At 60.7% G+C, this 56,206-nt stretch carries 56 protein-coding genes (2 of these 56 only partly in view); 23 read left to right on the top strand and 33 right to left on the bottom strand.

The genetic code is table 11. The annotated features are described in order from the left end of the window. Both cysZ and GTQ41_RS04475 read left to right on the top strand, forming a co-directional pair. On the top strand, positions 1-703 hold the 3' portion of the coding sequence (gene cysZ / locus GTQ41_RS04480) for a sulfate transporter CysZ (protein WP_047291747.1). 50 nt of this gene lie to the left of the window's left edge; only the last 703 of its 753 coding nucleotides appear in the window; its start codon lies beyond the left edge, outside the window; the stop codon is at positions 701-703. A gap of 54 nt (positions 704-757) precedes the next feature. After that, a complete protein-coding gene (locus GTQ41_RS04475) occupies positions 758-1,957 on the top strand; it encodes a glycosyltransferase family 1 protein (protein ID WP_047291745.1) in 1,200 nt (399 codons plus the stop codon). 134 nt (positions 1,958-2,091) lie between these two features. On the opposite strand, the gene GTQ41_RS04470 is transcribed toward GTQ41_RS04475, so the two are convergent. The 3 genes from GTQ41_RS04470 to GTQ41_RS04460 all read right to left on the bottom strand — a co-directional run bounded on the left by GTQ41_RS04470 (position 2,092) and on the right by GTQ41_RS04460 (position 4,507). Then, the gene (locus GTQ41_RS04470; RefSeq protein ID WP_047291742.1) at positions 2,092-3,195 is read right to left on the bottom strand and encodes an NADH:flavin oxidoreductase; all 1,104 of its coding nucleotides are present in this window, start codon (positions 3,193-3,195) and stop codon (positions 2,092-2,094) included. Positions 3,196-3,415: 220 nt separating this feature from the next. Beyond that, positions 3,416-3,898, bottom strand: coding sequence for a glutathione peroxidase (locus GTQ41_RS04465; protein ID WP_047291740.1), 483 nt, complete (start codon positions 3,896-3,898; stop codon positions 3,416-3,418). A 123-nt stretch (positions 3,899-4,021) separates the two neighbouring features. After that, entirely contained in the window at positions 4,022-4,507 is a 486-nt protein-coding gene (locus tag GTQ41_RS04460; RefSeq protein ID WP_003221719.1) for a peptidylprolyl isomerase, read from the bottom strand. Between GTQ41_RS04460 and GTQ41_RS04455 the strand changes: the two genes are divergently transcribed. Genes GTQ41_RS04455 through GTQ41_RS04445 form a run of 3 tightly spaced genes read left to right on the top strand, consistent with a single transcriptional unit; the run spans position 4,506 to position 7,868 of the window. Further along, positions 4,506-4,802 (top strand): DUF3565 domain-containing protein, encoded by a 297-nt coding sequence (locus GTQ41_RS04455; protein ID WP_182403876.1) that lies wholly within the window; start codon positions 4,506-4,508, stop codon positions 4,800-4,802. The two genes, GTQ41_RS04460 and GTQ41_RS04455, sit on opposite strands and share 2 nt — an antisense overlap. Positions 4,803-4,862: 60 nt before the next feature. Next, positions 4,863-6,962: a phosphate acetyltransferase gene (pta, locus tag GTQ41_RS04450; RefSeq protein ID WP_047291738.1), complete on the top strand. Its 2,100-nt coding sequence runs from the start codon at positions 4,863-4,865 to the stop codon at positions 6,960-6,962. Next, the gene (locus GTQ41_RS04445) at positions 6,963-7,868 is read left to right on the top strand and encodes an acyltransferase (protein ID WP_047291737.1); all 906 of its coding nucleotides are present in this window, start codon (positions 6,963-6,965) and stop codon (positions 7,866-7,868) included. A gap of 735 nt (positions 7,869-8,603) precedes the next feature. Here the strand turns inward: GTQ41_RS04445 and cysN are convergent. The 3 genes from cysN to GTQ41_RS04430 form a co-directional block, all read right to left on the bottom strand. Then, the gene (gene cysN / locus GTQ41_RS04440; protein WP_047291331.1) at positions 8,604-10,502 is read right to left on the bottom strand and encodes a sulfate adenylyltransferase subunit CysN; all 1,899 of its coding nucleotides are present in this window, start codon (positions 10,500-10,502) and stop codon (positions 8,604-8,606) included. A 9-nt stretch (positions 10,503-10,511) separates the two neighbouring features. Continuing rightward, positions 10,512-11,429, bottom strand: a complete 918-nt coding sequence (gene cysD / locus GTQ41_RS04435) for a sulfate adenylyltransferase subunit CysD (protein ID WP_007912374.1) — start codon at positions 11,427-11,429, stop codon at positions 10,512-10,514. Between the two features lie 180 nt (positions 11,430-11,609). Then, positions 11,610-12,368 (bottom strand): Nif3-like dinuclear metal center hexameric protein, encoded by a 759-nt coding sequence (locus GTQ41_RS04430; protein ID WP_047291328.1) that lies wholly within the window; start codon positions 12,366-12,368, stop codon positions 11,610-11,612. A gap of 103 nt (positions 12,369-12,471) precedes the next feature. Here GTQ41_RS04430 and algW point away from each other — a divergent pair, with 103 nt between their 5' ends. Continuing rightward, positions 12,472-13,626 (top strand): Do family serine endopeptidase AlgW, encoded by a 1,155-nt coding sequence (algW, locus tag GTQ41_RS04425; protein ID WP_041072868.1) that lies wholly within the window; start codon positions 12,472-12,474, stop codon positions 13,624-13,626. Between the two features lie 122 nt (positions 13,627-13,748). Here the strand turns inward: algW and hisC are convergent, their stop codons facing one another. From hisC to GTQ41_RS04375, 10 genes are all read right to left on the bottom strand, one after another. Then, a complete protein-coding gene (gene hisC / locus GTQ41_RS04420; RefSeq protein WP_047291326.1) occupies positions 13,749-14,801 on the bottom strand; it encodes a histidinol-phosphate transaminase in 1,053 nt (350 codons plus the stop codon). Between the two features lie 2 nt (positions 14,802-14,803). After that, the gene (gene hisD, locus GTQ41_RS04415; RefSeq protein WP_047291324.1) at positions 14,804-16,129 is read right to left on the bottom strand and encodes a histidinol dehydrogenase; all 1,326 of its coding nucleotides are present in this window, start codon (positions 16,127-16,129) and stop codon (positions 14,804-14,806) included. Positions 16,130-16,254: 125 nt separating this feature from the next. Continuing rightward, on the bottom strand, positions 16,255-16,890 hold the full coding sequence (gene hisG, locus GTQ41_RS04410; RefSeq protein ID WP_041072861.1) for an ATP phosphoribosyltransferase: 636 nt from the start codon (positions 16,888-16,890) through the stop codon (positions 16,255-16,257). Positions 16,891-17,016: 126 nt separating this feature from the next. Beyond that, positions 17,017-18,282 (bottom strand): UDP-N-acetylglucosamine 1-carboxyvinyltransferase, encoded by a 1,266-nt coding sequence (gene murA, locus GTQ41_RS04405; protein ID WP_047291321.1) that lies wholly within the window; start codon positions 18,280-18,282, stop codon positions 17,017-17,019. A gap of 22 nt (positions 18,283-18,304) precedes the next feature. Further along, the gene (locus GTQ41_RS04400) at positions 18,305-18,544 is read right to left on the bottom strand and encodes a BolA family protein (protein WP_007953556.1); all 240 of its coding nucleotides are present in this window, start codon (positions 18,542-18,544) and stop codon (positions 18,305-18,307) included. A gap of 116 nt (positions 18,545-18,660) precedes the next feature. Next, positions 18,661-18,966 carry a lipid asymmetry maintenance protein MlaB gene (locus GTQ41_RS04395; RefSeq protein WP_047291318.1) on the bottom strand — a complete coding sequence of 102 codons (306 nt, stop codon included), beginning with the start codon at positions 18,964-18,966 and terminating at the stop codon, positions 18,661-18,663. Then, entirely contained in the window at positions 18,963-19,616 is a 654-nt protein-coding gene (locus GTQ41_RS04390; RefSeq protein WP_041072855.1) for a phospholipid-binding protein MlaC, read from the bottom strand. The genes GTQ41_RS04395 and GTQ41_RS04390 overlap by 4 nt, the downstream gene beginning before the upstream one ends. Before the next feature lie 11 nt (positions 19,617-19,627). Beyond that, the gene (gene mlaD / locus GTQ41_RS04385) at positions 19,628-20,095 is read right to left on the bottom strand and encodes an outer membrane lipid asymmetry maintenance protein MlaD (protein WP_007967220.1); all 468 of its coding nucleotides are present in this window, start codon (positions 20,093-20,095) and stop codon (positions 19,628-19,630) included. Next, positions 20,095-20,892 (bottom strand): lipid asymmetry maintenance ABC transporter permease subunit MlaE, encoded by a 798-nt coding sequence (gene mlaE / locus GTQ41_RS04380; protein ID WP_025109452.1) that lies wholly within the window; start codon positions 20,890-20,892, stop codon positions 20,095-20,097. The genes mlaD and mlaE overlap by 1 nt, the downstream gene beginning before the upstream one ends. After that, a complete protein-coding gene (locus GTQ41_RS04375) occupies positions 20,892-21,701 on the bottom strand; it encodes an ATP-binding cassette domain-containing protein (RefSeq protein ID WP_047291316.1) in 810 nt (269 codons plus the stop codon). Before GTQ41_RS04375 ends, mlaE begins: the two co-directional genes overlap by 1 nt. 275 nt (positions 21,702-21,976) lie before the next feature. Here GTQ41_RS04375 and GTQ41_RS04370 point away from each other — a divergent pair, with 275 nt between their 5' ends. The 10 genes from GTQ41_RS04370 to GTQ41_RS04325 all read left to right on the top strand — a co-directional run bounded on the left by GTQ41_RS04370 (position 21,977) and on the right by GTQ41_RS04325 (position 29,005). Next, a complete protein-coding gene (locus tag GTQ41_RS04370) occupies positions 21,977-22,951 on the top strand; it encodes a KpsF/GutQ family sugar-phosphate isomerase (RefSeq protein ID WP_027610849.1) in 975 nt (324 codons plus the stop codon). Continuing rightward, on the top strand, positions 22,951-23,475 hold the full coding sequence (locus tag GTQ41_RS04365; protein ID WP_007967216.1) for an HAD family hydrolase: 525 nt from the start codon (positions 22,951-22,953) through the stop codon (positions 23,473-23,475). The genes GTQ41_RS04370 and GTQ41_RS04365 overlap by 1 nt, the downstream gene beginning before the upstream one ends. A gap of 8 nt (positions 23,476-23,483) precedes the next feature. After that, positions 23,484-24,056 (top strand): LPS export ABC transporter periplasmic protein LptC, encoded by a 573-nt coding sequence (gene lptC, locus GTQ41_RS04360; RefSeq protein ID WP_041072852.1) that lies wholly within the window; start codon positions 23,484-23,486, stop codon positions 24,054-24,056. Continuing rightward, entirely contained in the window at positions 24,043-24,588 is a 546-nt protein-coding gene (lptA, locus tag GTQ41_RS04355; RefSeq protein WP_025109456.1) for a lipopolysaccharide transport periplasmic protein LptA, read from the top strand. Before lptC ends, lptA begins: the two co-directional genes overlap by 14 nt. Further along, positions 24,588-25,313 carry an LPS export ABC transporter ATP-binding protein gene (lptB, locus tag GTQ41_RS04350; RefSeq protein WP_041072850.1) on the top strand — a complete coding sequence of 242 codons (726 nt, stop codon included), beginning with the start codon at positions 24,588-24,590 and terminating at the stop codon, positions 25,311-25,313. The genes lptA and lptB overlap by 1 nt, the downstream gene beginning before the upstream one ends. Positions 25,314-25,501: 188 nt before the next feature. Then, the gene (locus GTQ41_RS04345; protein WP_047291313.1) at positions 25,502-26,995 is read left to right on the top strand and encodes an RNA polymerase factor sigma-54; all 1,494 of its coding nucleotides are present in this window, start codon (positions 25,502-25,504) and stop codon (positions 26,993-26,995) included. Between the two features lie 73 nt (positions 26,996-27,068). After that, complete coding sequence (gene raiA / locus GTQ41_RS04340; RefSeq protein ID WP_025109458.1) at positions 27,069-27,377, top strand: ribosome-associated translation inhibitor RaiA; 309 nt, start codon at positions 27,069-27,071, stop codon at positions 27,375-27,377. A gap of 12 nt (positions 27,378-27,389) precedes the next feature. Next, entirely contained in the window at positions 27,390-27,854 is a 465-nt protein-coding gene (ptsN, locus tag GTQ41_RS04335) for a PTS IIA-like nitrogen regulatory protein PtsN (RefSeq protein WP_047291311.1), read from the top strand. Positions 27,855-27,856: 2 nt separating this feature from the next. Beyond that, a complete protein-coding gene (gene rapZ / locus GTQ41_RS04330; protein ID WP_047291309.1) occupies positions 27,857-28,714 on the top strand; it encodes an RNase adapter RapZ in 858 nt (285 codons plus the stop codon). A gap of 15 nt (positions 28,715-28,729) precedes the next feature. Further along, positions 28,730-29,005, top strand: coding sequence for an HPr family phosphocarrier protein (locus GTQ41_RS04325; RefSeq protein ID WP_047291306.1), 276 nt, complete (start codon positions 28,730-28,732; stop codon positions 29,003-29,005). Between the two features lie 92 nt (positions 29,006-29,097). Here GTQ41_RS04325 and GTQ41_RS04320 read toward each other — a convergent pair whose 3' ends face one another. The 6 genes from GTQ41_RS04320 to pmbA form a co-directional block, all read right to left on the bottom strand. Then, on the bottom strand, positions 29,098-29,991 hold the full coding sequence (locus tag GTQ41_RS04320) for a ZIP family metal transporter (protein WP_047291303.1): 894 nt from the start codon (positions 29,989-29,991) through the stop codon (positions 29,098-29,100). Positions 29,992-30,010: 19 nt separating this feature from the next. Further along, on the bottom strand, positions 30,011-30,634 hold the full coding sequence (locus GTQ41_RS04315) for a superoxide dismutase (protein ID WP_047291301.1): 624 nt from the start codon (positions 30,632-30,634) through the stop codon (positions 30,011-30,013). A gap of 1 nt (position 30,635) precedes the next feature. Beyond that, positions 30,636-31,076, bottom strand: coding sequence for a hypothetical protein (locus GTQ41_RS04310; RefSeq protein ID WP_047291299.1), 441 nt, complete (start codon positions 31,074-31,076; stop codon positions 30,636-30,638). Positions 31,077-31,103: 27 nt separating this feature from the next. Further along, positions 31,104-32,480: an aspartate ammonia-lyase gene (locus GTQ41_RS04305; protein WP_047291297.1), complete on the bottom strand. Its 1,377-nt coding sequence runs from the start codon at positions 32,478-32,480 to the stop codon at positions 31,104-31,106. Continuing rightward, the gene (locus tag GTQ41_RS04300) at positions 32,461-32,868 is read right to left on the bottom strand and encodes a hypothetical protein (protein ID WP_047291295.1); all 408 of its coding nucleotides are present in this window, start codon (positions 32,866-32,868) and stop codon (positions 32,461-32,463) included. The genes GTQ41_RS04305 and GTQ41_RS04300 overlap by 20 nt, the downstream gene beginning before the upstream one ends. Positions 32,869-33,115: 247 nt before the next feature. Further along, positions 33,116-34,468 carry a metalloprotease PmbA gene (gene pmbA, locus GTQ41_RS04295; RefSeq protein WP_179294942.1) on the bottom strand — a complete coding sequence of 451 codons (1,353 nt, stop codon included), beginning with the start codon at positions 34,466-34,468 and terminating at the stop codon, positions 33,116-33,118. A 102-nt stretch (positions 34,469-34,570) separates the two neighbouring features. On the opposite strand from pmbA, the gene yjgA reads away from it, so the two are divergent. Next, a complete protein-coding gene (gene yjgA / locus GTQ41_RS04290; protein WP_007961589.1) occupies positions 34,571-35,095 on the top strand; it encodes a ribosome biogenesis factor YjgA in 525 nt (174 codons plus the stop codon). Between the two features lie 93 nt (positions 35,096-35,188). Here the strand turns inward: yjgA and tldD are convergent, their stop codons facing one another. From tldD to mreB, 8 genes are all read right to left on the bottom strand, one after another. Beyond that, positions 35,189-36,631: a metalloprotease TldD gene (tldD, locus tag GTQ41_RS04285; RefSeq protein WP_007961588.1), complete on the bottom strand. Its 1,443-nt coding sequence runs from the start codon at positions 36,629-36,631 to the stop codon at positions 35,189-35,191. 4 nt (positions 36,632-36,635) lie between these two features. Continuing rightward, the gene (locus GTQ41_RS04280) at positions 36,636-37,496 is read right to left on the bottom strand and encodes a carbon-nitrogen hydrolase family protein (protein ID WP_047291290.1); all 861 of its coding nucleotides are present in this window, start codon (positions 37,494-37,496) and stop codon (positions 36,636-36,638) included. Between the two features lie 137 nt (positions 37,497-37,633). After that, positions 37,634-41,437: a YhdP family protein gene (locus GTQ41_RS04275; protein WP_047291288.1), complete on the bottom strand. Its 3,804-nt coding sequence runs from the start codon at positions 41,435-41,437 to the stop codon at positions 37,634-37,636. 75 nt (positions 41,438-41,512) lie between these two features. Continuing rightward, the gene (rng, locus tag GTQ41_RS04270) at positions 41,513-42,970 is read right to left on the bottom strand and encodes a ribonuclease G (protein WP_007961585.1); all 1,458 of its coding nucleotides are present in this window, start codon (positions 42,968-42,970) and stop codon (positions 41,513-41,515) included. 58 nt (positions 42,971-43,028) lie between these two features. Then, positions 43,029-43,625, bottom strand: a complete 597-nt coding sequence (locus GTQ41_RS04265; RefSeq protein WP_047291285.1) for a nucleoside triphosphate pyrophosphatase — start codon at positions 43,623-43,625, stop codon at positions 43,029-43,031. A 44-nt stretch (positions 43,626-43,669) separates the two neighbouring features. Then, entirely contained in the window at positions 43,670-44,161 is a 492-nt protein-coding gene (gene mreD / locus GTQ41_RS04260) for a rod shape-determining protein MreD (RefSeq protein ID WP_003221660.1), read from the bottom strand. Next, complete coding sequence (gene mreC, locus GTQ41_RS04255) at positions 44,161-45,252, bottom strand: rod shape-determining protein MreC (RefSeq protein WP_230679356.1); 1,092 nt, start codon at positions 45,250-45,252, stop codon at positions 44,161-44,163. Before mreC ends, mreD begins: the two co-directional genes overlap by 1 nt. 177 nt (positions 45,253-45,429) lie before the next feature. Continuing rightward, complete coding sequence (gene mreB / locus GTQ41_RS04250) at positions 45,430-46,467, bottom strand: rod shape-determining protein MreB (RefSeq protein ID WP_002555108.1); 1,038 nt, start codon at positions 46,465-46,467, stop codon at positions 45,430-45,432. Between the two features lie 211 nt (positions 46,468-46,678). Between mreB and gatC the strand changes: the two genes are divergently transcribed. From gatC to GTQ41_RS04220, 6 genes are all read left to right on the top strand, one after another. Beyond that, entirely contained in the window at positions 46,679-46,966 is a 288-nt protein-coding gene (gene gatC, locus GTQ41_RS04245) for an Asp-tRNA(Asn)/Glu-tRNA(Gln) amidotransferase subunit GatC (RefSeq protein ID WP_003221657.1), read from the top strand. A 16-nt stretch (positions 46,967-46,982) separates the two neighbouring features. Further along, positions 46,983-48,434, top strand: a complete 1,452-nt coding sequence (gene gatA, locus GTQ41_RS04240; protein ID WP_047291281.1) for an Asp-tRNA(Asn)/Glu-tRNA(Gln) amidotransferase subunit GatA — start codon at positions 46,983-46,985, stop codon at positions 48,432-48,434. A gap of 146 nt (positions 48,435-48,580) precedes the next feature. Next, entirely contained in the window at positions 48,581-50,026 is a 1,446-nt protein-coding gene (gatB, locus tag GTQ41_RS04235) for an Asp-tRNA(Asn)/Glu-tRNA(Gln) amidotransferase subunit GatB (RefSeq protein ID WP_041072816.1), read from the top strand. Positions 50,027-50,256: 230 nt separating this feature from the next. Then, the gene (locus tag GTQ41_RS04230; RefSeq protein WP_047291279.1) at positions 50,257-50,631 is read left to right on the top strand and encodes a septal ring lytic transglycosylase RlpA family protein; all 375 of its coding nucleotides are present in this window, start codon (positions 50,257-50,259) and stop codon (positions 50,629-50,631) included. Positions 50,632-50,677: 46 nt separating this feature from the next. Further along, positions 50,678-51,739 carry a calcium/sodium antiporter gene (locus GTQ41_RS04225; protein WP_047291277.1) on the top strand — a complete coding sequence of 354 codons (1,062 nt, stop codon included), beginning with the start codon at positions 50,678-50,680 and terminating at the stop codon, positions 51,737-51,739. Beyond that, the gene (locus GTQ41_RS04220) at positions 51,736-52,113 is read left to right on the top strand and encodes a carboxymuconolactone decarboxylase family protein (protein ID WP_047291274.1); all 378 of its coding nucleotides are present in this window, start codon (positions 51,736-51,738) and stop codon (positions 52,111-52,113) included. Before GTQ41_RS04225 ends, GTQ41_RS04220 begins: the two co-directional genes overlap by 4 nt. Before the next feature lie 85 nt (positions 52,114-52,198). Here the strand turns inward: GTQ41_RS04220 and GTQ41_RS04215 are convergent, their stop codons facing one another. The 3 genes from GTQ41_RS04215 to GTQ41_RS04205 all read right to left on the bottom strand — a co-directional run. Next, the gene (locus GTQ41_RS04215; protein WP_047291272.1) at positions 52,199-53,140 is read right to left on the bottom strand and encodes an AEC family transporter; all 942 of its coding nucleotides are present in this window, start codon (positions 53,138-53,140) and stop codon (positions 52,199-52,201) included. Positions 53,141-53,292: 152 nt separating this feature from the next. Continuing rightward, the gene (gene garD / locus GTQ41_RS04210) at positions 53,293-54,846 is read right to left on the bottom strand and encodes a galactarate dehydratase (protein ID WP_047291269.1); all 1,554 of its coding nucleotides are present in this window, start codon (positions 54,844-54,846) and stop codon (positions 53,293-53,295) included. A gap of 11 nt (positions 54,847-54,857) precedes the next feature. After that, on the bottom strand, positions 54,858-56,206 hold the 3' portion of the coding sequence (locus GTQ41_RS04205; protein ID WP_047291266.1) for an MFS transporter. The gene runs 16 nt beyond the window's last position; 1,349 of the gene's 1,365 nt are visible here — the last part of the coding sequence; the start codon falls outside the window, past its right edge; the stop codon is at positions 54,858-54,860.

Raw genomic sequence — 56,206 nt, 5'->3', positions numbered from 1 at the left:
ACTGGTTCTCAGCCCGGGCCTGCGCCTGTTCGTGCTGCTGCCACTGGCGATCAACCTGGTGCTGTTCGTCGGATTGATCTATCTGGCCGGCCATCAGTTCAGCCTGTGGGTCGACAACTTGATGCCGTCGCTGCCCGACTGGCTGAGTTTTCTCAGTTACATCCTGTGGCCGCTGTTCGTGGTGCTGGTGGCATTGATGGTGTTTTTCACCTTCACCATGCTCGCCAACGTGATCGCGGCGCCGTTCAACGGCTTCCTCGCGGAGAAGGTCGAAGTGGTGGTACGCGGCACCGATGATTTCCCGGCCTTCAGCTGGGGCGAACTGATCGCGATGATTCCGCGCACCCTGGCCCGGGAAATGCGCAAGCTCGGCTACTTCCTGCCCCGGGCGATCGGCCTGTTCATCCTCTCGTTCATCCCGGTGGTCAATATCGTCGCCGCGCCGCTGTGGCTGCTGTTCGGCGTGTGGATGATGGCGATCCAGTACATCGACTACCCGGCGGACAACCACAAACTGGGCTGGAACGAGATGCTCGCCTGGCTGCGCCAGAAGCGCTGGCAGAGCATGAGTTTTGGCGGGATCGTCTATCTGGTGCTGCTGATTCCGGTGGTGAATATTCTGATGATGCCGGCCGCTGTTGCGGGCGCGACCTTGTTCTGGGTACGTGAGCGCGGCGCGGAGAACCTTGTCGCACAGCGCTGAGCCGCTCACAGACCGCCAGTCACAAATCCATCATCCGAACGTCACAAGCACGACATGGCCTCAGCCGACACTGAGGTCATGACGACAGCTCTGCATATCACTCTGATCAGCGAAACCTTCCCACCGGAAATCAACGGGGTGGCCAATACCCTTGGCCGCTTGTGCGATGGCTTGCGCGCGCGTGGGCATCAGGTGGAACTGGTGCGACCGCGCCAGGCGGGCGATCCGCAGCGCGTCGATGACGATGCCTTGCTGTTGTGCCGAGGCTGGCCGTTGCCAGGTTATCCGGGGTTGCAGTGGGGCCAGTCGTCGATGCACAAGCTGCTGCGGCGCTGGCAGCGTCATCGCCCGGACGTGCTGTACATCGCCACAGAAGGTCCACTCGGCCTGTCGGCGCTGCGGGCGGCGCGGCGCCTGGGGATCTCGGTGGTCAGTGGTTTTCATACCAATTTCCAGCAGTACACCCATCAGTACGGGCTGGGTCTGCTGACGCGCTTGCTGACCCATTATCTGCGCTGGTTCCACAATCGCTCGGCAATGACCCTGGTGCCGAGCGTCAGTCAGCGTCTGGAACTGGAGCGCCGGCACTTCGACCGCCTCGCCCTGCTCTCCCGAGGCGTGGACAGCCAGTTGTTTCACCCAGCCAGGCGCCTCAACGATCTGCGTGAGCAATGGGGCCTGAGCGAGCAGGACATCGCGGTGATTCACGTAGGACGTCTGGCCACGGAGAAGAACCTGGGCCTGCTCAAGCGCTGCTTCGATAAACTCCGCAGCACTTATCCACAGCGAAACCTGAAGCTGATTGTGGTCGGCGATGGACCGCAACGGCTTGCGCTGGAAAGGGAACTGCCTGAGGCGATTTTCTGTGGTGCACAGCGCGGCGAAGCGCTGGCGGCGCACTATGCCTCGGGGGATATTTTTCTGTTCCCGAGCATGACCGAAACCTTCGGCAATGTGGTGCTTGAAGCACTGGCTTCAGGTCTGGGGGTGGTGGCGTACGATCAGGCAGCGGCGGCGCAGCATATTCGCCACGGCTACAACGGTGTGCTGGCGATGCCGGGTGATGAAGAGGCGTTTTGCGATGCGGCGGCTTGGCTGCTGGAAGAAGATGAGCGATTGCGCTGCGTGCGCCTGAATGCGCGCCAGCATGCCAGTCGCCAGGGGTGGGCGGCGATCATCGAGCAATTTGAAAAGCATTTGCGTGGGGCGTGTCTGCGGGAGCAGGTGTTGCCGAATGCGCAGACATTGCCTTAGATCTTTGCTGATTTTGAGCCGCCATCGCTGGCAAGCCAGCTCCCACAAGGGCCTGCGGTGAACACAATTTTTGTGAACACCCGCAATACCTGTGGGAGCTGGCTTGCCAGCGATAGCATCAGTTTGAGCGCCGCTTAAACCAGCGTCATCAACGCCTCACGGCTGAACGGCAGAATGTCCTGCTCACGCCCTTCACGGACTTTCAGCGCCCAGTCCGGATCCACCAGCAGCGCACGGCCCACCGCCACCAGATCGAACTCGTCGTTGTTCAGACGCTCCAGCAGTTTTTCCAGACTGGCCGGTTGTGCGACCTTGTCGGTGTTGACCATGAACTGCAGGAACTCGCCGTCCAGGCCGACGCTGCCAACGGTAATGGTCGGCTTGCCGGTCAGCTTGCGTGTCCAGCCGGCCAGGTTCAGCTCGGAACCGTCGAACTCGGGCTCCCAGAAACGCCGCGTCGAGCAGTGGAAAATATCCACACCGGCGTCGGCCAGCGGCTTGAGGAATTCGCCCAGCGCCTCGGGCGTTTGTACCAGACGCGCGGTGTAATCCTGCTGCTTCCACTGCGAGAAACGGAAGATGATCGGGAAGCCTTCGCCGACGGCGGCGCGCACCGCTTGAATCAATTCGATGGCGAAACGCGAGCGGTTGGCCAGGCTGCCGCCGTATTCGTCGCTGCGCTGATTGCTGCCTTCCCAGAAGAACTGGTCGATCAGGTAACCGTGGGCACCATGGATTTCCACGCCGTCCATGCCGATGCTTTTGGCGTCTTTGGCAGCTTGGGCGAATGCGGCGATCACGTCTTGAATGTCCTGCTTGGTCATGCCGTGCACCACGACCTGACCGTCCTTGAGCTTTTCCGTCGGGCCGTAACCCGGCACGCTGGCGTCCGGCTCGGTGCCGATACGGCGCACGCTGCCGACATGCCACAGTTGCGGAACAATCTTGCCGCCCTCGGCATGCACCGCGTCGACCACTTTTTTCCAGCCGGCCAGTGGCGCTTCACCGAAGAACTGCGGCACGTTCGGATAACCGTTGGAGGCCTTGTGACCGACCGTGGTGCCTTCGGTGATGATCAGACCGACACCGGCCGCGGCGCGGCGACGGTAGTACTCGATCACTTTGGAGTTGGGCACGCCACCCGGGGAAAACGAGCGGGTCATTGGCGCCATGACCACGCGGGTCGGCAGTTCGAGGGCACCGAGGTGGAACGGTTTGAACAGGGCTTGCACCGGCATTGGAAGGCTCCACAGGGAATGACTTTATGACGGCGATAATATGGAGAGTCGCAAGCCTTGAACAGCATTATTGATTTGAGTGATCAAGGATCAAAAGACACAAAGCAAAGATCGCAGTCTGCGGCAGCGCCTGCAACGGTCAGTGCAGAAACGAAAAAATCGCAGCTTCGACAGTCCTTGTAGGAGCTGCCGCAGGCTGCGATCTTTCGCTCTGACTATTTCAGCCCAACGCTTTTTCAATCGCGTGAACGATGGTCGGATCATCCGGCGCCGTACGCGGCGAAAACCGCGCCAGCACCCGGCCGTCCTTGCCAAGCAGAAATTTCTCGAAGTTCCAGGTGATATCACCCGGAAACTCCGCACCCTCGCCCGCCAGCAAACGGTACAGTTGATGGCGCTCGTGACCATTGACTTCGAGCTTGCTCGACAACGGAAATGTCACTCCGTAGTTGAGGCTGCAGAACTCTTGAATTTCCTGTTCGCTACCGGGTTCCTGGCCGGCAAACTGGTTGCACGGCAGGCCCAGCACAGTGAAGCCTTTGTCTTTGAATTGCTGATAGAGGTTTTCCAGTGCCGCGTACTGTGGAGTCAAGCCGCATTTGGAGGCGACGTTGACCACCAGCACGACTTGGCCCTTGAACGGCGCCAGCGGTAGCTCCTGACCATCCAGGGCTGTCAACTTAAGGTCGTGAAAAGCACTCATGACGTACTCCAGGATTCCCGTGTTCTACTCGAAACAGCCACTTGGCGAGGCCACCAAGGACAGCCGCGGACTAAAAAGGCGCCCGCAGGCGCCTCTCCAGTACTCGAAGCTTAGCGCAGAAAATCAGTGGTGATGGCCACCTTCGCCATGGACGTGACCATGCGCGACTTCTTCCTGGCTGGCGTCACGGACAGCAACGACCTTCACTTTGAAGTTCAGGCGCTGACCGGCCAGTGGGTGGTTACCGTCAACGGTGACATCGTCGCCGTCCAGGTCACGGATGGTCACGATCTGCATCTGGCCGTCCGGCGCCGAAGCGTGGAACTGCATGCCGACTTCCAGCTCGTCAACGCCTTCGAACATGCTGCGGCTCAGGGTGCTGACCAGTTCGGCAGCGTATTCGCCGTAAGCGTCTTCCGGCTCAACGGACACTTCCAGCTCGTCACCAACAGCCTTGCCTTCCAGCGCTTTTTCCAGGCCCGGGATGATGTTGCCTGCGCCTTGCAGGTAGACCAGCGGAGCGCCGCCGGCGGAGCTGTCGATGACCTCACCAGCGTCGTTGGTCAGGGTATAGTCGATAGAGACAGCCTTGTTGGCGGCGATCAGCATGGGGCGAAACCTTTTGTATAAGAATATAGAAAGACCCAGTTTAGCGAAGCAATCGCGCGAAAGCGAACACAACCCGGACAAACGGGAATCAACGATCACCGGCTTCCATCAGGACGAGGAGGGTCACTGGGTGGCCGAGCTATCCTGTGGCCACACCCAGCACGTGCGTCATCAGCCGCCCTGGCAATCGCGCGCGTGGATCCTTGACCCGGCACAACGTGTTGAAAAAATAGGCCAACCCTTTACCTGCGGTTGGTGCGCACAAGGCTCGGTTAGCGATAACCTTGGCGACTGAATTTCGGTAGGCGGTCACATATAGATCGCCACCCTTGCCATGCACCCTCAGAGAATCCGCATGCAAACTTTTTTTATCGCACCCACCGATTTTGGCGTGGGTCTGACCTCCATCAGCCTGGGGCTGGTGCGTACCCTGGAGCGGGCCGGACTGAAAGTCGGCTTCTTCAAACCGATTGCCCAGCCGCATCCCGGCGACACCGGCCCCGAGCGTTCAACCGAACTGGTGGCGCGCACCCACGGCCTGAAACCGCCGCAACCATTGGGCCTGGCCCACGTCGAGCGAATGCTCGGCGACGGTCAGCTCGATGAGCTGCTCGAAGAAATCATCGCCCTGTATCAGCAAGCGGCTGTCGGCAAGGACGTGCTGGTGGTCGAAGGCATGGTGCCGACCCGCAGCGCCAGCTACGCCGCGCGGGTCAATTTGCACCTGGCCAAAAGCCTGGATGCCGAGGTGATTCTGGTGTCGGCTCCGGAAAACGAAGTGCTCGCCGAACTCTCCGGCCGCGTGGAATTGCAGGCGCAACTGTTCGGCGGTCCGAAAGATCCGAAAGTCCTCGGCGTGATCCTCAACAAGGTCAAAACCGAGGAGAGCATGGAGGCCTTCGCCACGCGGCTGAAGGAGCATTCGCCGTTGCTGCGCAGCGGTGACTTCCGCCTGCTCGGCTGCATTCCGTTCCAGCCCGAACTCAACGCCCCACGTACCCGCGACGTTGCCGACCTGATGGGCGCACAGGTACTCAATGCCGGCGATTATGAAACCCGGCGCATGACCAAAATCATTATCTGCGCGCGCACCATGCGCAACACCGTAGAACTGCTCAAGCCCGGCGTGCTGGTGGTAACCCCGGGCGATCGCGACGACATCATTCTTGCGGTCAGTCTTGCGGCGCTCAACGGCGTGCCATTGGCCGGGCTGTTGCTGACCAGTGACACCCTGCCCGATCCACGCATCATGGACTTGTGCCGTGGCGCGTTGCAGGCCGGTCTGCCGGTATTGTCGGTGAGCACCGGCTCCTACGACACCGCCAACCTGCTCAATGGCCTGAACAAGGAAATCCCCATTGATGACCGCGAGCGCGCGGAGATCATCACCGACTTCGTCGCCAGCCATCTCGACGCCAAGTGGTTGCACCAGCGCTGCGGCACCCCGCGGGAAATGCGCCTGTCGCCAGCGGTATTCCGCTATCAACTGATTCAACGGGCGCAGTCGGCAAACAAGCGCATCGTCCTGCCCGAAGGCAGCGAGCCGCTCACCGTGCAGGCGGCGGCGATCTGTCAGGAGCGCGGCATCGCCCGTTGCGTGTTGCTGGCCAAACCGGCGGACGTTGAAGCCGTGGCCCGCGCGCAAGGCATCGAGCTGCCGCCGGGGCTGGAGATTCTCGATCCGGACCTGATCCGCGAGCGCTATATCGAGCCAATGGTCGCCCTGCGCAAAAGCAAAAGCCTCAACGCGCCGATGGCCGAACAGCAACTGGAAGACACCGTGGTCATTGGCACCATGATGCTTGCGCTGGATGAAGTCGATGGTCTGGTGTCGGGCGTGATCAACACCACCGCCAACACCATCCGCCCGGCGCTGCAACTGATCAAGACCGCGCCAGGCTGCACGCTGGTGTCTTCGGTGTTCTTCATGCTGTTCCCCGAAGAAGTGCTGGTCTACGGCGACTGCGTGATGAATCCGCACCCAAGCGCAACTGAGCTGGCCGAGATCGCCCTGCAAAGCGCCGACTCGGCAGCGGCCTTCGGCATCACCCCGCGCGTGGCGATGATCAGTTACTCCAGCGGCGAGTCGGCCAGCGGCGAAGAAGTCGAGAAAGTCCGCGAAGCCACCCTGCTCGCCCACGAGCAACAGCACTCGCTGCTGATCGACGGGCCGCTGCAATACGACGCCGCTGCCAACGCCGATGTGGCCCGGCAACTGGCGCCCAACAGCCAGGTGGCCGGCCGCGCCACGGTGTTCGTGTTCCCCGACCTGAACACCGGCAACACCACCCACAAAGCCGTGCAGCGCAGCGCCGACTGCGTCAGCCTCGGCCCGATGCTGCAAGGCCTGCGCAAACCGGTGAACGACCTGCCGCGCGGCGCGCAGGTCGACGACATCGTCTACACCATCGCCCTGACCGCGATTCAAGCCGCCAACCGACCTATGGATGTGTAAATGCTGGACTTCCTGCCCGCCCCGATTCGCGGCGTGATCGCCGCACTGCTGTTGGCGCTCAATACGATTCTGCTGTGCTCGTTTCTGTTCTGTGTGGCGCTGATCAAAGTGCTGCCCTTCGACCTCGCCCGCCGCGCCTCGCTGTGGCTGATGAGCCACACCCACGAAGCCTGGATCAGTAACAACAAGGGCTGGATGAACCTGGTACGCCGCACCCGCTGGCACATCAGCGGCTTGCAAGGCCTGGATTACAAACATTCGTATTTGATCACCAGCAACCACCAGAGCTGGGTCGACATTCTGGTGCTGCAATACGTGCTCAACCGGCGCATCCAGCCGCTGAAATTCTTCCTCAAGCAGGAGCTGATCTGGGTCCCGGTGATTGGCCTGGCGTGGTGGGCGCTGGGCTTCCCGTTCATGAAACGCTACTCCAAGGCCTATCTGGAAAAACACCCGGAGAAGAAAGGCAAAGACCTGGAAACCACGCGCAAGACCTGCGCGAAGTTTCGCGACAACCCGGTGGGGATTTTCAACTTCGTCGAAGGCACACGCTTCACCGAAGGCAAGCACGCGCAGCAGCAATCACCGTTCAAATACCTGCTCAAGCCCAAGGCTGGCGGCATCGCCTTTGTGCTGGATGCGATGGGTGAGCAGCTTGAGTCGATCGTCAACGTGACCATTCACTACCCGGGCGGGCGTCCGGGGTTCTGGGACCTGCTGTGCGGCAACGTGCGCGACGTGGTAGTGCACTTTGAAGAACTGAAAATCCCGCCGGCCTTCATCGGCAAGAACTACGACCAGGACGGCGAATACCGTCTGCAGTTTCAGGGCTGGATCAATCAGCTGTGGCAGGACAAGGATGCGCTGCTGGAGCAGATGCACTGCGAATTCCCGAACCGGCACTAACCTTGTGGAAGCCAGCCTGTTGGCGATGGCCGAGATCAGCAAGCGTCATTGGTGAATGACACACCGCCATCGCTGGCAGGCCAGCTCCCACAGTTGGATTGGGTGCGTTCAGTTAGGGATTGGTCGGCTGGCAGGCCGCCTTCGCTGGCAAGCCAGCTCCCACAATTGGGTTGGGTGTGTTCAGTTAGGTATCGGTCGGCTGGTAGGCCAGCTCCCACAAAATCAAGATCAAAAGATCGCAGCCTGCGGCAGCTCCTACAGGGAAGATAATACAACCCGCACGCGGCGCATGCCGCCCCACTCCAGGATGAGCGCAAGCTCGGCTGCAGCTCTTGATCTTGATCCACGGGCGACGTCGGAAGGCTGAGCGGAGGGATTGATCCGGGGGTGGGAGCGCAGCGACCGTTTGGCGCAGCCAAACACAGCGAGAGGAGGTGCAGCGAAGCAAACCGTAGGCGCTGCCCCCGGATCAATCCCGCAGCGAAGGGACCCCGAGCCCCAGCGAGCGGGCCGAACGCAGGAGCAAGCCTTTTGGGTTACCTTTTCGGCGTTTGGAAAAGGTGACTCGCCGTAAGGGCGAAACCCTAAGCAGCCGTTACCGCAGCAACGGATATGTACTCAATCAACAAGAGCATGGTCGGCCCAAAGGCCGCCATCGCCGAAAACCAAATCGCCCCCAATAAAAAAGCCCGCCGATGATCACTCATCCGCGGGCCTTTCATTTCCGGCAAACGCTTAAATCGCGCCACGCTTGCGCAGCAGATCCAACACCTGCTTGACGCTCTCTTCCAGCGACAGCGACTGCGTGTCGATCACCAGATCAGCATTCAGCGGCACGTCATACGGGAACGACTCACCCGGAATATTATCGCCACCCGCAGCATACAAGCCCTGCGGATCACGCTCGGCACACACCGCCGGCGAAGCCTGCACATAAACCGTCAGCAGACGATCCTTGCCGATCAGCTCCCTGGCCTGCTCGCGACCTTCAGCACTCGGCGCAACAAACGCCGCCAGGGTCAACAGACCGGCTTCGTTGAACTGACGCGCCACATGTGCGGCACGACGCCAGTTCTCGGTACGACCGGCACGATCCTGCGGCAGACCTTTGTTCAGGTCGTGACGCAGATTCTGACCATCCAGCACAAACACCGCACGGCCCATGTCGAACAACTTGCGCTCGACCGCATAGGCCAGCGTGCTCTTGCCCGCGCCCGACAGGCCGCTGAACAGCACGGTCGCCGGTTGCTGGCCAAAGCGCTGGGCACGTTCTTCGGTAGCAACGTGAGCCAGTTTGCCGTGGTGGGTGGCCGTGCCGTGGCTCAGTGGCTGAGCGACGATCATGCCGGCGCCAACGGTGCCGTTGGTCAGACGATCGATAACGATGAACGCACCGGTGGTGCGGTTGCTGTCGTAACCGTCGAGGGCGATCGGCGCGTCGAGCGCGACCTTCACCTTGCCGATTTCATTGAGCTGCAACGCGCTCGCCGGACCTTCTTCGAGGGTGTTGACGTCGACCTTGTTGACGATGCTGGCAATCGAGCCGGGCACGTAACTGGTGGCGCGCTTGATGTCGTATTTCTTGCCCGGCAACATCGGCTCTTCAGCCATCCACACCAGCATCGCTTCGAAGCTGTCGGTGACCGGCGGCACGTTGTCGGCATGCACCAGCAAGTCGCCACGGGAGATGTCGATTTCGTCTTCCATGGTCAGCGTCACCGCTTGACCTGGACCGGCCTGCTCCAGTTCACCTTCGAAGGTGACGATGGATTTGACGCGGCTGCTCTTGCCCGACGGCAGAACCACCACTTCGTCGCCCTTGTGCACGATGCCGCTGGCGAGGGTGCCGGCGAAGCCGCGGAAGTTCAGGTTCGGACGGTTGACGTATTGCACCGGGAAACGCAGATCGGTGAAGTTGCGATCGCCCGACACCTCCACGGTCTCGAGAATTTCCATCAGCGACTGGCCGGTGTACCACGGCGAGCGCTCGGACTTGTTCACCACGTTGTCGCCCTTGAGAGCAGACATCGGCACGAAGTGCATGCTGGTCGGCTTCATCTTCAAGCCTTCGGCGAACTTCAGGTAGTCGGCCTTGATCGACTCGAACACACCTTCATCAAAGTCTTTCAGGTCCATCTTGTTGATGGCGACGACGATGTGCTTGATGCCCAGCAACGAGGCGATGAAGCTGTGGCGACGGGTCTGGGTCTGCACGCCGTAACGCGCGTCGACCAGGATGATCGCCAGGTCACAGGTGGATGCACCGGTGGCCATGTTGCGGGTGTACTGCTCATGGCCGGGGGTGTCGGCGATGATGAACTTGCGCTTGGCGGTGGAGAAGTAGCGGTAGGCGACATCGATGGTGATGCCCTGCTCACGCTCGGCCTGCAGGCCGTCGACCAGCAACGCCAGGTCGATGTCGTCACCGGTGGTGCCGACTTTCTTCGAATCGCGGGTAATGGCTTCCAGATGATCTTCGTAGATCATCTTGGAGTCGTGCAGCAGGCGCCCGATCAGGGTACTTTTGCCGTCGTCGACGTTACCGCAGGTCAAAAAGCGCAGCAGCTCTTTACGTTCGTGCTGGCCCAGGTAGGCGAGGATGTCCTCGCTGATCAAATCAGATGCGTGCGACATGACAACCCCTTAGAAATAGCCTTGACGTTTTTTATCTTCCATCGAGCCGGCGCCATCGTGGTCGATGACCCGGCCCTGGCGCTCGGAAGTTCGCGTCAGGAGCATTTCCTGAATGATGTCCGTGAGGCTTTCGGCCTCGGACTCCACCGCGCCCGTCAACGGGTAGCAGCCAAGGGTACGGAAACGCACTTTCTTTTTGACGATACGCGCCTTGTCCTCGTCGGACAGATGCTCAAGGATGCGCTCGTCGTCGATCATGATCAGCGTGCCGTTCTTCTCGATCACTTCGCGTTCGGCGGCGAAGTACAGCGGCACGATCGGGATGCCTTCGAGGTAGATGTACTGCCAGATGTCCAGTTCGGTCCAGTTCGACAACGGGAATACGCGAATGGATTCGCCCTTGTTGACCTTGCCGTTGTAGACGTTCCACAGCTCCGGACGCTGATTCTTCGGGTCCCAGCGGTGCTTGCTGTCGCGGAACGAATACACGCGCTCCTTGGCGCGGGACTTCTCTTCATCACGACGGGCACCACCGAACGCGGCGTCGAAACCATGCTTGTCGAGTGCCTGCTTCAGGCCCTCGGTCTTCATGATGTCGGTGTGCTTGGCGCTGCCATGGGTGAACGGGTTGATGTTCTGCGCCACGCCATCGGGGTTGATGTGGGTGATCAGATCCAGGCCCAGCTCTTCGACCATCTTGTCGCGGAACTTGTACATCTCCTGGAATTTCCAGCGAGTGTCGACGTGCATCACCGGAAACGGCAGTTTGCCCGGGAAGAACGCCTTGCGTGCCAGGTGCAGCATCACGGCGGAGTCTTTACCGATGGAGTACAGCATCACCGGGTTGTCGAACTCGGCGGCCACCTCGCGGATGATGTGGATGCTTTCCGCCTCCAGCTGTTTCAGATGCGTCAGTTTGTCGACCATGGCTACTCACGAAAGCTTTCTTATGAACGGCCAGCGGGCCGTGTTCGAGCGGGGAATCCTAGCACAGCGCCCTCTTCTAATCAGGACGCCAACTAGATCGAAAGGGCATATGAATATGCCCACCGGTTTGCCCCACTAACCCTGTAGGACAGCATTTCAGATCAGGCTCGCCGGGAGTCGTCAGATCGGGTTCGGGCAGTCGATGAAGATGTGTTCCAGAGCAAAACGTTTTGCCAGGTAGTCGCCCAGCGCCTGCACTCCATAGCGCTCGGTGGCATGGTGGCCGGCGGCGATGAAGCTGATGTCGTTTTCCCGGGCGCTGTGGAAGGTCTGCTCGGAGGCTTCGCCACTGAGGAACAGATCAACGCCCGCCGCCACGCCCTGATCGATATAGCCCTGCCCGCCACCGGTGCACCAGCCGACCCGGCGAATCATCGCACTGCCTTCGACCAGCAGTGGCTCGCGCCCCATGACATCCTGAACCTTGCGCGCGAAATCACGCGGGGTCATGGGCTCGTTCAACGAGCCGACCAGCCCGACGATCTTCAGGTTGTCCGGGTCCAACGGCCCTTCGACGGTGATGTCCAGTTGACGCGCCAACTGCACGTTGTTGCCGACCTCCGGGTGCAGGTCCAGTGGCAGGTGATAAGCGAGCAGACTGATGTCGTGCTTGAGCAGGGTCTTCAGGCGGCGCTGCTTCATGCCGGTGATGCACGGGTTTTCGCCTTTCCAGAAATAGCCGTGATGCACGAGTATCAGATCGGCTTCGGCTTCCACTGCAGCATCGAGCAAGGCCTGACTGGCGGTGACGCCACTGACAATGCGCATCACCTGCGGACGCCCCTCCACCTGCAGGCCATTGGGGCAATAATCGGCGATTTTCGCACTGCCGAGGTAACGGTCGGCTTCTTCGACCAGGGTGCTGAGGGCGACGGCCATGAAAGACTCCTAAATATCCCGTTCAGAGGCGCGCGCGGCCTCGTATAATGCGCGACATTATCGGCGGTCTGCCCCCGCCTGCAACTTTTCCAGGACGTGCTTAATGCTCAAGGCGCTGCGTTTTTTTGGCTGGCCGCTGTTGGCCGGCGTGCTTATCGCTCTGTTGATTATTCAGCGTTACCCGCAGTGGGTCGGGCTTCCGAGCCTCGACGTCAACCTGCAACAGGCCCCGCAAACCACCAGTGTGCAGCAGGGCCCGGTGTCCTATGCCGACGCGGTGACCATCGCCGCACCGTCGGTGGTCAACCTCTACACCACCAAAGTCATCAACAAACCGGCGCACCCGCTGTTTGAGGATCCGCAGTTCCGGCGCTTCTTCGGTGACAACTCGCCGAAGCAGAAACGCATGGAATCGAGCCTCGGTTCCGGCGTGATCATGAGCCCGGAAGGCTACATCCTGACCAACAACCACGTAACCACCGGCGCCGATCAGATCGTGGTGGCACTCAAGGATGGGCGCGAAACCCTCGCCCGCGTCATCGGCAGCGACCCGGAAACCGACCTCGCGGTGCTGAAGATTGACCTGAAAAACCTCCCGGCGATCACCGTCGGCCGCTCCGACAACATCCGTATCGGCGACGTCGCGCTGGCCATCGGCAACCCGTTCGGCGTCGGCCAGACCGTGACCATGGGCATCATCAGCGCCACCGGGCGCAACCAGTTGGGCCTGAACAACTACGAAGACTTCATCCAGACCGACGCGGCGATCAACCCGGGCAACTCCGGCGGCGCACTGGTCGATGCCAACGGCAACCTCACCGGCATCAACACCGCGATCTTCTCCAAGTCCGGCGGCTCGCAGGGCATCGGTTTTGCGATCCCGGTGAAACTGGCGATGGAAGTGATGAAGTCGATCATCGAGCACGGTCAGGTGATTCGTGGCTGGCTCGGTATTGAAGTGCAGCCGCTGACTCAGGAGCTGGCCGAGTCGTTTGGCCTGTCCGGGCGTCCGGGAATTGTCGTGGCGGGAATCTTCCGCGATGGCCCGGCACAGAAGGCCGGCCTGCAGCTGGGTGACGTGATTCTGAGTATCGACGGCGAACCGGCGGGTGATGGCCGCAAGTCAATGAACCAGGTGGCGCGGATCAAACCGACCGACAAGGTCACGATTCAAGTGATGCGCAATGGCAAGGAGCTGAAGCTGACCGCGGAAATCGGCCTGCGTCCACCGCCGGCGCCGGTCAAGGAAGAAGAGTAAACACCAACCCAAAAACACTGTGGGAGCGAGCTTGCTCGCGAAGAGGCCGGCACATTCAACATCGTTATTGAATGGCCAAGCGCTTTCGCGAGCAGGCTCGCTCCCACAGGTTCAGCGGCGGTTTAGAGGTCGCCGAGGCCGTCGATCAGCGCCTGATTCTGCTCCGGCGTACCGATCGAAATCCGCAGGAACTGGGCAATCCGCTCCTGCTTGAAGTGACGCACGATCACGCCCTGCTCGCGCAGCCTGGCCGCCAGCCCTGCCGCATCGTGTTGCGGGTGACGGGCAAAGATGAAGTTCGCCGCCGACGGCAGCACTTCGAAACCCTTGGCCTGCAACTGCGCAATGACCCACTCGCGACTTTCGATGACCAGACGGCACGTCTTGTCGAAGTACTCGCGATCCTCGAACGCGGCCGCCGCCCCGACAATCGCCAGACGATCCAGCGGATAGGAGTTGAAGCTGTTCTTGATGCGCTCCAGCGCTTCGATCAGATCCGGATGACCCACCGCCAGGCCGACGCGCAGTCCGGCCAGCGAGCGCGACTTGGACAGGGTCTGGGTCACCAGCAGGTTCGGATAACGATCCACCAGGCTGATCGCGGTTTCGCCGCCGAAGTCGATGTACGCTTCATCCACCACGACCACCGAATCCGGGCTGGCCTTGAGGATCTGCTCGACCGCCTCCAGCGCCAACAGGCAACCGGTGGGTGCGTTCGGGTTGGGGAAAATGATCCCGCCGTTGGGTTTGGCGTAGTCCGCCGGGTTGATCTGGAACTGTGCGTCCAGCGGCACGGCGTCGAACTGGATGCCGTACAGACCGCAATACACCGGATAGAAGCTGTAGCTGATGTCCGGAAACAGCAGCGGCTGCTCGTGTTGCAGCAGACCGTGGAAGATGTGCGCAAGCACTTCGTCCGAACCGTTGCCGAGGAACACCTGATTGCTCTGCACGCCGTAGTAGTGGGCGACGGCGGTTTTCAGCAGATCGCTGTTCGGGTCCGGGTACAGGCGCAGATTGTCGTTGAGTTCGGTCTGCATCGCCGCCAGGGCTTTGGGCGACGGGCCATACGGATTTTCGTTGGTGTTGAGCTTGACCAGTCTGGTCAGCTTCGGCTGTTCGCCCGGCACATAGGGCACCAGATCCTTGACGAACGGGCTCCAGAATTTACTCATGTTCAATTCCCCTTCACTTCGTCTTTGATGCGGTATTCGGCACTGCGGGCGTGCGCGCTCAGGGATTCGCCACGGGCCAGCACGGACGCGGTCTTGCCCAGCTCGGAAGCGCCGGCCTCGGAGCAGAAGATGATCGACGAACGTTTCTGGAAGTCGTACACGCCCAGCGGTGAAGAGAAACGCGCGGTGCCGGAGGTTGGCAGCACGTGGTTCGGGCCGGCGCAGTAATCACCCAGCGCTTCCGAGGTGTGGCGGCCCATGAAGATCGCGCCGGCGTGGCGAATCTGCGGCAGCCAGGCTTGCGGGTCAGCCACCGACAATTCGAGGTGTTCCGGGGCGATGCGGTTGGCGACTTCGATCGCCTGCGCCATGTCCTTCACGTGAATCAACGCACCACGGCCATTGATCGAGGTTTCGATGATGGTTGCGCGGTCCATGGTCGGCAGCAGTTTGTCGATGCTCGCCGCGACCTTGTCGAGGAACTCGGCGTCGGGACTGACCAGAATCGCCTGCGCGTCTTCGTCGTGCTCGGCCTGGGAGAACAGGTCCATGGCGATCCAGTCCGGATCGGTCTGGCCGTCGCACACTACGAGAATTTCCGAAGGGCCGGCGATCATGTCGATGCCGACCTGACCGAATACGTGGCGTTTGGCGGTGGCGACATAGATGTTGCCCGGGCCGACCACTTTGTCCACCTGCGGCACGCTTTCGGTGCCGTAAGCCAGTGCGGCAACCGCTTGTGCGCCGCCAATGGTGAACACCCGGTCAACGCCGGCAATGCACGCCGCCGCCAGCACCAGCTCATTGATTTCACCGCGCGGGGTCGGCACCACCATGACCACTTCGGCCACGCCGGCAACCTTGGCCGGAATCGCGTTCATCAACACCGACGACGGGTATGACGCCTTGCCGCCCGGCACGTACAGGCCAGCGCGATCCAGCGGCGTAACCTTCTGCCCGAGCACGGTGCCGTCGGCCTCGGTGTAACTCCAGGAGTCCTGTTTCTGTTTTTCGTGGTAGCTGCGCACCCGCGCCGCGGCTTTTTCCAGCGCTTCGCGCTGTGCCACGGTGATGCGAGTCAGGGCCAGCTCCAGACGCTCGCGCGGCAGGATCAGGTCAGCCATCGAGGCGACTTCGAGACCGTCGAATTTCTGGGTGAACTCGACCAGCGCGGCGTCACCGCGTTCGCGCACCGCCTTGATGATGTCCAGCACGCGCTGATTGACCGAGTCGTCAGACACACTTTCCCAGCTCAGCAGATGATCCAGATGATGCGCGAAATCCGGGTCAGCAGCGTTGAGTCGGCGAATTGCAGTCGGTGCGGTCATAGCGAGAGCCTCATAGGAATGGCAAAAACTCAGGCGCCCTAACTTAGCAGTCGTTTCCGCTTGGGCACCTGAGATTCTGGCTATGAGGCGGATAGACGGGCGCGACTCAAGGTCGCGCAGGTACATCAGCCGCGGTGTCGCGATTCCACTGCCGTGCGCAGGGTATCGATCAACGCCTGGATTCGGGCGTGTTGCATCTTCATCGAAGCCTTGTTGACCACCAGGCGCGAGCTGATCGTGGCGATCAGTTCCTGAGGTTCCAGGCCGTTGGCGCGCAGTGTGTTGCCGGTGTCGACCACGTCGATGATCTTGTCGGCCAGACCGATCAGCGGCGCCAGCTCCATCGAGCCGTAGAGCTTGATGATGTCGACCTGACGGCCCTGCTCGGCGTAGTAGCGCTTGGCAACGTTGACGAACTTGGTCGCCACGCGCAAACGGCCCTTGGGCTCGGCTGCGCCGATCTTGCCGGCCGTCATCAGCTTGCACTGGGCAATCTGCAGATCCAGCGGCTCGTAGAGGCCCTGGCCGGTGTATTCCATCAGCACGTCTTTACCGGCGACGCCGAGGTCGGCCGCGCCATGCTCGACATAGGTCGGCACGTCGGTGGCACGCACGATCAACAGACGTACGTCATCCTGAGTGGTGGGGATGATCAGTTTGCGGCTCTTGTCCGGATTCTCGGTCGGCACGATGCCGGCTTCGGCGAGAAGCGGCAGGGTGTCGTCAAGGATGCGGCCCTTGGACAGTGCGATGGTCAACATGGGAAACGTCAGTCCTTATCAAGGTACTCATGTCCGGTCGCAATCGGCGCCGGACACACATCGAGCCGGATACCGGCTCGACTCGAAACAAATTCAGTGGACACCTCCCTGTGCCCAGTGCAGCGACTAGCCCGGAACGCGACGGATCTTGGCGCCCAGCATCTGCAGTTTTTCTTCGATGCACTCGTAACCACGGTCGATGTGGTAGATGCGGTCGATCAGGGTATCGCCTTCGGCCACCAGGGCCGAGATGACCAGACTCGCCGAAGCACGCAGGTCGGTGGCCATCACTGGCGCGCCCTTCAGCACTTCAGTACCGGTGACGATCGCAGTGTTGCCTTCGACCTGGATTTTGGCGCCCATGCGGTGCAGTTCGTACACGTGCATGAAACGGTTTTCGAAGATCGTCTCGATTACCGCACCGGTGCCTTCGGCAATGGCGTTGAGCGAGATGAACTGCGCCTGCATGTCGGTCGGGAACGCCGGGTACGGCGCTGTGCGCACGTTGACCGCTTTCGGGCGCTTGCCATGCATGTTCAGCTCGATCCAGTCGTCACCGCTGGTGACTTCAGCGCCGGCTTCACGGAGCTTTTCCAGAACGGCTTCGAGGATGGTCGGATCGGTGTCCTTGACCTTCACACGGCCACCGGTGACCGCAGCGGCCACCAGGTAGGTGCCGGTTTCGATACGGTCAGGCATGACCTTGTAGAAACACGAGCCCAGGCGCTCGACGCCATCGATGGTGATGGTGTCGGTACCAGCGCCGGAAACCTTGGCGCCCATGGCGTTGAGGAAGTTCGCCAGGTCAACCACTTCCGGCTCGCGCGCAGCGTTCTGCAGCACGCTGCGACCCTTGGCGAGGGCTGCAGCCATCATGATGTTTTCGGTACCGGTCACACTGACGGTATCGAAGAAGAAGCTTGCGCCGCGCAGGCCGCCTTCAGGCGCCTTGGCCTTGATGTAGCCGCCTTCGACGTCAATCACCGCGCCCATGGCTTCGAGACCACGGATGTGCAGGTCAACCGGGCGCGAACCGATGGCGCAACCGCCAGGCAGGGCGACTTCGGCTTCACCGAAACGGGCAACCATCGGCCCCAGAACCAGGATCGAGGCACGCATGGTTTTCACCAGTTCGTACGGCGCGATCAGGGTCTTGATGGTGCGTGGGTCGATTTCAACGCTGAGTTTCTCGTCGATCACAGGCTCGATGCCCATGCGACCGAACAGCTCGATCATGGTGGTGATGTCGTGCAGGTGCGGCAGGTTGCCAACGGTCACCGGGCCATCGCACAGCAGGGTGGCGGCCAGAATCGGCAGGGCGGAGTTCTTCGCCCCGGAGATACGGATTTCGCCATCAAGACGAACGCCACCGGTAATAATCAATTTATCCATAAGAATCTCGACGCCCTAGGGCTCAGGTGCGCTCGGCCCAGGCCGCGCTGCTGAAAAATTTCATAGTGACCGCGTGGATGCTGCCATCAGCGATCCAAGGGTTCAAATGGGCATAGATGCTTTGCTGACGCTTGACCGGGCTCAACGCCGCCAGTTCATCACTAATCACGTTCAGCTGGAAGTTGCAGCCTTCGCCTTCAACTTCCACCTGCGTTCCTGGCAGCTTTCCTTCAAGGAAGCTCTTCACTTCTACGGCCTGCATGCTCAACCTCAATCGGCGCCCTGTGCGCACGGGTCGGACATCATACAAAAAAGCCCCGCGCCTGCGAACCCCGCATTGGCAGGACTCTGACGGGGGGCTTGTTTGTCGATGCGGGTTCAGGGGTGCGCCAGCAACTCGGTCAGTTCGCTGACCTGAGCGATTTCGCGCATGTCTTCCGGCATCGCGCGGATGCTGACAGCCTTGCCGGCCGCCCGGGCATCGCGCATGAAGCACAGCAGCAAGGACAAGCCGACGCTGCTGGACTTCTTCACTGCCGAACAATCAATCACCAGCGATGCCGCCCTGCTGGACTTGATCAGCGCCTGGCCTTCCTTGCGCAGGTCGGGGCCTGTGCGATAGTCCAGCACTCCGCTGAGCAATAGCTCGTCGACATCACTCATACGAACTGCCGCCTCATTCATTGCGCTGGCTTCTCGGCAGCTTTCTCGGTGGTTTCCTTGGCCTTGGCCACTTCGCCAGCCCAATTGTTGATGGTCTTGTCCAGATCGTTGCCATTGCGCTGCATCGCATCCGCGAACTGATCACGGAACAGCTTGCCGATGTTGATGCCGTTGATGATCACGTTGCGCAGCTTCCACTCGCCGTTGATCTTCTCCAGCGTGTACTGCACCGGATAGATCGCGCCGTTGCTGCCCTTGACGGTCATGCCGACGCTGGTGCGATCGCCCGATTCATCCTTGGCCGGATCAACCGTGATGCCCTGATTGTTGTATTCGAGCAAGGCATTGCCGTAGAACTGGAACAGGCCTTTCTTGAAGTTTTCCTGGAAGGTCTGCATCTGCGCAGGCGTGGCCTTGCGCGAATACTTGACCGTCATGATGCTCTTGGAAATGCCCTCGGCATCCACTACCGGGCCGACGATGTTGTTCAACGCGGCATAGAAATCAGCCGGATCCTGCTTGTATTTCGCTTTATTGGCCGACAAGTCGGCCAGCATCCGGTTCGTGGTGTCCTGAACCAGATCGTGCGCCGATTGCCCGGGCGCAGCGTTAGCCAGCAGTGGCAGTGTCGCGAGCAACACCAACAGGCCACGTCGCAAGGTAGAGATCATTCAAAAGCTCCTCATTTGGCGTCTTTGCTAACGGTATTGAGCAGGAATTTACCGATCAGGTCTTCCAGTACCAGAGACGACTGCGTGTCGTGGATGGTTCCACCATCCTTCAGACGAGTGTCCTCCCCACCCACGCTGATGCCGATGTACTTCTCGCCCAACAGGCCAGCGGTCAGGATAGACGCTGTGGAGTCGGTCGGCAGGTTGTCGACCTTTTTATCCACTTGCAGGGTGACCCGACCGGTGAAGCTGTCGCGATCCAGATCGATGGCCGTGACCTTGCCGATGGTTACACCGGCCATGGTCACTTTGGCTCTGACCGTCAAACCGGCGATATTGTCGAAGTAGGCATACAGCTTATAGGTGTCGGTGGTCGATGTCGGAGACAGGCCACTGACCCGCAGCGCCAGCAGCAACAAGGCCAGGATCCCTGCCAGCAGGAACAGGCCGACACCGATTTCCAGGGTGCGGTTTTGCATCAGAAATCTCCAAACATCAAAGCGGTCAGAATAAAGTCCAGGCCGAGCACTGCCAGCGAGGCAAACACCACGGTCTTGGTGGTAGCACGACTGATCCCCTCGGAAGTGGGCTCACAGTCATAGCCTTGGAATACGGCAATCCAGGTCACTACAAAGGCAAAAACAATACTTTTGATCACGCCGTTGAGCACGTCACTGGTGAAATTCACGCTGTTCTGCATGTTCGCCCAATAAGAGCCTTCATACACACCCAGCCAGTCGACAGCCACCCACGAACCACCCCAGATGCCGACCACGCTGAAAATCATCGCCAGCACCGGCAGGGAAATGAAACCGGCCCACAGGCGCGGAGCAATGATGTACTTGAGCGGGTCGACGCCGATCATTTCCAGGCTGGAAAGCTGTTCGGTGGACTTCATGTTGCCGATTTCGGCCGTCAGCGCCGAACCGGCACGCCCGGCAAACAGCAGCGCCGTCACCACCGGACCCAATTCACGCAGCAAAGTCAGGGCGACCATCTGCCCCACTGCCTGCTCCGAACCGTAGCTCGACAGAATACTGAAGCCCTGCAGCGCCAGCACCATGCCGATGAAAATCCCGGAGACGACGATGATCACCAGCGACATCACGCCAACCGAATGCAGTTGCTTGACCAGCAGACCAAAACCGCCGCTGATGCCGCCACGACCGAGCAGGGCGTGAAACAGGAACAGGGTCGCGCGGCCAAACACCGCCACGGCGTCGATCGCCGTCTCGCCGAAGCGGCGGACGCGTTCTATCAATGAAATTCTGCGCATCAGCGCTTCCCCAGAAGATCTGCGCGGTAATCCGTCGCTGGAAAATGGTACGGCACCGGGCCATCGGGGTTGCCGGTCATGAACTGGCGAATACGCGGTTCATCCGAGTTCATCAATTCGTCCGGCGTGCCCTGTCCCAGCACCTGACCATCACCCACGACATAGATGTAGTCAGCGATGCTCGCGGTTTCGGCCAGGTCGTGGGAAACCACAATGCTGGTAATGCCCAGCGCATCGTTGAGCAGACGGATCAGACGCACCAGCACGCCCATGGCGATCGGATCCTGACCAACGAAAGGCTCGTCATACATGAGAATCTGCGGATCGAGCGCGATCGCCCGCGCCAGCGCCACGCGACGTTTCATGCCGCCCGACAGCTCGTCCGGCATCAACTCGATCGCGCCGCGCAGTCCAACCGCCTGCAATTTGAGCAGGACGATGTCGCGGATCATCTCGTCCGGTAATTGGGTATGAACCCGCAGGGGGAAAGCGACGTTCTCGAAGACATCGAGATCGGTGAACAGCGCGCCACTCTGAAACAGCACGCCCATGTGCTTTCGCGCATCGAACAGATCACTGCGCGACAGCGACGGCAGGTTCTGACCGTTGACCCAGACTTCCCCGCTGGAGGGACGTAATTGCGCGCCCATCAATCGCAGCAGCGTGGTCTTGCCACACCCGGAAGGCCCCATGATGCCGGTAACCTTGCCGCGCGGGATGCGAATATCGACGTTATTGAAAATGCTGCGCGCACCGCGCTTGAAGGAGACTCCCTTCAGCTCGACCGCGTAGGCGTTATCGGCACTCATCTAAACTCCTTGCGATGCAGCCTCTCACTCGGACGCCTGGCTTTCCGCAGAAAGCACATACCTCCCGGGCAGGCCGAACTGGCGGCGAACTATATCACTGCAAACGCCAAGCGCCCAAGGCCCATGCCCTTCCGCGTTCAACGATATGACAGGCCCGATGGCACTTTTTCAGGGTTTTGGTTGCCAGGAATGACAAAGCTCGACGAACTTGCGTGAGGCTTTTCAACATAACCGCTATAATCGCCGCCTTTTCATCGGGCTATACGATTTCTGACATGAGCCAATCCAGCGACCTGATTCAATCGGCACAACGCACCATCCGCCTCGAAGTGGAAGCCGTACAAGGCTTGTTGCCCCATATCGACGCCGATTTCGTACGCGCTTGCGAGATGATTCTGGCCAGCAAGGGCCGTGTGGTCGTGGTCGGCATGGGCAAATCCGGGCACGTCGGCAACAAGATTGCCGCGACCCTGGCCAGCACCGGCACCCCGGCATTTTTTGTTCATCCAGCCGAAGCCAGCCACGGCGACATGGGCATGATCACCCGCGATGACGTGATCCTTGCCCTCTCCAACTCCGGCTCGACCAACGAAATCGTCACCCTGCTGCCGTTGATCAAGCGCCTGGGCATCCAGTTGATCAGCCTGACCGGCAATCCACAGTCACCGCTGGCCAAGGCCGCCGAAGTCAATCTCAACGTTCACGTCGAGCACGAAGCCTGCCCGCTGAACCTGGCACCGACTTCCTCGACCACCGCTGCGCTGGTCATGGGCGATGCCCTGGCCGTGGCGCTGCTGGAAGCCCGGGGTTTTACCGCCGAAGATTTTGCTTTCTCCCACCCGGGCGGCGCCCTGGGTCGACGCCTGTTGCTGAAAGTGGAAAACGTCATGCACGCCGGCCAGGAGCTGCCGCAAGTGCAACGCGGTACCCTGCTCAAGGACGCGCTCATGGAAATGACCCGCAAGGGCCTGGGTATGACCGCGATCGTTGAAGCCGATGGCAAACTCGCCGGGATCTTCACCGACGGCGACTTGCGCCGTACCCTGGATCGCAGCATCGACATCCGCAGCGCCACCATCGACCAGGTCATGACCGCACACGGCAAGACCGCACGGCCCGAGATGCTCGCCGCCGAAGCGCTGAAAATCATGGAAGACCACCGAATCAACGCACTGGTGGTCGTGGACGAAGAAGATCGCCCGATCGGCGCCTTCAACCTCTCCGATCTGCTGCGTGCAGGAGTGATGTAATGACAACCGATCTGCTGCAACGCGGCAAAGCGATCAAACTGGCGGTGTTCGACGTCGATGGCGTCCTCACTGACGGGCGCCTGTACTTCCTCGAAGACGGCAGCGAATTCAAGACCTTCAACACCCTCGACGGCCAGGGCATCAAGATGCTGATGAATGCCGGCGTAGAAACCGCCATTATCAGCGGCCGCAAGACGCCGGTGGTCGAGCGCCGGGCGAAGAACCTCGGCATCCCGCACCTGTTTCAGGGCCGCGAAGACAAATTGGTGGTTCTGGACGGCCTATTGGCGCAACTGGGCCTAAGCTATGAACAGGTCGCCTACCTCGGTGACGACCTGCCTGACCTGCCGGTGATCCGCCGCGTAGGCTTGGGCATGGCCGTGGCCAATGCTGCCGACTTCGTGCGTGAACACGCCCATGGCGTGACCCGGGCCCGCGGTGGCGAAGGTGCCGCCCGAGAGTTCTGCGAATTGATCCTGCGCGCCCAGGGCCGCCTCGATGCGGCCAACGCCGCGTACCTGTGAGCCAAACCATGTTTAGCAAAAAATTTCGCAACTTCCTGTTGTTCGGCTGTATCGCTGCCCTGTTTGCAGCGGTCGGCTACTGGAACATCAGCCCTGAACGGTTCCTCGACAAACCCGTGACCAAGGTCGAAGACACCGCCATCGACTGGTACGCCACGAACACGCATACCCTGCAATACCTTCCGGACGGCAAGGTGCAGTACGAAATGACGTCGGACAAGGCCGAGCATCTGAAAGCGACGGACGTGACACTGGTCACCAAACCCGACCTCAACATGTTCCGCGGCACAGACTTTCCATGGCACGTGACCAGCGAGCGTGGCGAAGTGAACCCGGACGGAACCCAGGTAGAACTGATCGACTCGGTACGCATCAAGCGCACCGATGAAAAGAACCGCGACACCCTGATCACCAGCACCCGCATGACGGTGTTCCCTCAGCAGCAATATGCGCAGACCGAGCAACCCGTTAGAATCGACGGCGCTGGCGGTGTATCGACTGGCGTGGGAATGAAGGCGTATTTGAAGGAAAGCAGGATACACCTGCAATCGAACGTAAGAGGACAGTATGAGGCTCGTTAAAACCCTCCCTATTTTGCTCAGTCTGGGCGCAGCACTGGGAAGCGTGAGCGCCTGGGCTCTGCCGAACGATCAGCAGCAACCTATCCGCATTCAGGCCGACGACGCCCAACTGGACGACAAGAATGGCATCGCCACCTATAAAGGTGACGTGATCATCACCCAGGGTTCGATGATCGTTAAGGGCAATACGGTGACCATCACCCGTACCCCGACCGGCGACATCGACGTGGTGACCTCGGTGGGTAACCTTGCCTACTTCGAGCAGTTGCAAACCCAGGGTGACACCAAGCCTGTACAGGGCTGGGGCGTGACGATCCAGTATCACGCCGCGCAAAACCGCGTCGTGCTGATCGACAAGGCCAAGGTTGTCGACAAGGACAACAACACCACCCAGGGCGAGAAAATCGTCTATGACACGGTGAGAAAACTGGCCAGCGCCGGTCGCGCTACCGGCAACAAGGTCACCGAGACGCGTCCGCGCATCGACATGGTGATCCAGCCGAAGAAGAAAACCGACGAGAAAACCCAGTAATGGCAACTCTGAAAGCTCAGCACCTGGCCAAGGCCTATAAAAGCCGCCAGGTCGTGCGTGACGTCAGCCTGTCGATCGACAGCGGCCAGATCGTCGGCCTGCTCGGCCCGAACGGCGCCGGCAAGACCACCTGCTTCTACATGATCGTCGGCCTGGTGCAGGCCGATCAGGGCCGCGTACTGATCGACGATCTGGACGTCAGCCACCAGCCGATGCACGGTCGCGCCAAGGCCGGTATCGGCTATCTGCCGCAAGAAGCATCGATCTTCCGCAAACTGTCAGTGGCCGACAACATCATGGCGATCCTCGAGACCCGTCAGGAGCTCGACAAGGCCGGTCGTCGCAAGGAGCTGGAAAGCCTGCTGCAGGAGTTCCATATCAGCCACATCCGCGACAACCTCGGCATGAGCCTGTCCGGTGGTGAACGCCGTCGGGTGGAAATCGCCCGCGCCCTGGCAACCGCCCCGAAATTCATCCTGCTCGACGAACCGTTCGCCGGTGTCGACCCGATCTCGGTCGGCGACATCAAGCAGATCATCCATCACCTCAAGGCCAAGGGCATCGGTGTGCTGATCACCGACCATAACGTGCGTGAGACGCTGGATATCTGCGAGACCGCCTACATCGTCAACGACGGTCAACTGATCGCTGAAGGCGATGCGGCAACCATCCTTGCCAACGACCTGGTGAAGGAAGTGTACCTGGGCCACGAGTTCCGCCTCTAAAGCGCGAGCGCATTCGGCCAGCCGTCCGGGTGCTGTAACGTTGAAGCGCTTTTTTTATACGCTTTATTGTTACAGCGCTCTAGGCAAACACGACAGTTTCAGGCATATAATTTGCTTAAGTTTGGCGCTTCGGCGCCCTGTAGTGGATGGCGCATGCGCGCCGGCGAATAAGGTGTTAAGCCCCTGCCATGAAACCATCGCTAGTCTTGAGAATGGGCCAGCAGCTGACGATGACACCGCAGCTGCAACAGGCCATCCGCCTGCTCCAATTGTCGACCCTGGATCTGCAACAGGAAATCCAGGAGGCCCTGGAATCCAATCCGATGCTCGAGCGCCAGGAAGAAGGCGACGACTTCGACAACTCCGATCCATTGGCCGACAACGCCGAACAAAAACCCAACACCGAGATTCAGGAACCCTCCTATCAGGAAACCGCCCCGACGGTGGACAACCTGGAGGAAGGCGAATGGAACGAGCGCATTCCTAACGAATTGCCCGTCGATACCGCCTGGGAAGACGTCTACCAGACCAGCGCCAGCAGCCTGCCCAGCAGCGATGACGACGAGTGGGATTTCACCACCCGCACCTCCGCCGGGGAAAGCCTGCAAAGCCATCTGCTGTGGCAACTGAACCTGGCGCCGATGTCCGACACCGACCGCCTGATCGCCGTGACCCTGATCGATTGCATCAACAATCAGGGTTATCTCGACGAAACCCTCGAAGAAATTCTCGACGCCTTTGATCCGGAACTCGACATCGAGCTGGACGAGATCGAAGCCGTCCTGCACCGCATCCAGCAATTCGAACCCGCCGGCATCGGCGCGCGCAACCTCGGTGAATGCCTGTTGCTGCAACTGTGTCAGCTCCCGGCCAAGACTCCTTGGCTGACCGAAGCCAAGCGTCTGGTCAGCGATTACATCGATCTGCTTGGCAATCGCGACTACAGCCAGCTGATGCGACGCATGAAGCTCAAGGAAGACGAGCTGCGTCAGGTCATCGAACTGGTGCAGAGCCTCAATCCGCGCCCGGGTTCACAGATCGAATCCACCGAAGCCGAGTACGTGGTGCCTGACGTGATTGTGCGCAAGGACAACGAACGCTGGCTGGTCGAGCTGAATCAGGAGTCGGTGCCTCGTCTGCGGGTCAATGCGCAGTACGCCGGGTTCGTGCGGCGCGCCGACACCAGCGCCGACAACACCTTCATGCGCAATCAGCTGCAGGAAGCGCGCTGGTTCATCAAGAGCCTGCAAAGCCGCAATGAAACCCTGATGAAGGTGGCCACCCAGATCGTCGAGCACCAACGTGGCTTCCTGGAATACGGCGACGAAGCCATGAAACCGTTGGTCCTGCATGACATCGCCGAGGCGGTCGGCATGCACGAATCGACGATTTCCCGGGTCACCACGCAGAAATTCATGCATACCCCTCGGGGCATTTATGAACTGAAATACTTTTTCTCCAGCCACGTCAGCACCTCCGAAGGCGGTGAATGCTCATCCACGGCGATCCGCGCGATCATCAAAAAACTGGTCGCGGCGGAAAATCAGAAAAAGCCATTGAGTGACAGCAAGATCGCTGGTTTACTGGAGGCACAAGGCATTCAGGTGGCTCGCCGCACCGTCGCCAAGTACCGTGAATCCCTCGGGATCGCGCCTTCGAGCGAACGCAAGCGGTTGATGTAAGCCACGTTACAGCGTTCCAGTGGCAGGCTATCCGGCCTGCCGCTTTATGCACTGGCAACGAAGGAGAAGCTGTATGCAAGTCAACATCAGTGGACACCAACTGGAAGTGACCGAACCTCTGCGCACCTACATCAACGAGAAACTCGAACGATTGGAGCGCCATTTCGACAAGATCACCAACGTGCAGGTCACGATGTGCGTCGAAAAGCTCAAGCAGAAAATCGAAGCCACCTTGCATATACCCGGCAGCGAAGTGGTCGCCAACGCAGAAGATACCGACATGTATGCTGCGATCGACTCACTGACCGACAAGCTGGATCGCCAACTCAAAAAGCATAAGGAAAAGACCCAGAGCCTCCTTCAGGGCGCAACCGGTCGTTAACACTCCCAACCCATGATCCGACTTGAAAGTATCCTGACCCCCGGCCGTTCCCTGGTGAACGTGCCGGGCGGCAGTAAAAAGAAAGCCCTCGAACAGATTGCCAACCTCGTCCATAAAGAAGTGCCGGATCTGGCCATGCAGGATGTGTTCGATGCGCTGATCGCCCGTGAGAAACTCGGTTCCACCGGTTTCGGCAACGGCATCGCCATTCCCCACTGTCGCCTCAAAGGCTGCGAAGCGCCTATCAGCGCATTGATGCACCTTGATGCCCCCATTGATTTCGATGCCATCGACGGCGCTCCGGTTGACTTGCTGTTTGTCCTGCTGGTCCCGGAAGCGGCCACCGATGCTCACCTGGAATTACTGCGCCAGATCGCCAGCATGCTCGATCGCAAGGAAGTGCGCGAAAAACTGCGCAGCGCACCGAGTAACGAAGCCTTGTATCAGGTCGTCCTGAGCGAGCAGAACGGTCATTAATCATGCGTTTGATCATCGTCAGCGGCCGCTCCGGCTCGGGTAAAAGTACCGCCCTGGATGTCCTTGAGGACAACGGCTACTACTGCATCGACAACCTGCCGGCCGGCTTGCTGCCGGAACTCGCCGAACGCGCCCTGATTCATACCGAGCTGGCCCAGCCGCTGGTGGCCGTGTCGATCGATGCACGCAATCTGCCGAGCCACCTGTCGCGTTTCCCCGAACTGCTTGAAGAAGTCCGCGCCCGCCACATCCAGTGCGATGTGCTGTATCTGGATGCTGACGAAGAAACCCTGCTCAAGCGCTTCTCGGAAACCCGCCGACGCCATCCGCTGAGCACTGCCAACCGCTCGCTGGCCGAAGCGATCAACGACGAAACTGCCCTGCTCGGCCCGATTGCCGACCTGGCCGACCTCAAGGTCAACACCACCAATCTGAATCTGTACCAGCTGCGTGACACCATCAAGTTGCGCCTGCTGAATCAGCCAGAGCCGGGCACGGCGTTTCTGGTCGAGTCGTTTGGCTTCAAGCGCGGCATGCCGGTGGACGCGGATCTGGTGTTCGACGTGCGCTGCCTGCCCAACCCGTACTGGAAGCCGGAGCTACGCGCCCAATCGGGTCTCGATGCACCAGTCGCCGAATACCTGGCGGCGCAGCCGGAAGTCGAGGAGATGTATCAGGATATCTTCGGCTATCTGAATAAATGGCTGCCACGCTTTGCGGCGAGCAACCGCGCCTACGTCACCATTGCCATTGGCTGCACAGGTGGGCATCACCGCTCCGTTTACCTGACCGAACGCCTGGGTCAGGCCCTGCAGAAAACCCTGAAGAACGTCCAGGTTCGCCACCGCGACCTCACTTAAAGGATTCACACCGCGATGCCTGCTCTGGAAATCGAAATCATCAATAAACTGGGCCTGCATGCCCGAGCTTCGGCCAAGTTCGTCGGGGTGGCGGGTCAGTTCCCGGATTGCACGATCAGAGTGGGTCGTACACCAGAAACAACCGTGGACGGTAAAAGCATCATGGCGATGATGATGCTGGCTGCCGGCAAGGGCACGAAGATCTATCTGAGTACCGAAGGCCATCAGGAAAAAGAAGCGCTGGATGCGCTGGTGGCGTTGATCAACAACTACTTCGATGAGGGTGGTTGATCGTTAAAGATTAAAAGATCGCAGCCTGCGGCAGCTCCTACAGTGAACGCATTCCAATGCAGGAGCTGCCGCAGGCTGCGATCTTTTGATATTCAGCCCAATGCGGTATCCATCACCATCATCAGACAAAACCCGATCAGCAAGCCAAGACTGGCCAGCTTGTCATGACCATTGCGTCGCGACTCGGGGATCACCTCATGCGTCACTACCAGCAACATCGCTCCCGCGGCCAGCGCCAGCCCCAACGGCAACAACAACTCTGCCAGGCTGACCAGCCACGCACAGAGCAGCGCAAAAACCGGCTCGACCAGCCCTGACGCCGCACCGATCAAAAACGCCTTGACCCGCGACATCCCGGCCCCGGCCAACACCAGCGCAATCACTAACCCCTCTGGCACATCCTGCAAGGCGATGCCCATCGCCAGGCTGTCGGCATCCGGCATGCCGCCGCCAGCAGACACCCCCACCGCCATGCCTTCCGGGATGTTGTGGGCAATGATGGCAAACACGAACAGCCAGATCCGCGGCGCAATCACCGGGCGCTCAGGGGTACCGACGAGCATTTCCGGTGAGGCGCCGGACAGTTTCAGGTCCGCCAGATACAGACCGAATGCACCGAGCATGATGCCGAAGCAGATCAACCCGCTGGCAGCCCACGGTGTCAGGCCCAGACTTTCAGCAGCAGCGATACCTGGCACGATCAGCGAAAACGCAGTCGCCGCCAGCATCACGCCGGCGCCGAACCCCAACAGCGTATCGCTGAGCCTCTGCGGCATGCGCCGGATCACCAGCACCGGCACCGCGCCGAGCGCCGTGCCGAGGGCGCAAATCGCGCCACCCTGCAAGGCCCGCGACAGTTTCGGCTGCAGATCCAGCCACTCCAGCCCATGCGCCGCCAGCAAAGTCATGCCCGCCAGCAGCAACAGCGACCCGATCGCGTAACGAAACATGCGTCCACCGCCAGCCGCCAGTGTTTCAGTGCTCATAGTCAGCCTTGGATTGTTTTTATGGATGACTTAAAACCAGAGCAGCCTGATAACGCGCGGCAACTTCAGGCCAATTGATCACGTTGTAGAACGCGTTGATGTATTCCGGGCGACGGTTTTGGTAACGCAGGTAGTAGGCGTGTTCCCAGACGTCCAGACCGAGAATCGGCGTGTTGCCGTTCATCAACGGGCTGTCCTGATTGCCGCTACTTTCCACGACCAGTTCTTTTTCCGGGGTCACGCTGAGCCAGGCCCAGCCACTGCCGAAACGGGTCAGCGCGGCTTTGGTGAAGGCCTCCTTGAAGCTGTCGAGACCGCCCAATTGCTCCTCGATCGCCTTGGCCAGTGCACCGTCAGGCTTGCCGCCACCGTTGGGCACCATGACTTCCCAGAACAGCGAATGGTTGGCATGCCCGCCACCCTGATTGATCACGGCCGCACGGAGTTTTTCCGGCAACTGCTGGACGCTGGCGACCAGTTTTTCCACCGGCCACTCGGCGTACTCAGTGCCTTCGACGGCAGCGTTGAGGTTGTTAATGTAGGTCTGGTGGTGCTTGGTGTAGTGAATCTCCATGGTTTGCGCATCGATGTGCGGTTCCAGGGCGTCGTAGGCGTACGGCAAGGCAGGCAAGGTAAAAGCCATTTCAGTGGACTCCATGGTGATGTGAGGCTGACGCGCGGCGTGCATTGCCGATGTCCGGGTGCAGCAGGCGCTGGGTGCGCGGGTATTCGCCGTGTTCGCCGATGAAATTCAGCAGCTCGACGTAGGTCTTGCTGCTCTGGCGCAACGCCGCTTCCCGCAGGGCCGGGCGCAGGCGCTCGTCCTGCATGGTCTGCAATAACCGTTGATGAATCGCGCAGAGGTACTCGGCGCTCTCCTCCGGCTGGTTCAGGCGCAGGTGCAGATCCGCCAGGTTGTGGTGGGAGATGACGCAGGCCGCCACTGCTTCGTCGGCGTCCGCCCAGCGTTCGAACAGCACTTGCGCCAAGGCCAGGGCTTGCAGGTAAGCCTCACGGGCATCAATCAGTTCGCCGAGCATGAAGCAGCGATTGGCCCGTTCGATCGTGCGTTTCCAGTGCTCCATGGTGAACCTCCAAAGCAGTTGCGGGATTTACACGCCGCCGGCAGTGAGTTTCTCGGGGTTGAGTAACTCTTCCAGTTGGCTGCGCGACAGGTCGGTGTGCTCCAGCGCGACGTCAATCACCGGGCGACCCTGTTTGTAGGCCTGCTTGGCGATTTCCGCGGCTTTCTGGTAACCGATGATCGGGTTGAGCGCGGTGACCAGAATCGGGTTGCGCGACAGCGCTTCCTTGAGCCGCGCCTCGTTGACCTTGAAGCTGGCGATGGCTTTGTCGCCGAGCAGACGGCTGGCATTGGCCAGCAGTTCGATGCTGCTCAGCAGGTTCTGGGCGATGATTGGCAGCATCACGTTCAGTTCGAAGTTGCCCGACTGGCCGGCGATGGTGATTACCGAATCGTTGCCGATGACTTGCGCGGCGACCATCGCGGTGGCTTCCGGGATCACCGGATTGACCTTGCCCGGCATGATTGAGGAGCCCGGCTGCAAAGCTTCCAGCTCGATTTCACCGAGACCGGCGAGCGGGCCGGAGTTCATCCAGCGCAAGTCGTTGGCGATTTTCATCAGCGACACGGCAATGGCCTTGAGCTGGCCGGAGACGGCGACGGCGGTGTCCTGCGAGCCGATCAGGGCGAACAGATCCTTGCCCGGAGTGAATTGCACATGGGTCAGCTGGCTTAATTGGCGGCTGAAACGCGCGGCGAATTCCGGGTGCGCATTGATCCCGGTGCCGACGGCCGTGCCACCCTGCGCCAGCGATTGCAGGCTCGGCAGCAGATCCTGCAGGTGGGCAATGTTGGCCTTGAGTTGCTGCGCCCAACCGTTGAGCACCTGACTCATGCGCACCGGCATCGCATCCATCAGGTGCGTGCGGCCGGTTTTAACGTGGTGATGCACTTGCACGGCTTTGTTTTCGATGACCTGCACCAGATGCAGCAACGCCGGCAGGAGTTGTTCGTGCAACGCCAGGGCAGCGCTGACGTGAATGGTGGTCGGGATGATGTCGTTGCTGCTCTGGCCGCAGTTGACGTGATCGTTCGGGTTGACCGGCTCGCCGAGCAGGCGACTGGCGAGGGTTGCGATCACTTCATTGGCGTTCATGTTGGAACTGGTGCCGGAGCCGGTCTGGAAGATATCCACCGGAAAATGCTGCATGAAATCGCCTTCGAGCAGGCCTTGCGCGGCGTCGCTGATGGCCTTGCCTTGCGAGGCGCTGAGCTGGTTGAGTTCAACGTTGGCCCGCGCGGCGGCGGCTTTGGCGAGGATCAGCGCACGGATGAACTGCGTTGGCATCGGTTTGCCGCTGATCGGGAAGTTATCCACTGCGCGCTGGGTCTGCGCGCCGTAGAGAGCGTCCACCGGCACCTGCAGTTCGCCCATGCTGTCGCGCTCAATACGAGTCTTGGTCATCTGAAAATCCTTGGACTGATTCAATGAGAGGAATCGAGGGTTGCAACTCGCAGGTCGCCAGTTGCCAGGTGTAGCGCTGCCAACGCTGGAGTCGGCAGTTGCACAGCGACAGGCGCTCCATTTCACGCAGCGGGCGCCAGGCTTGATCGAGACACAAGCTGCGCCAGTGCCATGGCAACGCGATGTCGGTGGCTGTGTCGAGCAGCAAGCGGAAGGAGGTTTCAGCGATGGTCCACGGGGAAGTCGCCGTGCAGCAGGCCAGATAACGGCCCTCGGCCAGGTAATGTTCGATCAGGCGCGGTTCGTCGGGGTCCATCGCGCAACGGATCTGGCGACTCATCCAGCGCCAGCTTTCGAGGTATGGCTGCTCGTGCAAGGCAGAACTCATGATCCGGGACTCGTTCGGAGATGAGATTAATTATTAGATGATAATGAGAACCAAAACAAGAGCACTTGGTTACACAAACTCCATTGTGGGAGCGAGCCTGCTCGCGAAGGCGTCGTGTCAGTCACCGCTGCGGTCGGCTGTTAAATCGCTTTCGCGAGCAGGCTCGCTCCCACAGAGTTTTGTGCCGAGCCATGAAAAAAGGCGCGCCACCCGATTGGGTGGCGCGCCTTTTTGTAACCGCCGGGTTTTAGCTGCCCGCCACAGTCATCCGCTCAATCAACACCGAGCCCGTGCGAATATTGCTGCGCAGCTCCAGATCATTACCGACGGCGACGATCTGCTTGAACATGTCACGCATGTTGCCGGCGATGGTCACTTCCTGCACCGCGAACTGGATTTCGCCGTTCTCGACCCAGAAACCCGCCGCACCACGCGAATAATCGCCAGTGACCATGTTCAAGCCATGCCCCATCAACTCGGTAACCAGCAGCCCACGGCCCATACGACGCAGCAGCGCTGCCTGATCTTCATCACCATGCGTCACAAACAGGTTATGCACGCCCCCCGCGTTGGCGGTGCTTGGCATGCCGAGTTTGCGCCCGGAGTACGTGCCGAGGATGTACGACACCAATTCGCCCTTTTCGACGAACGGTTTGGCGTAGGTGGCCAGACCATCACCGTCGTAAGAGGCACTGCCCATGGCGCGCATCAGATGTGGACGCTCATCGATGGTCAGCCATTCCGGAAACAGCTTCTGCCCCAGCGTGCCTTCGAGGAACGACGATTTGCGATACAGACTGCCGCCAGACACCGCCGACAGGAAGCTGCCGAACAACCCGCCCGCCAGCTCGGCGGAAAACAGCACCGGCACTTCGCAGGTCGGCACCGGACGCGCGCCCAGACGACTCGCGGCCCGTTGCGCGGCACGCTGACCGATGCTCACCGGATCCGCCAGCAGGCTGCCCTGACGATTGACGTCATACCAGTAATCGCGCTGCATCTGGCCATCAGCTTCGGCGATCATCACGCAGCTCAGGCTGTGCCGGGTCGACGCGTAGCCGCCGATGAAACCGTGGCTGTTGCCATACACGCGGCAGCCCTGATGGGTGCTGAGGGTGGTGCCGTCGGCGTTCTTGATTCGCGCATCGGCGTCGAACGCCGCCGCTTCACAGAGCAACGCCTTCTCGATCGCCTGCTCCGGGGTGATGTCCCATTCGTGGAACAGGTCGAAATCCTGCACCTCCCTGGCCATCAACGCGGCATCGGCGAGGCCCGAGGCTTCGTCTTCAGAGGTGTGTCTGGCGATCGCCAGTGCGGCAGCAACGGTTTCACGAATCGCATCCGGCCCGGTGGCGGAGGTGCTGGCCGAGCCTTTGCGCTGGCCGACGTACAGGGTGATGCCAAAGCCCTGGTCGCGATTGAACTCGACCGTCTCGACCTCACGCTGGCGCACCGAGGTCGACAAACCCTGCTCCAGCGACACCGCAACTTCGCAGGCACTGGCGCCCTGACGCTTGGCTTCGGCGATGATCTGCTCGACCTGTTCCTGCAGTGCCGGCAATGCTTGCGGGCCGACGCTTTGAACTGCACTCATGCTCATCTCCACTCAAATTCTGCTTTCGGCTGGGGTCATCGAGCGACCGGGCCGGACAAGCGGCCCCCGACTGGTTATCATGGCGGCGTTTCTTTGCGGACTGCCACCATGGTTGATTCTTACGACGACTCCCTCGATACGGGAGAAAAAAGCAAATCTCAGGTCAAACGCGAGCTGCATGCTCTGGTTGACCTTGGCGAGCGCCTTACAACACTCAAGCCCGACTTGCAGGCAAAACTGCCATTGACCGACGCTCTGCGCCGGGCCCTGGCCGATGCGCCGAAGCACACCGCGAACATCGCGCGTAAACGGCACCTGCAGTTCATCGGCAAACTGATGCGCGATCAGGACACTGACGCGATTCTGGTCCTGCTCGATCAACTCGATGCCTCCACCCGTCAGTACAACGAGCGTTTCCACAACCTCGAACGCTGGCGTGACCGGCTGATCGCCGGTGACGATGCCGTGCTGGAGAAATTCGTCGTCGAATACCCCGATGCCGATCGCCAGCAACTGCGTTCGCTGATCCGTCAGGCTCAGCACGAGGTTGCACACAACAAACCTCCTGCTTCCAGCCGCAAGATCTTCAAGTACATCCGTGAGCTGGACGATACGCAACGCGGTCTGCGTTGAGATTCGTCCCTGTAGGAGCTGCCGCAGGCTGCGATCTTTTGATCTTGTAAAAACAAAGATCGCAGCCTGCGGCAGCTCCTACAGCTGGTTTTTTTATGCGCCCGTGCCCCCCACGGTAATCGCATCGATCTTCAGCGTCGGCTGACCGACACCCACCGGTACCGACTGCCCGTCCTTGCCGCACGTGCCCACACCGCTGTCCAGTGCCAGATCGTTACCGACCATCGACACCCGGCTCATCGCCTCGGGGCCGTTGCCGATCAACGTCGCGCCCTTGACCGGTGCGGTAATCTTGCCGTCCTCGATCAGGTACGCCTCGCTGGTGGAGAACACGAACTTGCCGCTGGTGATGTCAACCTGACCGCCGCCGAGGTTGGCGCAGTAGATGCCTTTCTTCACCGATGCGATGATTTCCGCCGGATCGCTTTCGCCACCGAGCATGTAGGTGTTGGTCATGCGCGGCATCGGCAGATGCGCGTATGACTCACGACGACCGTTGCCGGTACGGGCTACACCCATCAGGCGCGCGTTGAGCTTGTCCTGCATGTAACCCTTGAGCACACCGTTCTCGATCAGCGTGGTGCACTCGGTCGGAGTGCCTTCGTCATCGACGCTCAGCGAACCGCGACGGCCGCTCAACGTGCCATCATCGACAATGGTGCAGAGTTTGGAAGCGACCATTTCACCCATCCGCCCGCTGTAGGCCGAACTGCCCTTGCGGTTGAAATCCCCCTCCAGACCGTGGCCGACCGCTTCGTGCAGGAGCACGCCGGACCAACCCGAACCGAGGACGACAGGCAAGGTGCCGGCCGGTGCCGGAATCGCTTCCAGGTTCACCAGCGCCTGGCGCAGCGCTTCGCGGGCGTAGCCCATGGCGCGGTCTTCGGCGAGGAAATAGCGGTAATCGGTACGCCCGCCACCGCCATGCCCGCCGCGCTCGCGACGGCCATTCTGCTCGACGATCACGCTGACGTTGAAACGCACCAGCGGACGCACGTCAGCAGCCAGGCCACCGTCGGTGGACGCCACCAGAATCCGTTCCCAGACCCCGGCCATGCTCACGCTGACCTGTTGAATCCGTGGATCAAGGGCGCGGGTAGCGACGTCGATGCGCTTGAGCAGCTCGACTTTCTCGGCGCGGCTCAGCACTTCCAGCGGATTGTCCGGCGCGTACAGCTGTGCGACATCCTGAGTGCTGAAGGCCTGCACCGTGCCGTTCTGCCCGGCGCGGGAGATCGAACGCGCAGCACGCGCCGCCGCACCAAGGGCTTCAAGCGTGATCGCGTTGCTGTAGGCAAAACCGGTTTTCTCACCGGACTGCGCACGCACGCCAACTCCCTGGTCGAGGTTGAAGCTGCCTTCCTTGACGATACCGTCTTCCAGCGACCACGACTCGGAGATCTGGCCCTGGAAATACAGGTCGGCCGCATCGATCCCCGGGCCGGCCAGATCGCCGAGCACGCCTTGCAGGCTCTCGATGGTCACGCCGCCGGGCGCCAACAGGTGATCACTGACTGAGGACAACAACTCGCTCATAGGTTTACGCCTTAAATTCATGTTCTGAAGCAGGCCGCTGGGCGCCCTGCGAGAAAAACCGCCGATGACTCGTCACCGGCATTCGCGCCCTGATAGACGCTTGTTCGTCACTGTCGCGTGCGGCCAACAGCACCGCCTCGCCTTGATCCTGATGCGCCAGCACCCGGCCCCACGGGTCGACAATCGCCGCATGACCGAAGGTTTCACGCGGTCCCGGGTGAGTCCCGCCCTGCGCTGCCGCCAATACATAACACTGGGTCTCGATGGCCCGGGCGCGAATCAGTACCTCCCAGTGCGCCGCACCGGTCACAGCGGTGAAGGCCGACGGGGCGGTGATCAACTCGGCACCGGCAGCGCGCAATTCGCTGTACAACTCCGGAAAGCGCAGGTCGTAGCACACGGTCAGGCCGACTCGGCCGACCGGTGTGTCCGCCACCACGACGCCACTGCCATAAGCATAGTCATCGGATTCACGATACCGCCCGCGATTGTCCGCCACATCGACATCGAACAGGTGCAACTTGTCATACCGTGCAACGGTTTCACCCTGATCATTGACCAACAGCGAGCAGGCGTGAGACTTGGCGTCCGGTTGCCCGAGCGGCGGCAACGGCAAGGTGCCGGCAACTATCCATAACTTGAGGTCGCGAGCGGTCTGTTTTAACCATGGCAGGATCGGGCCTTCACCGAGCGCTTCGGCCCTGCCGATGTCGGCAATGTCACGACGACCCATGGCGGCGAAGTTTTCCGGCAGCACTGCCAGCTTCGCGCCGCCGGTTGCCGCCTGCTCAAGCAGGCGTCGGGCCTGCGCCAGATTGGCCAGCACATCGCTCTGGCTGACCATTTGAATCACCGCTAAAGACATGGCCGCTTCCTGACAGGGAGTCCACTTATCACTGCAGGAGCTGCCGCAGGCTGCGATCTTTTGATTTTGCTTTTAAAAACCACATCAAAAGATCGCAGCCTGCGGCAGCTCCTACACGGGGAAAAGCCTCATGCTACTCAAAAAGGCTTGTCGAAGGTGATTTTCGGCTCTTTCCACGGGCCCTTGACGGTGTATTTGACGCTGGCGAAGCGTGCCACGCGGTCACCGATCAGCTTGTCGATAAGGAACAATGCCCCGCCGACCGCTGGCGCGCCGACAATCAGCGCGGCGATCGGCAGATTGTTGGTCACCGGCAAGGTCACCAGCAATTTTGCATCGACCTGATCGCCAACCAGATCCAGCGTACCGTCCAGCTCAAGATTGCTTGAAGGACCGGTCAGCCGAATCGGCTCGCGGGTGACATACACGCCGTTATTGGCCACCAACAAACCCTTGACCCGGTCGTAGCTCAAGCCTTTGCCAAACAAGTCGGAGAAGTCCAGACGCAGACGGCGACCAATGGAATTGAAGTTGAGCAGACCGAACACCCGCAACGCCTGCGCGCCGCCCTCCACTTCAACGAACTGACCTTTATTCAGCGAGGCATCCAGCGTGCCGGAGAAACGCTTGGTCGCCAGCCACGCCGGCGATCCCGGCCAGCGGCCATCGACGTCCATGTGGAATTCTTCGCTGGTCACGCTCGGCGCAAAACCCCAGCCCTTCAGTACATCGGCGAGGTTTTTGCCGCTGGCCCGGCCTTTGAACCAGCTGTTGGTCGAGCCCGGGGTGCCTTCCCAGCCGCCATTGCCTTGCAACAGGATGCCCTTGAGGCCCATGTCCATATTGTTCAGGGCGAGACCTTTGGCCGTCGGCCGTACCTTGAGCGACCAGCCGCCCACCAGATCCGCGCCGAGAAACAATTGATTGATGGTGATGTCCAGCGCGGGAATCTTCGTCGGGTCGACGGAAACCAGCGGATCAGGCGAGTTCTCGTCGGCCTGCACCGTCGGATCCGGTGCCGGCAGCCGCACGTATTGCAGATTGACCGCGATCGGCGCGCCCTTGGCATCGGGAAGACTGGCCGAGCCTTTGGCCTGCTGGCTGTCGAGTGCCAGATTCCACGCCCACGGTTTGCGATTGACCTGAACTGCCGCCTGGTCGAGGGTGGTGCCGAATGCGGTGAGTTTGCCCACCTTGAAGTCGGCACTGTTGAGTAATTGCTTGGCGCTGCCACCCGGGTCGTTACCGGCGTATTTATTGACCAGGTCCTGCCACGGCGCGACGTCCAGCTCCGACAGCACACCGCGAATGCGCAGGCCTTTGGCGTCCGGCAGGACTGCGTCGCCAGTTCCGAGAAACAGCTCGCCACGACCATCGGCGAAACTGCTCGGCGGTGCGGCGAAGGTGAAGCTGGCCAGTTGATCGTAACTGACCCAAAAACGCCGCTCCGGACCTTGCAAGCTCATGCGGAACACCGTGTCACGCCCTTGCTGGGCCGACATGCCGAACGGCGCCGGCAGATCCACCGCGACGCCTTTCATGCTGGAGTTGACCGTCAGTTGACTGTCGGTGCCGTCCAGGTTGACCTGCAACTGATAGGGAAGGGTCCCAGACACCGGCAACGGTTGAGTCACGCCCAGCCAGTCAGTGAGTTTCTTGACCTCGACCTGCCCGGAAGCCGAGACCCGCGTCTTGAGCTTGCCCGGGCTGCCATCCGCGAAAATCTGCGCGGTCACCGGCTTGTCAAAAGCCTTGGCGGCGATGTTCTGCCCACTCAACCCCTTGGCGCTGTCGAAACGGAAATCGCCTTTGAGCTGGCTCAGCTCAAGTTTCGGCTCCGCCAGTTTCAAGCGCGCATTGGCAGTCTTGAAGTCGACGAGGATCTTCGGCAAATCGCCCTTTTCCAGCGGGATATCGAGTTTGACCTTGCCCTGCAGATCGCCCTCGCCTTCCCAGCCGGCAAACGTTTCGCCAGTGCCGATCGGCGCGGTCTGGAGAATTTTCAGGCCATCGCCCAATCCACCGGCAAACCCGCCGTCGAGGAACAGATGCGTATGCTGCCCCGCCGGGACATGAGGAATATTGACGAAAACATCGCTGACCTGGGTGTCGAGCAACTGCCCCTTGTCGGCCACGATGCGCACACCGCTGTCCTCGATGAACACGTCGCCACTGACCTTGCTCACGTGCGGCCAGCCTGGCTGGAACGCCAGCTCGGCGTCATGCACCTTGAAGAACAGGCTGATGCTGCGATCGACATCCTTGGCATTTTTGCTCAGCGAACCCTGGTACTGGAAAAACCCCTGGTCCACCGCGCCTTTGAGGATCGCCGTGCGCAGCCACTCGTCGAGGGCCGGGCTCAAGACTTCGGGCAGGTATTTGGCGGTGTAGCGACCGTCACCATCGACCAGCCCGACGCGCAGGTCCATGTAGTCTTCCTGGCTATGGTCGAAGTGCAGGCGGATCAGGAAATCGCCAGCGATCTTGCCCTCCTCGCCCAGCACTTTCAGGTAAGGCGCGATCAGGGTGAAACCTTCTTTATCGAGCTTCCAGGTCAGTCGGGCATTGGCCTGAATGTATTGCCACGGCTTGGCGAAGATCGGATCGAGGTGCAGGACGAAATCCTTGCTGTCCAGGCGCAGCTCGCCGCCGTCAAGGTTGCCGCTGAGGCTGCCACTGACGTTCCGCGCCGCCGGGGCACCGTGATAGGCGTCGAACCCGACTTTATCCAGATTGGCCGCGAAGCCGAATTTCGAGCCATCGGTAGCGTTCGGGCGAAAATCCAGCAACACGTTGCGCAACCCGCCGGTCACTTTCAGGTGATCGACAACAGTGGCGAAGCCTTCAGGCAGCGGCCCCAGTGCATTCAGCAACGGGGTGATCGGCTGCAAATCGAGGCGGTCAGCCTGCAGATGCCACAGCTCGTCGACTGTATCAGTGGCTGCCGTCTGCTTGAGCTGCACGTGAGTTTCCCAGCGGGTTTCGCCAACACTCATCGCCAGCGAATCGAGCGTAACGGTCGCGCCGTCATCGTCGCGCTGGTAATAGCCATTGAGCGCCAGATTGCTGATCTTGATCGGCTTGCGCTCGGCATAAGCGCCGGTCACCTGCGGTGCGTTCAAACGGACAGCGGCGCTTTGCAGGGCGCCGTCGTTCCAGTTCACCCACAGCTCGCCGCCCGCCTTGATCTCGGAAAAATTCCATTGCTGGGTCAAACGCTCGGGCAGCCACTTCGACCAGTCGCTTTGCGGCAGGCTGACATAGCCTTCCACCGAGCTGTCCGGCAGTCGGGAGGGGCGAATCCGTGTACGCAGGCTCATCGCCATCGGCTGCCCGTCGGGAAAAGTCAGACGAGCGTCGAGGCGCTGCCGGCTGCTGCCGGTTTTCAGGTTGAGGCCGACGTAGGTGAAGGTCATCGGCGCATGGTCCAGCGGCTGCACGGTCACCTGACTGTCGAGCACCGACAATTGCTGAACGATCTGCGAGCGCTTGAACAGTTGTTCGGGATCAAGCGGCTGGTCGTTCTGCACCGGCAGGCCTTCCAGCGCCCAACTACCGTCCTGCGCTTCCTTGACGCTGATTTTCAGACCGTTCAATTCCAGATGGGCGATACGCACTTCGCGCGCCAGCAGGCTGCCCCAGAGATCCGGCACCGCACGTACCCGGTCCAGACGCAAGGCATTCGCGCCGTCACCGACCATCACGTCATGGGCCAGCAGGATCGGTGCAAATCCGCTCCAGTCACCTTCCAGTTCGCCGATCTGCAACGGCATGCCGAGCGCGGCACTGGCCTTGTCTTCGATGTCGGTGCGGTACTCCGCCACCAGCGGCGTCAATTCCCGACCGAGGCTGACGTACAACGCCAACAGCACCAGAACCAACGCGCACAGGCCCAGTCCCCAGCGGGTGAGTGCGGCCAAAATGCGTGTCAGACGCTCCATGTCAGTTGGCTCCCATGGCGAAAAAACTGCGAAAAGCTGAGGCCAGCCGTTGTGGATTAAATGTGCCGCAGGGGATCAGAGCAGCACCACATCATATTGTTCCTGGGAATACATGGTTTCGACCTGAAAGCGTATGGTGCGACCGATGAACCCTTCAAGCTCGGCGACGTTACCGGACTCTTCATCGAGCAAACGGTCCACTACTTTCTGGTTCGCCAACACCCGATAACCCTCGGCCTGATAGGCGCGGGCTTCACGCAGAATCTCGCGGAAAATCTCGTAACAGATGGTTTCCGGGGTCTTCAACTTGCCCCGGCCCTGGCAACTGCTGCACGGCTCGCACAGCACTTGTTCAAGGCTTTCGCGGGTGCGCTTACGGGTCATCTGCACCAGGCCCAACTCGGTGATGCCAATGATGTTGGTCTTGGCGTGATCACGTTCGAGCTGTTTCTCCAGGGTGCGCAGCACCTGGCGCTGATGTTCTTCATCTTCCATGTCGATGAAGTCGATGATGATGATCCCGCCCAGATTGCGCAGGCGCATCTGCCGGGCAATCGCAGTGGCGGCTTCGAGGTTGGTCTTGAAGATGGTTTCTTCAAGGTTGCGATGGCCTACAAACGCGCCGGTGTTAACGTCGATGGTGGTCATGGCTTCCGCCGGATCGACCACCAGATAGCCGCCGGACTTGAGCGGCACTTTGCGCTCGAGGGCTTTCTGGATTTCGTCTTCGACGCCATACAGGTCGAAAATCGGCCGCTCGCCCGGGTAGTGTTCCAGACGATCGGCGATTTCCGGCATCAGTTCGGCGACAAACTGTGTGGTTTTCTGGAAGGTTTCCCGGGAGTCGATACGGATCTTCTCGATCTTCGGGCTGACCAGATCGCGCAGGGTACGCAGCGCCAGACCGAGGTCTTCGTAGATGACACTCGGTGCGCCGATGGTCTGGATCTGCGCGTTGATCTGGTCCCACAGGCGCCGCAGGTAGCGGATGTCCATGAGGATTTCATCGGCCCCGGCGCCTTCGGCGGCGGTACGCAGGATGAAGCCGCCAGCCTCCTTGATCCCTTCCTTGGCCACGCAATCGCTGACCACCTGCTTGAGGCGCTCGCGCTCGGCTTCGTCTTCGATCTTCAGGGAAATGCCGACATGGGCGGTGCGCGGCATGTACACCAGATAGCGCGACGGAATCGACAGCTGGGTGGTCAGGCGCGCGCCTTTGGAACCGATCGGGTCCTTGGTGACCTGCACCACCAGGCTCTGCCCTTCGTGCACCAGCGCGCTGATGCTTTCCACCGCCGGGCCTTCGCGCAGGGAGATTTCCGAGGCGTGAATGAATGCCGCACGGTCCAGACCGATATCGACAAATGCCGCCTGCATGCCCGGTAGCACCCTGACGATCTTGCCTTTATAGATGTTGCCGACGATCCCGCGTTTTTGCGTGCGCTCGACGTGGACTTCTTGCAGCACACCGTTTTCGACCACCGCCACGCGCGATTCCATCGGCGTGATGTTGATCAGAATCTCTTCACTCATGGCAGGGTCTCGTTCAGGCATGTTCACGATAATGGCCGCATCTTGATCCATACGACGCTCATTGCGCGTTCAGGTTTTGCCAACAGGGTATGCCGAAATGGCCCAACAGTTCTGCGGTTTCGCAAACCGGCAGCCCGACCACCGCCGAATAGCTGCCATTGAGCCCGGCGACAAACACCGCGCCGAGGCCCTGAATGCCATATCCGCCGGCCTTGTCCCGAGGTTCGCCACTGGCCCAGTAGGCCGCCGCCTCTTCGCGGCTGATCGGGCGGAAGCGCACCAGACTGCGCACCACGCGCGACTCGCAACGCTGGCCGTCCAGCACAGCGATGGCGGTCAGCACTTCATGCTCTTTGCCGGACAACATCATCAGCATGGCGCATGCGTCGGCTTCGTCCACCGGTTTGCCAAGAATTTTATCGTCGAGGACCACGGCAGTGTCCGCCCCCAGTACGCAAAACGGCGCGTCGCAGGCGAGCGCGCGTCGACCAGCCTCGGCCTTGCCACGCGCCAGGCGCTCGACATAGGCCGAAGGCAATTCTTCGGCAAGCGGGGTTTCGTCGATTTCCGCGTTGATGGCGGAGAACGGCACGCCGATCTGCGTGAGCAATTCACGCCGGCGCGGCGAACCAGAGGCGAGGTAAAGCGGCTTCATCAAGACATCTCCCTTGTCGAGGTGCGGGCACATGCCTGACCGAATCAGTTGATTTTGTAGCGCCGGCGCAATCCACGCAAAGCGAAGCTGACCCAAGGCCAGAGCAACGCGCTGGTCAATGCCGGCAGTACCAGTGCCAGCGTTGGCTGGCGGTTGCCGGTCAGGGCGCTGAGCCACAGTTGAACCAGCTGAGCGAGGCCGAAGATCACCAGGATCACCAGGCATTGCTGCCACATCGGGAACATCCGCAGACGCTGCTGCAACGACAGCACCAGGAAGGTGATCAGCGTCAGGATCAACGCGTTCTGCCCAAGCAGCGTGCCGTACAGCACGTCTTCGGCCAGTCCCAGGCAAAACGCGGTAACCATGCCGACCGTTTGCGGCAGGGCCAGAGCCCAGAACGCCAGGAGCAGCGCCAGCCACAGCGGGCGCAGGATCTCCATGAATTGCGGCATCGGCGACACACTGAGCAGCAGGCCGATGAGAAACGTCAGCCAGACCATCCAACCGTTACGCGAAGCGGTAGCCCCGACCATTATTCTTGTCTCCCGGTGTTGGCCGGCGTGGTGACAGGCGGTTTGGCCGCTGGTCGAACCGCCGGCTGGGACGCTGCAGGCCGGCTATTCGCGGGCGTGGCTGCAGTTGGTTTGGCAGGCGGCTTGCTGGCGACCGGTTTGGCCGGCGTAGCGCTGACTGCCGGCGTGGCGGTCGCGGCCGGCGCAGTCACCGCTGCAGGCGGTGTCACGGTTTTCGGCACCGTGGCCGGAATCACCGGTCCACCGCCCTGCGCATCAAGATTTTCCTGAGCCTGCGCCGCATCGTTGGCGCGCTCTTCGGCGGTGCGGTTGTCGCTGAATACCAGCAGCAGATAACGGCTGCGGTTCAACGCAGCGGTCGGCACCGCACGGACAATCGCGAAAGGCTGACCGGAGTCGTGGATGACTTCCTTGACCGTTGCCACCGGATAGCCGGCCGGGAAGCGCTGCCCGAGACCGGAGCTGACCAGCAGATCGCCTTCCTTGATGTCAGCGGTGTCGGCGACGTGCCGCAGTTCCAGACGTTCCGGGTTGCCGGTGCCGCTGGCAATCGCCCGCAGACCGTTACGGTTCACCTGGACAGGAATGCTGTGCGTGGTGTCGGTCAGCAGCAGCACACGGGAGGTGTACGGCATCAACTCGACCACCTGGCCCATCAGACCGCGCGCATCGAGCACCGGCTGACCGAGCACCACGCCATCGCGCTCACCCTTATTGATGATGATGCGATGGGTGAAGGGATTGGGATCCATGCCGATCAACTCGGCCACTTCGACCTTTTCGTTGACCAGTGCGGAGGAATTGAGCAACTCGCGCAGCCGCACGTTCTGCTCGGTGAGAGCGGCGAGCTTTTGCATGCGGCCCTGCAACAGCAGGTTCTCGGTCTTGAGTTTTTCGTTTTCGGCGACCAGCTCGGTGCGACTGCCAAACTGACTGGCGACACCATCCCACAACCGGCCGGGCAGGTCGGTGATCCAGTAGGCATCCATCAGCACCAGCGACGCTTGCTTGCGCGCAGGCTTGAGCAGGTCAAAGCGGGCATCGACCACCATCAGCGCGATCGACAGCACGGCCAGCACCAACAGGCGCACGCCCAACGAAGGGCCCTTGGCGAAAAGCGGTTTAATAAGCCGCTCCTCCCAGGCAAATGTTCTGTTTATTCATACGGCATCAAACCGGCCTGGATGAAGACTGACAGAAGATAAACGCCAACAGGCAGCACTGCAAAGTGCTGCCTGTGCGCTCACCCACGTATTGCAACCCAGCGCTTATTCGCTGGAGAGCAGGTCCATGGTGTGCTTGTCCATCATTTCCAATGCACGGCCACCGCCGCGAGCAACGCAGGTCAGCGGATCTTCGGCAACGATCACCGGCAGACCGGTTTCCTGGGCCAGCAACTTGTCGAGGTCACGCAGCAGCGCGCCACCACCGGTCAGCACCAGACCACGCTCGGCGATGTCGGAAGCCAGTTCTGGCGGCGACTGCTCCAGGGCGCTTTTCACGGCCTGAACGATGGTTGCCAGGGACTCTTGCAGAGCTTCCAGCACTTCATTGGAGTTCAGGGTGAATGCGCGTGGAACGCCTTCGGCCAGGTTGCGACCGCGAACGTCGACTTCGCGAACTTCGCCGCCCGGGTAGGCTGTACCGATTTCCTGCTTGATGCGCTCGGCCGTCGATTCACCGATCAGGCTGCCGTAGTTACGGCGCACGTAGGTGATGATCGCTTCGTCGAAGCGGTCGCCGCCCACGCGGACGGATTCGGCGTAGACCACACCGTTCAGGGAGATCAGCGCGATTTCGGTCGTACCACCGCCGATATCGACGACCATCGAGCCACGGGCTTCTTCAACCGGCAGGCCGGCACCGATCGCAGCAGCCATCGGCTCTTCGATCAGGAACACTTCACGGGCACCGGCACCAAGGGCCGATTCACGGATGGCACGACGCTCAACCTGGGTGGATTTGCATGGAACGCAGATCAGCACACGAGGGCTGGGCTGCAGAAAGCTGTTTTCGTGAACCTTGTTGATAAAGTATTGCAGCATCTTTTCGCAGACGCTGAAGTCGGCAATCACGCCGTCCTTCATCGGACGAATGGCAGCAATGTTGCCCGGCGTACGGCCGAGCATGCGCTTGGCTTCGGTGCCGACAGCGACGACACTTTTCTGGTTACCGTGTGTCCGAATGGCCACAACCGATGGCTCATTCAGGACGATACCGCGCTCGCGCACGTAAATAAGGGTGTTGGCAGTGCCCAGGTCAATGGAGAGATCGCTGGAAAACATGCCACGCAGTTTCTTGAACATGGGAAAGGGACCCTAGGCAACGCGTGGGTAAAAAAGTGCGGCAAACTCTAACAACGACAGGGATTTTGGGCAAGGCGCCAATATGTTAAATTGGCCGCTTTTCTGTGCACCAAGCCCCACAATCGCGGCCTTATGACCGTAGAAGTGCGGTAGTGTTCCGACAATCTAACACACGGACGCCGTCCGTTCTGTTTTCCACTGGAGAATCCCGATGGCGCTAGAACGCTCCGACGTGGAAAAAATCGCGCATCTGGCCTGCCTTGGCCTGAATGATGCCGATCTTCCGCACATTACTTCCGCCCTCAACAGCATTCTCGGGCTGGTCGACGAAATGCAGGCCGTCGATACCGACGGTATCGAGCCTTTGGCCCACCCGCTGGAAGCCAGTCAGCGCCTGCGCGCCGACGTCGTGACCGAGACCAATCACCGCGAGGCCTATCAGTCCATCGCACCAGCGGTCGAAAACGGCCTGTATCTGGTTCCGAAAGTCATCGACTAAAGGGAAAGAGCCTGCAATGCATCAAATGACTCTGGCCGAGATCGCCCGCGGTCTCGCCGATAAAAAGTTTTCCTCCGAAGAGCTGACCAAAGTCCTGCTGGCGCGTATTACCCAGCTCGATCCGCAGCTCAACAGCTTCATCAGCCTCACCGAAGAGCTGGCGCTTGCGCAGGCGAAAGCCGCCGACGCGCGTCGGGCCAACGGTGAGAGCGGTGCCCTGCTTGGCGCGCCGATCGCCCACAAGGACCTGTTCTGCACCCAGGGCATCCGCACCAGTTGCGGCTCGAAGATGCTCGACAACTTTAAAGCGCCATACGACGCCACCGTGGTTGCGAAACTGGCGGCTGCCGGTGCCGTGACGCTGGGCAAGACCAACATGGACGAGTTCGCCATGGGTTCGGCCAACGAATCGAGCTGGTACGGCGCGGTGAAAAACCCGTGGAACCTGGAACACGTACCGGGCGGTTCGTCCGGTGGTTCGGCCGCGGCGGTTGCCGCGCGCCTGTTGCCGGCGGCCACGGCCACCGACACCGGTGGTTCGATCCGTCAGCCCGCCGCGTTCACCAACCTCACCGGCCTGAAACCGACCTACGGTCGCGTATCGCGCTGGGGCATGATCGCTTACGCCTCCAGTCTCGATCAGGGCGGCCCGCTGGCGCGCACCGCCGAAGACTGCGCGATTTTGTTGCAAGGTATGGCCGGGTTCGATCAGAACGATTCGACCAGCATCGATGAGCCGGTTCCGGATTACTCCGCGGGTCTCAACACTTCGCTGCAAGGCCTGCGCATCGGCGTGCCGAAGGAATACTTCAGCGCCGGTCTCGACCCGCGCATCGCCGAACTGATCCAGAACAGCATCAAAGAGCTGCAGAAGCTCGGCGCCGTGATCAAGGAAATCAGCCTGCCGAACATGCAACACGCGATTCCTGCGTACTACGTGATCGCCCCGGCCGAAGCTTCCTCGAACCTGTCGCGTTTCGACGGCGTGCGCTTCGGCCATCGCTGCGAGAACCCGGAAAACCTGATCGACCTGTACAAGCGCTCGCGTGGCGAAGGCTTCGGGCCTGAAGTGCAGCGCCGGATCATGGTCGGCGCCTACGCGCTGTCCGCCGGTTACTACGACGCCTACTACCTGAAAGCGCAGAAGATCCGTCGCCTGGTGAAGAACGACTTCATGGCGGCCTTCAATGAAGTCGACATCATCCTCGGCCCGACCACGCCGAACCCGGCCTGGAAGCTCGGCGCAAAGAACAGCGATCCGGTCGCTGCCTATCTGGAAGACGTCTACACCATCACCGCCAACCTCGCGGGCCTGCCGGGTCTGTCGATGCCGGCCGGTTTTGTCGACGGTCTGCCGGTGGGCGTGCAGTTGCTCGCGCCGTATTTCCAGGAAGGTCGCCTGTTGAACGTTGCCCACCAGTATCAGTTACACACTGACTGGCACACCCGCACCCCGCAGGGGTTTTGAAACTGCTGCGCTCGGTAATGCTGCGTTGAAAACTGGCTCGTAATGCTCATTGACTAAAGTCAACTCCGCTTACTCGCCAGTTTTCGCCTTGCCTTACCTTCGCTCGCAACGTTTCAAAATCCCCAGCAAAAGGCTAGGAGACACACATGCAATGGGAAGTCGTGATCGGGCTGGAGATTCACACTCAGCTCACTACCCGGTCGAAAATCTTTTCCGGTAGTTCCACCCAGTTCGGCTCCGAGCCGAACACCCAGGCCAGCCTGATCGACCTGGGCATGCCCGGCGTATTGCCGGTACTGAACCAGGAAGCGGTACGCATGGCGGTGATGTTCGGTCTGGCGATTGACGCCGAGATCGGCCAGCACAACGTGTTCGCGCGGAAAAACTACTTCTACCCGGACCTGCCGAAGGGCTACCAGATCAGCCAGATGGAATTGCCGATCGTCGGCAAGGGCCACCTGGACATCGCCCTGGAAGACGGCACGGTCAAGCGCGTCGGTATCACCCGCGCGCACCTGGAAGAAGACGCCGGCAAGAGCCTGCACGAAGAATTCAATGGTGCCACCGGCATCGACCTGAACCGTGCCGGCACGCCGCTGCTGGAAATCGTTTCCGAGCCGGACATGCGCAGCGCCAAGGAAGCCGTGGCTTACGTCAAGGCGATCCACGCGCTGGTGCGTTACCTGGGCATCTGCGACGGCAACATGGCCGAAGGCTCGCTGCGTTGCGACTGCAACGTCTCGGTCCGCCCGAAAGGCCAGGTCGAATTCGGCACCCGCTGCGAGATCAAGAACGTCAACTCGTTCCGCTTCATCGAGAAGGCGATCAACTCCGAGATCCAGCGGCAGATCGAGCTGATCGAAGACGGCGGCAAAGTGATCCAGCAGACCCGTCTGTACGATCCGAACAAGGACGAGACCCGTCCGATGCGTTCCAAAGAGGAAGCCAACGACTACCGTTACTTCCCCGATCCGGACCTGCTGCCGGTGGTCATCGAAGAGTCGTTCCTCGGCGAGGTGCGCGCCACCCTGCCAGAACTGCCACCGCAAAAGCGCGAGCGTTTCCAGAGCCAGTTCGGTCTGTCGGCCTACGACGCCAACGTGCTGGCCACCAGCCGTGAGCAAGCGGACTACTTCGAAAAAGTCGCGGCCATCGGTGGCGACGCCAAACTGGCGGCGAACTGGGTGATGGTCGAGTTGGGCAGCCTGCTCAACAAGCAAGGCCTGGACATCGAGGACTCGCCGGTCTCCGCCGAGCTGTTGGGCGGCATGCTGCAGCGCATCAAGGACAACACCATCTCCGGCAAGATCGCCAAAGTGGTGTTCGAAGCGATGGCCAACGGCGAAGGCACGGCGGACGAGATCATCGACAAGCGTGGCCTCAAGCAAGTGACCGACAGCGGCGCGATCTCGGCGGTACTGGACGAAATGCTCGCGGCCAACGCCGAGCAGGTCGAACAATACCGCGCGGCAGACGAAGCCAAACGCGGCAAGATGTTCGGCTTCTTCGTCGGTCAGGCCATGAAGGCTTCGAAAGGCAAAGCCAACCCGCAGCAAGTGAACGAACTGCTGAAAAGCAAGCTCGAAGGCTGATGAAAATGGAGCCAGACAAACAGCCTGGCTCCATCCCCTGTGGGAACAATCTATGGCTGAAGGGGTTTTGTGGTGAGGGGATTTATCCCCCGATGGGCTGCGAAACGGCCCCGATTCTTCTGTATCTGGAATTTGGGGGCGCTGCGCGCCCCATCGGGGATAAATCCCCTCGCCACAGACGCTGATCTCCACATTGTGTTGTTTCCACATTTGTTTTGTGGAGCTTTCGAATGAAACGCCTGCTCGGCGCCTGCGCCCTGCTCTCCTTGCTCGCCGGTTGCGCCAGCAAAGACATCATCGACCCGCACGGTTACGACCAGACTGGCGTCGCTTCCTATTACGGTGCCAAGCACCACGGTAAACGCACCGCCAGCGGCGAAGCGTTCAACCAGAATTCCCTGACCGCCGCCCATCGCCAACTGCCGTTCGGCACGCGGGTGAAGGTCACCAACCTGAAAAACGACAAATCCTGCGTTGTGCGCATCAATGATCGCGGCCCGCACACCCGTGGCCGCTTGATCGATGTCTCCCGTGAAGCGGCCGAGCGCCTCGGCATGCTCGGCAGCGGCACGGCACGCGTGCGCATACAGGCCCTCGACGACTGATGGAGCGCTGACCATTTTTGCTCTGGCCGATTTACCGCTGATCAACGTGATCGAGTTGCTCAGCGGCCTGATCCTGTTGATCCTCGGCGCCGAACTGATGGTGCGCGCTGCTGTGCGTCTGGCCGCGCGCCTGCATGTGCGCCCGCTGATCATCGGCCTGACCATCGTCGCCCTCGGCAGCAGCGCCCCGCAAATGGCGGTCAGCCTGCAAGCGACCCTGACGCACAACCCCGACATCGCCGTCGGCAGCGTGATCGGCAGCAGCATCTTCAACATCCTCGTGACCCTTGGTCTGTCGGCGCTGATCATTCCGCTGCGGGTCTCGCGGCAACTGGTGCGCCTGGATATTCCGCTGATGATCGGCGCCAGCGTGCTGGTGTTTGTCCTCGCCTGGAACGAACAGATCGGTCGCTTCGACGGCGTACTGTTACTTGCGGCTTTGGCGTTGTACCTCAGTTTGTTGCTGCGCCAGTCGCGGCACTCGGCGCGTCCGCATTCGCAATTGCCGCAAGCCCCGCAGGTGCCGTGGTTCAGCAGTCTGTTGATGATCGTTGTCGGCTTGGCGCTGCTGGTGTTCGCCGGGCATTTGCTGCTCGGCGCAGCGGTGGCGGTGGCGACGGACCTGGGTTTTTCCGAACGGGTGATCGGCCTGACCGTGGTCGCAGTCGGCACCTCGCTGCCGGAACTTGCCACCTCGCTGATCGCCGCACTGCGCGGACAGCGCGATATCGCCGTGGGCAACGTGATCGGCGCCAACCTGTTCAACCTACTCGGGGTGCTCGGGGTAACCGCGTTGATTGCGCCGACACCGTTGTCGGTCTCGCCCAATGCGCTGGATTTCGACTTGCCGGTGATGCTCGGCGTCGCCGCGCTGTGCCTGCCGGTGTTCTATTCCGGCTATCGCGTGACCCGCGCTGAAGGTTTGTTGTTGCTCGGTTTGTACGCGGCTTACGGGCTGCACGTGGTGTCGTTCACCACCGGCATGCCACTGGCCGGCAAACTGGAAAAGCTGATGCTGTTTTACGTGCTGCCAACGCTGCTGGCGTTTCTGTTGTTCACGTCCGTACGCGCCTGGCGCCGCCAACACCACAAGAGGGATGTGCCATGACCGATTCGCAGAAAACCGGGGTTGAAATCCGCCGCCAGGTAATGGGCGACGCGTTTGTCGACCGCGCGCTGGGCAATGCCACCGAGTTCACTCAACCCTTGCAGGATTTCGTCAACGAACACGCCTGGGGCGGCGTGTGGAATCGCGAAGGTTTGCCGCTGAAGACTCGCAGCCTGATCACCCTCGCCGCGCTGACCGCGTTGAAGTGCCCGCAGGAATTGAAGGGTCACGTGCGTGGCGCGTTGAACAATGGCTGCACGGTCGATGAGATCCGTGAGGCGCTGCTGCATTGCGCGGTGTACGCCGGCGTACCGGCGGCGATCGATGCGTTCCGCGCGGCGCAGGAAGTGATCGACAGTTATCAGAAAAACTAAAAGATCGCAGCCTTCGGCAGCTCCTACAGGAGAACGCATTCCAATGTAGGAGCTGCCGCAGGCTGCGATCTTTTGATCTTGCCCTTCAGATCCACCCACCCCACTGCAACAGAAAGATCCCGATATTGGTGGTCACCGCCGCCATCAGCGTGGTCAGCACAATGATCGCCGCTGCCAGCTCATGATTGCCCTGCGCTGCCCGGGCCATGACGAAACTCGCCGCCGCCGTCGGGCTGCCGAAGTACAGAAACAGAATCCCCAGCTCCGCCCCGCGAAAGCCCCACAGCCATGCGCCCAGCGTGGCAATCACCGGCAGGCCGATCATCTTCACCAGACTCGAGCTGAGCGCCATGTTGCCGCTTTTGCGCAGCGCCGCCAGCGACAGCGTACCGCCAATGCAGATCAGGGCCAGCGGCAGCGTGGTTTGCGCCAGGTACTGGCCGGAGGTTTCCAGCCAGCCCGGCAGACCGATCTTGAAATAAGCGAACGGCGCCGCCGCGATCACGCTGATAATCAGCGGATTGCTGACCACGCTTTTGCAGATGCTCCACGGATCGGACTTGATCACCGGGCTGTACACCGCAAGCACGATGGTCGACAGCGTGTTGTAGAACAGGATCACCAGCGCCGCGAGAATTGCCCCGAGAGAAATCCCGTAGTCGCCGTACATGCTCGCCGCCAGCGCCAAACCAATCACCCCGTTGTTGCCGCGAAACGCGCCTTGGGTGTAGATGCCCCGGTCTTCACGCGGGCAGCGGAAAATCGCCCAGCCCCAGGCCAGGGCAAAACTGACCAGCGTGGCGAGGGCGAAATAGATGAGCAGCGCCGGTTGCAACGCGGCATGCAGGTCCGCATGCAGGATGCCGAGAAACAGCAGTGCCGGCATGCTGACGTTGAACACCAGCGAGGAGGCGGTGTGGATGAAGTTGTCGTTGATCCAGTCGATGCGCTTGAGCAACACCCCGAGGAACAGCATGGCGAACACCGGCGCGGTGATGTTCAGGGTTTCGAGGAAGATTGCCAGCATGCCGGGGGAGCCTTTGGGTGAGCGTCGTCAGGGGCTAATGATAAGCCACTGAGTTGCCATTGAAGATCAAAAGATCGCAGCCTGCGGCAGCTCCTACAGTGGAATTCGCGTTTCCCTGTAGGAGCTGCCGCAGGCTGCGATCTTTTTTGGACTCAGGTAATCGGCGCCGGATTGAACAACGTAATGTCGTTATGCAGCTTGTGCTTCTCCGCCCATGTCTGCTGCTTGCCGCTGGCCACATCCAGGTAGTAATGGAACAGCTCCCAGCCCAACTCCTCGATCGACGCGCGTCCGGTGGCGATACGTCCGGCATCGATATCGATCAGATCCGGCCAGCGCTGTGCCAACTCCGAACGCGTCGAGACCTTCACCACTGGCGCCATCGCCAGGCCATACGGCGTACCTCGCCCGGTGGTGAACACATGCAGGTTCATCCCCGCGGCCAACTGCAAGGTGCCGCAGACAAAATCACTCGCTGGCGTCGCGCAGAAGATCAAACCCTTCTGCTTGAAACGTTCGCCCGGGCCGAGCACGCCATTGATCGCGCTGCTGCCGGATTTGACGATCGAGCCCAGCGACTTCTCGACAATGTTCGACAACCCGCCCTTCTTGTTGCCCGGCGTGGTATTGGCGCTGCGATCCGCTTCGCCCTTGGCCAGATAGCGGTCGTACCAGTCCATCTCGCGCACCAGCTCCTGGGCCACGGTCTTGGTTTCGGCACGGGACGTCAGCAGATAGATCGCATCGCGCACTTCGGTGACTTCGGAAAACATCACCGTCGCCCCGGCGCGCAGCAGCAAGTCCGAGGCATATCCCAGCGCCGGATTGGCGGTGATACCGGAGAACGCATCGCTGCCGCCGCACTGCATGCCGAGGATCAGCTCGGAGGCCGGCACGGTTTCGCGGCGGCGCTGGTCAAGCTTCTGCAAACGGACTTCGGCCAGCGCCATGATCTGCTCGATCATCTCGGTGAAACCGTGACTGGAATCCTGCAAGCGATACAGCCATGGCTCGCTCAAGTCGACCGACGCATCGTCCTCGTGCATCACCTGCCCGGCCTGCAATTTCTCGCAGCCCAGACTGATCACCAGCGCCTCGCCACCCAGGTTCGGGTTGCGCGCCAGGTTGCGCACGGTGCGGATCGGGATGTAGGCGTCAGTGGCGGTGATCGCCACGCCGCAGCCGTAGCTGTGGGTCAGCGCCACCACGTCATCGACGTGCGGGTACTTCGGCAGCAGCTCGTCCTTGATGCGTTTCACCGCGTGATCGAGCACGCCAGTCACGCACTGCACCGTGGTGGTGATCCCGAGAATGTTGCGTGTGCCGACGGTGCCGTCAGCGTTGCGATAACCCTCGAACGTGAAGCCTTCCAGCGGCGACTGCGCGGCCGGCACTTCGGTGGACAGCGGCAGGCTGTCCAGCGGCGGCGCGGTCGGCATGCGCAGTTGATCTTCCTTGACCCAGCTGCCCCGCGGGATCGGCTGCAACGCGTAGCCGATGGTCTGGCCGTAGCGAATCACCTGGCCGCCCTCGGGAATGTCCTCGAGGGTGACCTTGTGGCTCTGCGGCACAAAGTCCACGGTCACCAGACCGTCCGGGAACTCAGTGCCGGCCGGTACGCCCTGGTCGTTGACCACAATCACTACGTTGTCCCGCTCGTGCAGGCGGATGTAGCGCGGCGAGTCGGAATGTTCAATCAACTGCATGACGCCGCTCCTCAGGAATGCGCTTGAGACAATTTGCCGGTGACTTCAGAACCACCGTTGGTGGGCGGCTCTTTGAGCACCACACGTTTGATCGGGCCGACGATCACCAGGTAGCTGAACACCGCAAACAGTGCGTTGGCACCGACGAACACCAGCGCCCACTTGAACGAACCGGTGGAGCTGATGATGTAGCCAATCACGATCGGCGTGGTAATCGAAGCGAGATTGCCGAAGGTGTTGAACAACCCGCCACTCAGGCCAGCGATCTGTTTTGGCGAAGTGTCGGAAACCACCGCCCAACCCAGCGCGCCCACGCCTTTGCCGAAGAAGGCCAGGGCCATGAAACCAACGACCATCCATTCCACGTCAACATAGTTGCAGGCCACGATGCTGCTCGATACCAGCAAGCCGGCAATGATCGGCGCCTTGCGGGCGAAGGTCAGCGAATGCCCTTTGCGCAGCAGGTAATCGGAAATCACCCCGCCGAGCACCCCACCAATAAAGCCGCAGATCGCCGGCAACGAGGCAATGAAACCGGCCTTGAGGATGGTCATGCCGCGCTCCTGCACCAGGTACACCGGGAACCAGGTCAGGAAGAAATAAGTGATGCCGTTGATGCAGTACTGGCCCAGATACACGCCGAGCATCATGCGGTTGGTCAGCAACTGACGGATGTAATCCCACTTCGGCCCGTCGGCTTTTTTGCCTTGCTTGACGTCCATGTCGACCATGCCGCCATTGTCGGCGATGAACTGCACTTCGGCTTCGTTGGCCAGCGGATGCTGACGCGGGCTGTGGATAACCTTGAGCCAGACCAGCGAGAAGATGATGCCGAGGATACCCATGACAATGAACACGTGCTCCCAACCGAAGCGATACACGATCCAGCCCATCAGCGGTGCAAACAGCACAGTGGCGAAGTATTGCGCCGAGTTGAAGATCGCCGAGGCCGTACCGCGTTCAGCGGTCGGGAACCAGGCCGCGACAATCCGTGCGTTACCGGGAAAAGATGGCGCCTCCGCCAGACCGACCAGGAAGCGCAGCATGAACAGCGCAACGATCGCCGTGGACATGCCGAACTCACCGACAAAGCCTTGCAGCACGGTGAACAGCGACCAGGTGAAAATGCTCAGGGCGTAGACTTTTTTCGAGCCGAAGCGATCGAGCAGCCAGCCACCGGGAATCTGTCCGGCAACGTAGGCCCACCCGAAAGCGGAGAAGATATAACCGAGGGTGACCGCGTCGATACCGAGGTCTTTTTGCAGGCTGGAACCGGCGATGGCGATGGTCGCTCGGTCGGCGTAGTTGATCGTGGTCACCAGAAACAGCATGAGCAGGATCAAATAGCGGACGTGAGTCG

Source organism: Pseudomonas sp. AN-B15 (assembly GCF_019056475.1).
Taxonomy (GTDB): domain Bacteria; phylum Pseudomonadota; class Gammaproteobacteria; order Pseudomonadales; family Pseudomonadaceae; genus Aquipseudomonas; species Aquipseudomonas parakoreensis.
The sequence above is the reverse complement of the archived record's forward strand: the minus strand, read 5'-3'. Positions and strand labels throughout refer to the sequence as shown.

Coding starts and splice junctions, on each gene's coding strand:
- gatB (WP_041072816.1), top strand. CDS start 48,581: ATGCAATGGGAAGTCGTGATCGGGCTGGAGATTCACACTCAGCTCACT.
- mreB (WP_002555108.1), bottom strand. CDS start 46,467: ATGTTCAAGAAACTGCGTGGCATGTTTTCCAGCGATCTCTCCATTGAC.
- GTQ41_RS04230 (WP_047291279.1), top strand. CDS start 50,257: ATGAAACGCCTGCTCGGCGCCTGCGCCCTGCTCTCCTTGCTCGCCGGT.
- pmbA (WP_179294942.1), bottom strand. CDS start 34,468: ATGAGCATGAGTGCAGTTCAAAGCGTCGGCCCGCAAGCATTGCCGGCA.
- GTQ41_RS04345 (WP_047291313.1), top strand. CDS start 25,502: ATGAAACCATCGCTAGTCTTGAGAATGGGCCAGCAGCTGACGATGACA.
- lptB (WP_041072850.1), top strand. CDS start 24,588: ATGGCAACTCTGAAAGCTCAGCACCTGGCCAAGGCCTATAAAAGCCGC.
- GTQ41_RS04315 (WP_047291301.1), bottom strand. CDS start 30,634: ATGGCTTTTACCTTGCCTGCCTTGCCGTACGCCTACGACGCCCTGGAA.
- GTQ41_RS04365 (WP_007967216.1), top strand. CDS start 22,951: ATGACAACCGATCTGCTGCAACGCGGCAAAGCGATCAAACTGGCGGTG.
- yjgA (WP_007961589.1), top strand. CDS start 34,571: ATGGTTGATTCTTACGACGACTCCCTCGATACGGGAGAAAAAAGCAAA.
- mreD (WP_003221660.1), bottom strand. CDS start 44,161: ATGGTCGGGGCTACCGCTTCGCGTAACGGTTGGATGGTCTGGCTGACG.
- GTQ41_RS04280 (WP_047291290.1), bottom strand. CDS start 37,496: ATGTCTTTAGCGGTGATTCAAATGGTCAGCCAGAGCGATGTGCTGGCC.
- algW (WP_041072868.1), top strand. CDS start 12,472: ATGCTCAAGGCGCTGCGTTTTTTTGGCTGGCCGCTGTTGGCCGGCGTG.
- hisG (WP_041072861.1), bottom strand. CDS start 16,890: ATGTTGACCATCGCACTGTCCAAGGGCCGCATCCTTGACGACACCCTG.
- GTQ41_RS04275 (WP_047291288.1), bottom strand. CDS start 41,437: ATGGAGCGTCTGACACGCATTTTGGCCGCACTCACCCGCTGGGGACTG.
- GTQ41_RS04320 (WP_047291303.1), bottom strand. CDS start 29,991: ATGAGCACTGAAACACTGGCGGCTGGCGGTGGACGCATGTTTCGTTAC.
- mlaE (WP_025109452.1), bottom strand. CDS start 20,892: ATGCGCAGAATTTCATTGATAGAACGCGTCCGCCGCTTCGGCGAGACG.
- murA (WP_047291321.1), bottom strand. CDS start 18,282: ATGGATAAATTGATTATTACCGGTGGCGTTCGTCTTGATGGCGAAATC.
- GTQ41_RS04300 (WP_047291295.1), bottom strand. CDS start 32,868: ATGAGTTCTGCCTTGCACGAGCAGCCATACCTCGAAAGCTGGCGCTGG.
- GTQ41_RS04375 (WP_047291316.1), bottom strand. CDS start 21,701: ATGAGTGCCGATAACGCCTACGCGGTCGAGCTGAAGGGAGTCTCCTTC.
- GTQ41_RS04470 (WP_047291742.1), bottom strand. CDS start 3,195: ATGCCGGTGCAAGCCCTGTTCAAACCGTTCCACCTCGGTGCCCTCGAA.
- GTQ41_RS04475 (WP_047291745.1), top strand. CDS start 758: ATGGCCTCAGCCGACACTGAGGTCATGACGACAGCTCTGCATATCACT.
- lptA (WP_025109456.1), top strand. CDS start 24,043: ATGAGGCTCGTTAAAACCCTCCCTATTTTGCTCAGTCTGGGCGCAGCA.
- mlaD (WP_007967220.1), bottom strand. CDS start 20,095: ATGCAAAACCGCACCCTGGAAATCGGTGTCGGCCTGTTCCTGCTGGCA.
- GTQ41_RS04220 (WP_047291274.1), top strand. CDS start 51,736: ATGACCGATTCGCAGAAAACCGGGGTTGAAATCCGCCGCCAGGTAATG.
- GTQ41_RS04305 (WP_047291297.1), bottom strand. CDS start 32,480: ATGACCAAGACTCGTATTGAGCGCGACAGCATGGGCGAACTGCAGGTG.
- GTQ41_RS04390 (WP_041072855.1), bottom strand. CDS start 19,616: ATGATCTCTACCTTGCGACGTGGCCTGTTGGTGTTGCTCGCGACACTG.
- lptC (WP_041072852.1), top strand. CDS start 23,484: ATGTTTAGCAAAAAATTTCGCAACTTCCTGTTGTTCGGCTGTATCGCT.
- cysN (WP_047291331.1), bottom strand. CDS start 10,502: ATGTCGCACGCATCTGATTTGATCAGCGAGGACATCCTCGCCTACCTG.
- garD (WP_047291269.1), bottom strand. CDS start 54,846: ATGCAGTTGATTGAACATTCCGACTCGCCGCGCTACATCCGCCTGCAC.
- GTQ41_RS04265 (WP_047291285.1), bottom strand. CDS start 43,625: ATGAAGCCGCTTTACCTCGCCTCTGGTTCGCCGCGCCGGCGTGAATTG.
- gatC (WP_003221657.1), top strand. CDS start 46,679: ATGGCGCTAGAACGCTCCGACGTGGAAAAAATCGCGCATCTGGCCTGC.
- gatA (WP_047291281.1), top strand. CDS start 46,983: ATGCATCAAATGACTCTGGCCGAGATCGCCCGCGGTCTCGCCGATAAA.
- GTQ41_RS04215 (WP_047291272.1), bottom strand. CDS start 53,140: ATGCTGGCAATCTTCCTCGAAACCCTGAACATCACCGCGCCGGTGTTC.
- GTQ41_RS04370 (WP_027610849.1), top strand. CDS start 21,977: ATGAGCCAATCCAGCGACCTGATTCAATCGGCACAACGCACCATCCGC.
- GTQ41_RS04310 (WP_047291299.1), bottom strand. CDS start 31,076: ATGGAGCACTGGAAACGCACGATCGAACGGGCCAATCGCTGCTTCATG.
- GTQ41_RS04460 (WP_003221719.1), bottom strand. CDS start 4,507: ATGCTGATCGCCGCCAACAAGGCTGTCTCTATCGACTATACCCTGACC.
- GTQ41_RS04400 (WP_007953556.1), bottom strand. CDS start 18,544: ATGCAGGCCGTAGAAGTGAAGAGCTTCCTTGAAGGAAAGCTGCCAGGA.
- rng (WP_007961585.1), bottom strand. CDS start 42,970: ATGAGTGAAGAGATTCTGATCAACATCACGCCGATGGAATCGCGCGTG.
- GTQ41_RS04445 (WP_047291737.1), top strand. CDS start 6,963: ATGCTGGACTTCCTGCCCGCCCCGATTCGCGGCGTGATCGCCGCACTG.
- GTQ41_RS04430 (WP_047291328.1), bottom strand. CDS start 12,368: ATGGCCGTCGCCCTCAGCACCCTGGTCGAAGAAGCCGACCGTTACCTC.
- GTQ41_RS04395 (WP_047291318.1), bottom strand. CDS start 18,966: ATGAATGAGGCGGCAGTTCGTATGAGTGATGTCGACGAGCTATTGCTC.
- tldD (WP_007961588.1), bottom strand. CDS start 36,631: ATGAGCGAGTTGTTGTCCTCAGTCAGTGATCACCTGTTGGCGCCCGGC.
- hisD (WP_047291324.1), bottom strand. CDS start 16,129: ATGACCGCACCGACTGCAATTCGCCGACTCAACGCTGCTGACCCGGAT.
- GTQ41_RS04465 (WP_047291740.1), bottom strand. CDS start 3,898: ATGAGTGCTTTTCACGACCTTAAGTTGACAGCCCTGGATGGTCAGGAG.
- pta (WP_047291738.1), top strand. CDS start 4,863: ATGCAAACTTTTTTTATCGCACCCACCGATTTTGGCGTGGGTCTGACC.
- rapZ (WP_047291309.1), top strand. CDS start 27,857: ATGCGTTTGATCATCGTCAGCGGCCGCTCCGGCTCGGGTAAAAGTACC.
- raiA (WP_025109458.1), top strand. CDS start 27,069: ATGCAAGTCAACATCAGTGGACACCAACTGGAAGTGACCGAACCTCTG.
- ptsN (WP_047291311.1), top strand. CDS start 27,390: ATGATCCGACTTGAAAGTATCCTGACCCCCGGCCGTTCCCTGGTGAAC.
- cysD (WP_007912374.1), bottom strand. CDS start 11,429: ATGGTCGACAAACTGACGCATCTGAAACAGCTGGAGGCGGAAAGCATC.
- hisC (WP_047291326.1), bottom strand. CDS start 14,801: ATGAGTAAATTCTGGAGCCCGTTCGTCAAGGATCTGGTGCCCTATGTG.
- GTQ41_RS04325 (WP_047291306.1), top strand. CDS start 28,730: ATGCCTGCTCTGGAAATCGAAATCATCAATAAACTGGGCCTGCATGCC.
- GTQ41_RS04455 (WP_182403876.1), top strand. CDS start 4,506: ATGGGGCGAAACCTTTTGTATAAGAATATAGAAAGACCCAGTTTAGCG.